Consider the following 57,671-nt stretch of genomic DNA (forward strand, 5'->3'; position numbering starts at 1 on the left):
CCTTCGGAGCCAAACCAACGGCAAGCAACCATCAGCTACACCCCACCGCTCTGGGCATCCAGGGCACCAACCCCAGACACCTACAAACTTAGGGAGCAGGCATGACGACGTATGGGATTGCCGGAGCAGGGTGTGTCGGCAGCGCGATAGCGCGCGGACTCGGGAGCGGCGGCAATCGAGTGCTCGTGATGGACGAAGTCGCGGACAGAGCCGATCGTCTAGCTGACGAACAGCCCGCCATCACCGCCGTCGATGAGATCTCCGGACTACTCGGCTGTGACGTGGTGATCGAAGCGGTGCCGGACGACCTCGACACCAAGATCAGCGTGCTGGGGCGCCTGGCGGCGAGCAGCACTGTAATCGTGCTGACTGCGACATCATCGTTCACAGTGGCGCAGCTTGCCCAGGCCTCCGGACTTCGCAGGCGTCTGGCCGGATTTCACTTTCTGCCTACCGCTGTCGGCAGTGGACTCGTCGAGATTTGCGGTGAAGCATCAACGGGAAGTGAGGCGGTCGTCGCGGCGGTCGAATTGAGCGACACGCTGGGAATGCCCTGGATGCACGTTGCGGATGTGCCCGGGCGTATTACGCGGCGACTGCTTGTTCCATTCGTCAACCAGGTACTCGCCGCCGCGGCGCGAGGTATCGCGTCACCGCCGGACATCGACCGTATCGTCGAGCTCGGGCTGGGGCATGCCGTCGGTCCCTTGGTTGCGTTGAAACACGCCGGCCTCGATGACCACATACAGGTCGCCGAGAACCTTTATCGGTGGCTCGGTGACCCCGCGTTCGTGCTCCCCGCCAGTCCAGCTGTGCACAGAGAAACTATTCGGGCAATTTCTGACCCCATGGAGGAGTCGAGCAAGTGACTTATCAGGACATCATTATGGACGTCGCTGACGGTATCGCCGTCGTGACGATAAATCGACCCGAACGCGCTAACAAGCTCCGATTCCAGACGGCCCGAGAACTGCTCGACGCTTTCCGGCGCGTGCGTGAGGATCGTGCCATCGACGTCGCGATACTTACCGGAGCCGGGGGGAAATTCTTCTGCATCGGCGGCGAGCACGAACCATTGGAGTCGCTCGACTACTCCAGTGTCATGCCTGTAATCGACTTGTACGAATTCATCGACACCATGCCCAAACCTGTGATCGCGGCAGTCGATGGATACGCCGTCGGAGGAGGGAACGTCCTGCAAGTGGTATGCGACCTGTCGATCGCCGCACCTCATGCTGTGTTCCGCCAGGTGGGACCGATGGTCGGTAGCTTCGATGCGGGATACGGCACCTGGTACCTCGAAGAGGCGATCGGGCGCCGCCGCGCGAAAGAAATGTGGTACCTGAACAAGAAATACTCGGCGGCCGAGGCGCTCGACATGGGTTTGATCAACGAGATCAGCTCTCGTGGGTCGGCGCTCGACCGAGCACTCGAAGTGGGGGGCGTTCTGCGCCAACGTGGCCCCTTCGCGATCTCCGCGGTCAAGACCGCATTCTCTGGTCGGCATTCAGGCGTTGTGGGCCAGGCCAGAATGGCGCATGACCTGCTTCTCACCGCCTACCGCAGTACTGCCGAATCCCACGAACTGTCCGAAGCCTTCGACACGCGTCGCGATCCGGACCGAACCAGGTTCAATCAATGACCGAGAACGACAGTGAATTGACGTACCTGCTGCAAACCGTTCGCGACCTTGCGGCAAAGAAGCCTTACGCCAGGACCGAAGCCGCATCGATGCTGGGCCCCCTCGGTGACACCGGCCTTCTCGATCTCGCAACCGACACATTCGGCCTCACGGGAGTCGACGCGCTCGATTGGGCGTCCCGCGTCATCGAGGAGGTGGGTCGAGAATCAGGCTCGGTCGCGTACTTCCTTGCGTCCCGCTACGTCGCCCACCGCGCTCAGTTACGTCGCGGAGTAGACACCCCCTCCCTCGAATCCGTTGCCGCCATCGCTCATTACGCCGGCACGGAACTGCGATCGACGACCGTGCCACTGGTGGCTACGCCGACCGCTGCCATCCTCCTCGAACGCACAGATACGGGCGTACTCGCCGTCTCGACAACGCACTTCGAAGTATTCAGCGACGTTCCGAAGCGCACCGGACTTCGTGGCGCGGCACTCGGTGGAATCTGCGTAGTCCCCCGGGTCGAAGACCGGATGCCGGACCAGGATGCGGCAGCAACAAGCGCCGACTGGGACATTCTGGTCGCCTCGGCCGCACTCGGTGTAGCTGACGCGGCCCTGTCCACGTCGGTTGACTACGCCCGGACTCGGCGCCAATTCGGCAGCACTATAAGCGCATTCGCTGGACTCCGGGCCATCGTGGCGGACATGGCGGACCGCGTCGACGGTGCCCGTGAGTCATTGAGGGCAGCTCTCGCATCCGATTCCGATGCGCGGAACCGTCGCGTCGTCGCTGCAACTGTCGCCGCCCGTGCGTGCCAAGCAGCTGTCGACGTCGCGCTCTCAGCGGTTCAAGTGCACGGCGGGTACGGATACATCGACGAATTCCAGGTCGCCGACCAGGTACGTGATGCTCTGAGCCTGAGAGCGCGTTGTTCGAGCACGCTGATCGCGCGGCGCTTGACCGCCTCCGAGCACTTGGACCCAGCAACACGGGCAAGGAGGCCTGATGATTACCGCTGAGAACGTCCGCAAGGCATTGGCGCTCCCCGGGAGCGCCCTTACGCACAACTTGATCGCCGAACGATTCGAATCCGGTGCGTGGGCCCAGCGATCCCTTGTCGCCTTCCTCGATGATGCGGTCGCAACCTTTCCCGACCGGACCGCGGCGGTCACTGTCGACGAGCGCGGAGCTGCTGTCAGAACACTGACCTACGCGGAACTGGATGCACTGAGCCGGCAAGTGTCGGCCGGCCTTCTCGCGAATGGCGTGGGGCCCGGATCCGTGGTCTCTGTGATGATGTCCAACTGTGCCGAGTTCCCGGCCATCGTTTACGGCATCCTCCGGATCGGAGCCACCTACTCAGGAATCCCGATCACCTACGGCGCGCACGAAATCGAATTCATGACCAGGCGAGCCGGCGCCGAGATGATGATCATCACTGGCTCGCATGCCGGCCGAGACCTCGCTGCGCTTGCCGCGGCCACGCTCGCCGATCGCGACGATTTCCTGATGGTGGTCGTCGACGGGGCCTCGGGCCACCCCGGATTGTCGTTCACCGACCTGATCGCGCACGGGCGTTATGACGGGCCCGCCCATGTCGATCCACTCGCCATCGCTCAGCTGGCATTCACCTCCGGGACAACCGAAGAACCCAAAGCCGTGATGAACCTCCACGCAACCCTCGACGTGGTGGTGCGCGGCTGGGCCGCACATGTTGGACCAGCGAACTACGGCGATCCGATGCGCAACCTGGTGATGTCGCCGGTCGGCCACGCGACCGGATTCATGTGGGGCGTGCTACTCACCGTGCATCTCGGCGGCACCGCGGTCTACGTGGACCGGTGGTCGCCGACCACCGGAGCTCTTGTGATCGCACAGCAGCAGATCACTTGCATGGTCGGTTCGCCGACATTTCTGATCGACCTGTTGAGGACAGCGAACCTCACCGCGGCGTCCGCTCCTTGCCTGAATCTCGTCGTGGTTGCGGGTGCGCCGATTCCGCGGCCTCTCATACCGGAGGCACGTCAGGCGTTGAACTGTGACGTGATCCCGGCATGGGGAATGACCGAGTTCGGGATCGCTGTTTCCGGCCGTCCAACTCTCGGACGACGAAACGACGAAACCGACGGAATGCCTGTCGCGGCATGCGAGGCTCGAGTGTGTGACGAAGCGGGATACCCGCTGCAGCAAGGCATTGAAGGCGAACTCCAGATCAGAGGTGCCGGACTATTCGCCGGCTATTATGCCCGGCCAGATTTCACCCACCATGCTTTCGACGCCGATGGCTGGTTCGTCACAGGCGATAGGGCGGTGATCGAAACAGATGGGTGCGTAACGATCACCGGCCGCACGAAGGACATCATCATTCGCGGCGGGGAGAACATACCAGTCGCAGCGGTGGAAAGCTTGATCTTCCGCCATCCCGAGGTCACCGACGTCGCGGTCGTCGGCTACAGCGATGACCGGCTCGGCGAGCGGGCATGCGCGTTCGTATCCCTCAACTCTGGAGCTGATCTCGACCTCAACCACTTATCGTCCTTCCTCCTCGATGCCGGTCTGTCCAAGCGCCACCTACCCGAAAGGCTGATGGTCATCACCGACATGCCCAAGACCATGAGCGGAAAGATCCGCAAAGTCGAACTGCGCGACCGGCTCCGAAAGGACAGTGAGCATGCCTGACACCAGCGGCAGCGCTGCGGGCTCTTCCATCCCCGATGAAGAGGGCACGGCCACACAACTGCCACTGTCGGGAGTGCGAGTCATCGATATCTCCTCGTCCTACGCCGCACCGACCACCTCGATGTACCTGGCGGACATGGGCGCCGACGTAGTGAAAATCGAACCGATCCGCGGCGACGATGCGCGAGGCTGGGGACCGCCGTTTCTCAACGGCGAGGCTGCGTGGTTCCTGTCGGTCAACCGCAACAAGCGGAGCATCTGCCTCGACATCACCACACCGGCCGGTCACGCCACACTCATGAGCTTGCTCGAGTCCGCGGACGTTTTCGTGGAAAGTATGAGTCCGGCGAAATTGGCCAAACACGGGCTGGCACTGGATACGCTCGCGCAGCGGTTCCCGGCGCTGGTGATCTGCGCGTTTTCCGGTTACGGGCTCGATGGACCGGACTCGGCTCTTCCGGGCTACGACCTCATCGCGCAGGCACGGTCCGGATTGATGAGCGTGACGGGCCCCGCCGGCGGCGCACCCCAGCGCGTCAGCACAGCGCTCTCCGACGTCGCCGCCGGAATGATCGCGGCCTTCGCTGTGTCATCCGCGTTGGTCAGACAACGAAACACAGGCATCGGGGAGATCATCGACATCTCCCTGCTCGAAGCGGACCTCGCCTTCCTGTCCCCCAGGATCGCGAGTTACCTCGCGGGCGAACCCGAACCGTCTCCCAGCGGCGGAACCGACTCGGTCGTCGCCATCTACCAGTCGTTCGAAACGGCCGATCGTCCGATCGTCGTCGCGATCGGAAACGATCGACACTGGCTGAGGGCCTGCCAGGTTCTCGGGCTCGAGCACCTGTCGGCGCAGTCCGACCTCGCCACGAATGCCGGACGCCGGAACCGCCGGGCGGAGATCGTCCGCGTGTTCCAAACCGCGCTTTCGACCGTCACTGCGGAGCACGCCCTCGCGCTTCTGCACTCGGTCGGTGTTCCTTGCTCTCGAATCCAACGGCTTTCCGAGGTCGTGACCGATCCGCAGGTGGTGGCGCGTCAGGCCATCGTCAAGCAGGACCACCCTGTCGCGGGGCCGTTCGAAAGCGTCTCGAGCCCATGGAAACTCGGCTCTCATCCGGATGCGCGTACGAATGCGACTCCGGCACCACTCAAGGGCCAGCACACCCGAGAGGTGCTCACCGAACTGAACCTCCAGGACGAACAGATCGACGATTTGATCCGGGAAGGAGTGGCATGGGCGCGGTGATCAGCAAAGACGATGAGGGGCGAGTCCGAATCCTGACACTGAATCGGCCGGACAGCCTGAACGCGTTGAACAGTGAGACACTGTTCGCGCTTCGCGATCACCTCGCCGAAACCAATGCGGACGAAGGTGTCGGATGTGTTGTGATCCGCGGCGCGGGTAACCGCGCGTTCTGTGCAGGTGCGGACCTCGACGAGATCCGCGGACTGAGCTACGAAGCGGCGCATCGTTTCCTCTCTCAGGGGCATGAGGTGATGACCGCTATCGCCGACGCTGAGGTTCCTGTCGTCGCCGCCGTCGATGGATGGGCACTTGGCGGAGGCTTCGAACTGATGCTCGCCTGCCACATCGTCGTTGCCTCCACGTCGAGCCGTTTCGGGCTGCCTGAGGCGAAGATCGGATGCATGCCCGGATTCGGGGGGACACAGCGACTTCTGCACGCGGTGAGCAAGCCCGTCGCGTTACAGATGATGTTGTCCGGAGAGCCGATTGACGCACAGACTGCATGGCAGGTGGGGCTGTTGTCCCAGCCGCCGGTGCCATCCGCTGATCTCGAGCTCAGAGCGCGTGCACTCGCCGAATCGATCGCGTCGGGTAGTCGCACAGGAACGAGACGCATTCTCGCGGCGGCGGCAGCAGCTGCCCGTCCGGCCGCACTTGACTACGAGGCAGTCCTGGCAGCGGCTGCAATCGCCTCCGCCGACGGTCAAGAAGGAATTGCTGCATTTGCGGAGCGCAGGCCGCCGAATTTCGCGAGAGGGAGCACGTCATGACATTGCAGTCGCCAGATGTACTTGCGGCTGTCCGCACAGTGATCGAGCAGCTGATCGACCCGAATGCCGAGGGGATCGACCACTCGGCGACCTTCCCTGATACGGCGATCCGAGCTCTGGCAGAGGCTGGTGCTGGTGGGCTTCTCATGCCCGTCGAGTATGGCGGACAAGCCCGGCCGACCCGCGAATACGCCGAGGCGGTGGAACTCATCTCGGCGGCCTGCGGCGCCACCGCGACAGTTTACATGACACAGATGCACTGCGCCCACCCTATCGAACTCGCGGGTTCGCCACAGCAGATAGAGAAGTGGATTCCGGCACTGTGCTCGGGTGCGGCGATCGGAGCGATCGCTCTGACGGAACCGGAGGCAGGTTCCGACGTGGCCGCCATGCGCACAGTCGCGGCGCGGCACGACGGTCACTATGTCGTCAACGGAAGCAAGATCTTCATCTCGAACGGCGATATGGCCGACGTGATCGTCCTATTCGCGACGGTCGACCCAGCGCTCGGTAAAGACGGCATCACGGCATTCCTCGTTGCCACTGAACATCTTGACGGGTTTTCTGCCGGTCGTCCAATGAAGAAGCTGGGCCAGAAGGGTGCGTCAACGGTCGAACTCACGTTCACCGATTGCCGAATCCCGGATACCTGGCGTCTGGGCGATGAGGGCGCCGGTTACCCACTGCTGCTGCAATCGGTGCTCAATTCCCGGATCAGCGCATCGGCTCAGGGTGTCGGTTTCGCCCAAGGCGCTTTCGATGCCACCGTGCGGCATCTGATGCGGGATGGACTGCTTTCGCCCCAGCGGAGGGACGCCCAGGACATCCAGTTCGACCTCGCGCGTATCCGGGCAGAGATCGCTGCCGGCCGCGCGCTTCTGCGCGAGGTCTGTGACCTCGTCGACTCCAGGGCGCCGGAAGCCGCCCCTCAGGTGTCAGTTGCGAAGCTGCACTGCACGGCACTCGGTGTCCGGGTAGCAGCCGAATGCGTTGCGCTCCTCGGTGATGAGGGTGACCGATGCGATCTCGGCGCTGAGCGTCGGCTGCGCGACGCCAAGATCACCGAAATCTACGACGGCACCAATCAGGTGCAAAGCATGCTCATCGCCCGCGACATTCGCTCCAACGCGGCGACCACAGGTTGATCGAGGAGAAAACGATGAAGATTGATGTGCGAGGCAAAGTTGCCCTCGTCACGGGAGGTTCCGCAGGTATCGGCGCCGGATGCGCCCATGCGCTCAGCGCCGCGGGCGCCCGCGTGATCATCACAGGTCGCAGCCGCGATCGCCTCGAGCAGGTAGCCTCCAGCGTCACCGAGCAGGGATATGGCACTCCCTCGGTCGCGGTCGCCGATGTGACAAGGGCAGCAGGGGTCTCGGCTCTTCTCGACGCGGCAGCCGAACTGGGCGACCGCGTAGATATTCTCGTCAACAACGTCGGCGGATCGCGGCCCACTCCGTTGGATGCCGGCGACGAGTTCTGGGACGAAGCCCTAGAACTGAACTTCACCGCCGCTCGGCGATTGACCGGGGCACTCCTGCCCGCGATGCAGGCTGCCGGGTGGGGCCGGGTAATCAACATCAGCGGATCGATGGAGCCCCGCTCGCTCAACGCGGCCTCTGCCGCGAAGGCCGCGCTGCATATCTGGTCCAAAGGTCTTTCATGCGAGGTAGCCGACGCGGGCATCACCGTCAATTGCATTGCCCCGGGCAGGATCACCAGTGAGCAGACGATGAACCGGCTGCATCCAGAGCCCGCTGGACGGGAAGAGTTCATTCGCAGGAATATCCCCGTGGGCCGCTTCGGTGAGCCCCATGAAGTCGGTAATGCGGTGGCCTTTCTGGCTTCACCGCTTGCCGACTACATCACCGGCGCAGTGCTACCTGTCGACGGCGGCATGCACTACTTCGCCCACTAGCATGACGGCGAACGATCCAGCAGGAGCGCCGCGGTCGTACCTATTCGTCCCTGCGTCCAACGAACGTCTCCTCTCCTCTGCGCGGACAGTGGCGGCCGACATGATCATCATCGATCTGGAGGACTCGGTACCCTCATACGAGGAAGAGAAGCGGATTGCGCGGCAGCGGGCGATCAGCGCCATCACCTCAGGTGACTGGTCGACTCGGCGCCTGAGCGTGCGGGTGAACGCGTGGGAATCGCCATGGCTGCTAGGGGATGTCGCCGAGCTCGTTCGGGGATGCGGAACGAACATCGACTCCATCATGTTGCCGAAAACCCATTCCGCAGTCGATGTGGTCTGTCTCGATCGAATCATCGGCCAGCTCGAGCGTGAAGGCAACTTCTCACCGGGCCGAATCCACATCGACGCTCTGATCGAGGACGCAGCCGGGATCGCACGGCTCGACGCCATCGCCTCCGCGGGGGAGCGGTTACGCTGTTTGTGTTTCGGAGCGGTCGATCACCAAGCGTCGATGGGATTTCGTGCCACGGCCGCGGAAGACCTGCAACAGTCGGCGCGGCTGGCGATCGTTGCGGCTGCTCGAGCTAACGACAAACTCGCTGTCGACGGGCCTTTCACGAAGGTCCGCGATATGGACGCGTTCTGCGTGGACATGATGCGATGCGCGGCCGAAGGATTCGACGGACGCCTACTTATCCACCCCGGTCAGATAGACATATGCCACGCCGGCTTCGCGCCCACGGCGCAAGAACTGACACTCGCCACACGCATTATCGAAGCGCTCGACGGCTCGGCGTCGACGGGCAGCGGTGTGGCGGTCCTCGACGGGGTGATGGTGGACGAGGCCACGCAGAAGTGGGCGCAGCGGATCATTGCCAGGACCGAGCACACCACACATGTAAGTGGTGGGCTCTCATGAAAGGAACACCGTGAGTCGGCTAGTGACCACAGAAGGCCTCACTGAAGATCAGCGCCAGATCCTCGAAGTCGTCCGGAAGTTCGTGGAAAAGGAGATCCTTCCGGTGGCCTCGGAACTCGAACACCGCGACGAATACCCCGCCGCGATCGTCGAGGGTCTGAAGGAACTCGGCGTATTCGGTCTGGTGATCCCAGAGGAATACGGGGGGATCGGTGAATCGCTGCTGACCTACGCGTTGGTGGTCGAGGAGATAGCCCGAGGCTGGATGAGCGTTTCCGGCGTGATCAATACCCATTTCATCGTCGCCTACATGCTGATGCGGCATGGAACCGAGGAGCAAAAGCGCAAATACCTGCCGCGGATGGCGACCGGGGAGGTGCGCGGTGCATTCAGCATGAGCGAACCTGCGCTCGGTTCGGATGTGGCCGCGATCACGACAAAGGCGGCCAGGCGAGACGACGGATCGTACTCGATCACCGGTCAGAAGATGTGGCTGACCAACGGAGCATCCTCGAATCTCGTTGCTGTCCTGACGAAGACCGACGAAGGTTCGGAGTCGGTCTACCGGAACATGACCACCTTCCTGGTCGAAAAAGAGCCGGGATTCGGTGAGACAGCCGAGGGTGTGACGATACCTGGCAAGATCGACAAAATGGGGTACAAGGGCATCGACACCACGGAGATGATCCTCGACGGGTACTCCACGTCCAGCGACCAGATCCTCGGCGGCGTCCCTGGTAACGGCTTCTACCAGATGATGGACGGTGTCGAGGTAGGCCGAGTCAACGTCGGAGCCCGTGCGGTGGGCATCGCCAATCGTGCGTTCGAGCTGGCCATCGCCTACGCTCAGCAGCGCGAGACCTTCGGCAAACCCATCGCTCAACACCAAGCGATCTTGTTTCGCTTGGCAGAGATGGCGACGAAGGTCGAGGCTGCACATTCGATGGTCGTTCGCGCTGCTCGGCTCAAGGATTCCGGAAAACGCAACGATGTCGAGGCCGGGATGGCCAAGATGCTGGCATCCGAGTACTGCAACGAGGTGGTCGAAGACGCCTTCCGGATCCATGGCGGATACGGCTACTCGAAGGAGTACGAGATCGAGCGGCTCTACCGTGAGGCAGCGTTCATGCTCATCGGGGAAGGTACCTCCGACATCCAGAAGCTGATCATCGGTCGAAGTTTGCTCAAGGAATACCAGCTCTTCTGACACTGAAGTCGGGGCCACGCGCACTGTGGCCCCCGACTCAGTCTCCGACTGGTAACAGTCAGGCAATTTATCGCCTGTTAAGCTTGTACCAAGGTCATAGCGTGTGAGGGGATGGATCAATGGGAGAGCCCGGGGCTGGACAGTTCGTTGCACAGCAGGTGCTTCGGCCGCGTGAGCAGGTGCAGAAGCAGATCACGGACGCCATATTGGAGGGACGGTTCGCGCAAGGGGAGAAGTTGCCGTCGGAGAATGCGCTGGCCGACATGTTCGGCGTCAGTCGACCCACGGTTCGGGAGGCGCTCGGATCGCTGGTAGCGGCCGGACTGGTGCGCAAAATACCCGGTGTAAGCGGGGGGTCTTTCGTCCGAGAGGTCGACAGCAGGGCGCTGGGCCGAATGCTGCAAGACTCCATGCTGCACGTTTTGCGCCTAGGATCCCTCAATATCGAAGAAGTGAGCGAAGCCCGCGAGATTGTCGAGGTTCCCTGCGCCCGACTCGCAGCACGCCACCGCACCGACGAGCAGGTTGCCGCCGCGCGTGCCGTCGTCTCGAAGCAGAAAGCGATCGACCTGCTCGACCCCCAGGTCTCGGCGCTGGATCAGGAGTTTCACCGCATCATCGCCGAGTCGTCCGAAAACCGCCTGCTGGTAGCTTTCGTACAGGCGCTGCACGCGTGCACAGCACCTGTCAGCTACCTCGAACTCACACCAGAAGTCGGTCACGAGACTATCCGTCAGCACACCAAGATCATCAAGGCGGTCGAGAAGCGTGACGAACAAGCGGCTGCGGAAGCGATGCATGAACACCTGACGTATGTTCGTCAGCGCAGCCGCGACTATCCCGAGGCCGAATACTGAAGCCGACAGCGCAACGACTCGTGAAGCCTTCCATATGGAAGCACTTCCGCGAGTCGTTGCGCTGAGGGCCCGATGGAACACTGCCGTCATACCCGCTCGAACACCGCTGCCAGCCCTTGGCCGCCGCCGATGCACATCGTCTCGATCCCGTAGCGCGCTTCGCGCCGGTGCATTTCCCTGAGCAGGTTCGCCAATATACGCCCTCCCGTGGCGCCGATCGGATGCCCCAGCGAGATCCCCGATCCGTTTACATTGACTCTGTCGAGATCGGCATCGGCGAATTTCCATTCGCGGAAGCATGCCAGTACCTGCGCCGCGAACGCTTCGTTCAATTCGATGAGGTCGATGTCGGACCACTGCAACCCCGCACGCTGTAGCGCCGAGTGTGTCGCGGGGACAGGGCCGATACCCATCCGTGATGGTTCCACGCCGGCCAGCGACCAGCTGACCAGCCTGCCGTAAGGACGCAGACCGAGTGCATCGGCTCGCTCTGGTGTTGTGACGATCGCCACCGCGGCAGCATCGTTCTGGCCGCTCGAATTGCCTGCCGTGACAGTAGCTTCAGGATCGGCAGACGACAGCAGAGGAGGCAGTGCGGCCAGTTTCTCCAAAGAGACGTCCGGCCGCGGATGCTCGTCGCGGACGACAACTCGCTCGGGAACTTTCTTCGTAGCGGGAAGGATGACCGGGACGATCTCGTCATCGAACAGCCCTTGGTCCATCGCTCGCACCGCCCGGCGGTGTGAGCGAAGCGCCCACTCATCCTGCTCGACACGGCTGATCCCATGATCGCGCCGCAGATTCTCAGCAGTCTCTATCATTCCACCCGGCACCGGAAACCGCTTACCGCCCGAGTTCTTACGTGGTTCGGCGAGCCTGTCTTTCATCACAGGTGTTCCGCCCATGTTCCATCGGGCGTCGGCCAGATACAACTCGGTCTGACTCATGCTCTCAGCGCCACCGGCTAAAACCAGATCGGACCCACCGCTCGAGACCTGCATGCAGGCATAGATCACCGCCTGCAGCCCTGAGCCGCATCGGCGGTCGATCTGAAGCCCTGGGACGGTGATCTCCAATCCTGCGTCCAGTGCGGCGATCCGGCCGAGAGCGGCGGCTTCGCCATTCGGGTAGCCCTGCCCGAAAATTACATCGTCCACATCCGCGGAAGCGATCCCCGTTCGCTCGACGAGACCGCTGACGACTGTGGCGGCGAGTTCGGCCACAGTGACATCCTTGAATATCCCGCCGTAGCGGCCAACCGGTGTCCTGAGTGGCTCGCAGATGACTGCGTCACGCATCTGATCTCCTATACGCTGGTCTCGCCGCCGTCGACGGCGATCGTCTGGCCGGTGAGGAAAGCCGGCGCGTCGAGCGCCAGGTATCGGACCACGTTGGCGATTTCCTCGGGTTCGCCCATTCGGTGGGCAGGAATGCGGCGCAGCACCTTCTTCATCGCGTCGGCGTCTCCGCGTAAATCAGCATTGATGTCAGTGGCGATATAGCCAGGGGCCACCGCGTTGATCTGAGCGCCAAAACGGGCCCATTCGGCGGCGGCCGCACGCGTGAAATTGACTACCGCACCTTTGGAGGCGCAGTAAGCTGTGAAGCCCGGCCGGCCCACAAGGCCGAACACGGAAGCCACATTCACCGCCCGTCCGGAGCGGACCGATGCGAAGTATCTCGCAGCGGCACGTGAACAGTGAAACATCCCTCGGACATTGACATCGAAGATGTGTTGCCAGTCCGAATCGGTCAGATCGACAAGGTTCCGCTGTAGCGTGACACCCGCATTATTGATCAGGACATCGAGTCCACCGAACTCGTTCAAACAGGTGGTGAAGAGATGCTCGACAGAAGACTCGTCCGAGACATCTGTAACGCAGGCAAGAGTTCGCACCCCGAGTGCGCTGATGTCGTCCGCGAGCGACTTCAACTCCGCGGAGTTGCGCGACGCGATCACGGTTTGCGTTCCCGATCGAGCGAGAGTGAGAGCTATGGCTCTGCCCAATCCGCGACTGGCACCAGTAACGATGGCAACTGAAGGTGACATGGCTCCATGTTGTCTGACAATTACCATACTGTCAATGTCTGTGACATGAAGAATGTGTGGAAGTGCAGGGCTCTGCCTATTGATGCTCACGCGGACAGTTGGCCCCACAGATGCGAAGCTAGAGATCATCGCCGTTATCAGTGCTGCGATCAGCGGCCGCGTCGACACGGTGGGTGAGCACCAGGGTGCGGCCCAGCCCGTAGGTGTGCGCCGGTTGACCAGAGCGGCCTGGGCGACCACGGTCCGCAACTCGGGGGCTCTGGGCCGATCGACCCATGCGATGCCTCTGTCGGTCAGCATTTTCAGCACCGGGAGCCGGCGACGCTGATCACCTCGATCCGAACGTCCTTCAGATGCCGCTCCGCGATCGCCCGGGAGAACGGGTACTCGAACAGCGTCGGCCCGAACACCTCGGTGTCGTCCAACGACAGCACACGTTCGGAACCGGTGTCAGGAGCGGAACGGGGAGTCGCGGTCGTGTACAGCCCCCGCGCGGCTGGTATGAACCGGTGGAGCCGATGCGTACCGCAACCCGGACATCGCGGTATCGACAACGAATTGCCGAGAACGCGGAAGGCGGAATAGATTCGCCCGGTCACGAGTCTCTGGCCGGACGCCCACGATTCGAGACGAAGACGATTCGATTTGGCGAAAACCTAAGACGCTGTGCTGGCCCGCGCCATCCCCGACTGGCTGCGGCCATAAGAACGTCACCATCGAGATCACCGGTTCGCAGGGGAAATCCGTCACTCTCCGCGACGGGCGTCCGCGACCCGCGTGGGCCGATCCGGGAAGTGCTCGCCCGCAACGACAGCGAGTCCGCACGACAGGGGCTGCGGGACGCGGATCAGTGAGCATCCGCGGGTTGAGGGCCTTCGAGCGCTCGGTCGCTTCCGGATCGAGGACATCGGGCGATCGAGGCCGGGCGCGGCGAGTACATGAGCGTTTCACATCACCGGGCCGTGGACTTGCCATGGCTGGTGAATACCGGCGTTGCGCTGGGGCGCGAAGTGCGAAATCTTCGCCTGAGAACATTTCGCATCCTGACGACGAACCGATTCCAGGCGATTTGTGGGAGTTTCTCATGTACTGCTCGCAGTCGAGGCCGCGCGTTGGCGCCGTCGTGGCTTCGGCGCGTTCGTCGTCTCCGGAGCACGGAGAGTGCCGTGACGCGGGCCGGGGATGAGGATCTCGCCGGGTTGGTCGATCGGATCGCGGATGGGCTGCGTGCGGTGGCCCTGCCCGGGTGGCATCGGCTGGAGGCGTGGTTCGCGATGACCGTGGTCGCCGAATCGGCGGTGCTGACGGTCGAGGACGGTATCCGGTCGTTCCGGTGCCCGGTACCTGATGCGGTGTGGGATGCGGTACGCCGGCATCGGCAGACGTCGGCAAGGGCCGACGAAGGGCCGTGGTGGCGGTTGCTGGTGCGCATCGATGCCGACGGTGTCGAGGCCGCTGCCGATCACGGTGCCGTTCCGTTCCCCGGTGAGCAATTGTTCGCACCGGCGGCTTATCTCGCCGACTTGGAACGCTACCCACGGGAGCGGCTACCGGTGTGGCTGGCGGCGTACCTCGGACACGGAGAACGCCGAACGCGGACGCCGCGCGCCGCCGCCGACGCGGTGCGTGCGGATCGGCGTGCGGGGTTGCGCCCGGTGGCCGTGGATGGCGAACTGCCGGAGCTGGCCGTGTTGTGGGCGCGGTGGGCGGTGCTGGCGGCAGCCTTCGTGGCGGTCGGGTCGACGGGGCGGGGACCGCGGATCGGTCCGTCGGTGGGCATCTTCGAAGGCGCGGGGCGCAGCGGTTCGACGCTGACGCTGCTGCCCGGCGACCGGGCCGTGCTGTCGGGTGGTGTGTGGGATGCGTCGGTCCTGGAGGCCGCGTACAACGGCGGTGCACCGATGCCGGAACTCTTTGCGGGAGCGCCGGAATGGGTGTCCGACCCGGTGCTCAATCCGCGGGTGGCAACCGGTTTGCTGTCGTTTTGTTACTGGTGGGAGTCCGGTCGGTGGTACCGGGGTGAGTCCGCGCCGATGGCAGAGTGTGCGCCGGCGCTGCCCGCGGTGTGGACGGTCGGCACCGTGGCGGGTGTCGTCGGCAGTCTGTTGGACGACCGGTCGGGTGGTATGCCGGACGCGGCCGAGTTGTTGGTGTCGGCCGCGCAGGCCGGTGCGGTGACGCGCGAGGCGATCGTGCAGGTCTTCGGTGACGGCACCGGCATCGATATCGACGGGGCGATGTTCCAGTTCGCACTCGCGGATCTGGACGCGAACCACGCCGAGGGGGTCGGCGAAGCGGATGCACTCGACCTCGTCCGGGACCACATCCTACGACAGGGTTACGACACCACGGGATACCCGCTGTCGACGTTGCGGGCCGATCGCATCAGCGTGGGCTGGATGGTACGTTCGCCGGTGCCGGGCGGCGAAATGGCTTTGGACCGTGCGATTTTCTATGTCGCCGATGACGGGGTGGTGGAGCGCTCGACCACGTCGGTGCCGTTGTCGGTGTTCGTCGCCGGTTTCGAGCGGCGGTTCCGGTTACGCGGTAACGGCCGAGCCTGACCGGAGGGGGGATCGCGACGTGAACGGTGAAGTTCGGTTGGATCCGGACCGCATGCGCGAGCGGGGAGCGCGGCTGGCCGAACTCGGGGATCGCGTGGGGCAGACCTATGCGGGACTGCGCGCTTCTTTGGCGCACGCCGAGGGCAGTTGGGGTGACGACGACTTGGGTGTCGCGTTCGCCAGGGAGTTCAAGCCGCATGCCGAACAGTTGCTGGCCAATCTGCGGGCAATGGAGGAGAGTCTGCACAGCACGGCCGCCGGGATGGTCGACGCCGCAAGCCACTTCGAATCGCAGGACCGGCTCGGCGCCGGCCGGGTCGCCGCTTCGGCCGACGAGCTGAACCCGATCGGCGAGCCCGCGGCGCCCTGGCCGGACGGCAGCGCGGGCACGTCCTCGCCCGCGGGCGCGCAGCCACCCGTGACATCCGGGCCCGCGGCGACCTTTCCGGCAGCGGCAGACCCGGCGAATACGGCCAACCCGTTATTTCCATCGAGTCCGGCGTTTCCCGCAAACCCGTTGTATTCAACGGACCGGGGTGGTCCCTTCGAATCCGTTCCCGGTGGGTCGCGGCCACCGGACGTGTCGGTAAGAGGCTCCACGCCGGAGGGCGGTCCCCAGCAGAGTCCTTCTGATCGGTCAGCAGGCCGTGAGGACGCCCAGGGGGGAGGCGGACCGGGCGGCGTCAACCCCGGCAAGCCCGCAGGAGATTCCGGTCGCCGTCCTCCGGCCTCCGCGGTGTTTCCGCCGGCCGGCACCCGGGATTCGCCCCGTGCCTCAGCCGGGCGGCAGGCGGGAGTCGGCCCGTCGGGTGGTGTGGGTCGGCGGGACACCCCCTGGTCCGGGCAGCCGTCTAGAAGGGCTGGACCGCCCGCCGGCGCCGAGCCGAGACCGCAGAACCCTCGGTACGGTGCTCCGCCGCGGACGCGGAACCCCGCCGCGGAATCGCCGCGCGGGCGCGATCGGCATCGCTCCGGCGCGCCGCCGGTTACCGATCCCCTCGTCGCCCAGCTGGCGCGGATGTTGGCCGAGCGCCACCACGTGCGGGTGACCGGATTCGAAATCCCCGGCCTGCAAGCGCCGGTGGTGCGCGGATTCGTGGCTGCTGTGGACCGTGTGCTCACCGACTACCCTGTGATCGGTCTCGATGTCGTCGCGGTCGCGGAGCTCGAAGCCGAGTCGGGCCCCGTGTGGTGGAGTCCGGAACCGCGCGATAGCCGAGGTGCGGGCGTCGGTCGGTCGATCATCCTCGACCAGCGCACCGCGCAGCAGTCGACCGGGACGGCGGAATTCGAGGCGGCGCAGCCGGAGGTCTACCTGGCGACACTGCGCGAACTCGGCAGGGCGCTCGACTTCGCCGGTGGCGGTCTCGCACGCAGGCAGGCGCAGCGGGTCCTGATCTCCGAGTACTTGCGTCTGGAGGCGGGACGGACCAGCACACTCGGTGAGGTGGTCAGCGGGTACCGGCGTTGGCGTGCCGAGCTGGCCGGTGACGCGGAAGAGTTCGATGCGAGCCGAGCCCTCGGCGCCGCATTGGCCGATGTCGTTCTGCGCGGCGACGAGGCGAGCCGCCAGGCGCGAGCACTGCACGCGGTGCTGGTCGATGCGGTGTCACGGCGGGGGTAGGGGTGCCGGTGGACGGTTCGTGGTCGCTGAACCCGGTCGTGGAGCTGCGGATGTTGTTCGAGAGTTTGCCCCCCGTGGTGCGGCGCCCGATCGAACTGGTGGTCTTCGGGGGAGACCTGCCGCGCGCCGATGTATCCGGAATGCGGTGGATGGCTGCGGAGCTGAGGGCCAAGGCCGCCGCTATGAAGAACCACGGGGACGACGCCGAAAAGATTCTGGCGCAGGAGGATTCGCTCGGAGCGCTGGGTGATCGGGTGCGCGAGATACTGCATCTGCACCGTGCGGGCGCGGCCAGGCTGCGGGAGGAAGCGCTGGCCTTGGCCGATCAAGCGCACGCGGCCGCCAACGATGCGGAGAAGACGCTGTGCGTGATGTTCGCGTTCGGCGTCGAGCTGGCCTGGCGCATCATCACGACGCTGTCGGCAGCCGCCGCTGCCGGTCCGGCCGGCGAAGTTGCGGCTGCTCCCGTGGTGGAGTCGATGCTGATCGAGGGCCGAGGCAAGGTCGCGTTGATGCGCGCGGGCCTGGAACAGGCCTACAAGGTGGGCGCGGCGAAGACGGGGGCCCGGCTGTCGGCGTTGGGGCCGTACCGGTTCGCGTTCGCGGTCGGTACGGCCGCCGCGGTGCCCGCAGGTGTGGATCTCGCGGCGCAGCTTATGCAGGTCGTGTCCGGTGACCGGAATATCACCGTCAAAGGCCCGAATGGAGAGAACCCGAGGGGTATCGATCTGCAGTCGATCGAAGCCGCGGGAGTGTCGGGCGCCGGTGGCGCGGTGGGCGGCTTGGCTGCGGGCAAGTTCGCGCCCAAAATCGTTCCCGGTCTGGAAACCGGCCGCTCAGCGCTCGGGCTCGTGCAGGGAGTCGCGGGCGCGGTGTCCGGTCTGGGGGCGGCGGCCTTGATCACCGGCTGGCCGGAACACTTCGAAGACGTCCTGGCGTCGCTGCTCAGCGGCGGATTCGCCGGAGTTGTGGATGTCCACGGTGCCGGCCACCCGGATCTCGGTTCCCCTGCCGGAAAAATGGTCGACGGCAGCGGGGGCTACGTCCCTCCGGATCCTTCCACGGTGAGTCTCAGCAAGGATGCCGTGATGCGGCTGGCGGGGGCTCCGCAGGACACGAAACCGCTGACGCCTGCTCTGGTCGACAGCAACGATGGCGCCACCCCGCAGCCCACGAACTCGGCCTCCCCCGGTCACCCCACGGACGCCGGAGCATCGCAGCTGGGAGAGAACCTGATTTCGTCGGGCCCGCCGGGAGCCACGGGTGAGAGCCAGTATGAGCCGGACGAGTCGGCAGATCTGGCGCGGCGCCTTGTCGATTCGGGGTCGGGCGAACAGGCTCCCCCGCTGAATGGACACTCGAACGGTCAGGCGCGGGTGGACGGAAAACCGGGAGACACGGATTCGCCTACGCGAGGAGGACTCGGGGCGTCGGCAGACCGAGCCGGTGATCGAGCGCCCGGTGTGGACCTCCCCGCCGGTGCCGAGGCCTCCGGTGGCGGCGCGCCTGCTGGTGGGGCGCAGGTCGGTGGGGATGCGCAGGGCCGTAGTGGGGATACGCGGACCGTTGATCCCGAGTACGCCGCTGATCCCGCGCGGGGTGGCGCTGGTGCGCACGGCGGTGCCCATGACGATGGCGCCCGCAGAGGCGGTGGTGCCCATGATGGCGGCGAGGCGCGGGTGGGCGGCACTGGCAACACGGGAGCCGGCGACGGCGGCCAGGCCGGTGTTGCCGGTGCGCAAGGCCACAATGCACAGGCCGGTGGCATTTCCGGTGCCGGTGGTAGTGCGCAGCTCGGGAAAAGTGTGGCTGCGGGCGCTGTCCCGTCGAGCGGGGACGGCGACCACTCCGGTTCGCCACAGCAGCGATCGGCGGATCGCGAAGAGGACGCCGCGCACGTGGTCCACGGTCGCAGCGCCCAGGCTCCGACCGTCGACGGTGCGGTTGGGCACGAGCCGGCGGCCGCGCGGCCGGGCCCGAATTCGGCGAAGGTCGATCCGCCGATAGGAGTGGGCGATGCGTCCGGCCGCCACGGTGCGGGTGGTGAGCGCCCGGCACGGGTCACGGCACCGAAACCGGCGGATGGGCCGCCGGCACACGAGCCGCCATCGGCGGCGCGCTCCGAGGATGCCGCGCCCGCCGACGCTCGCCCGTCCGCGCAGGACGGACCGGAGCGCCCGGCGGAGGGGCTGTCAGAGGCTCTGGCGGGACTGCCTTCGGCGGATCCGGCGACGAAGCAGGACCTGACCGCCGAGCAGCAGACGCGGTTCAAGGACGCGGCGAAGAAGGCGCTGGGGTTGTATCGGCTCCGGCGAGAAGAGCTGGCCGGTGAGTCGTGGCAGCAGCGCAGGCACGCGATGGAGCATGGCGATCGGGTGGAGTCGCTGCTGCGATACATCGACGCGATGCGCGAGGGGACGGGGAAGACGCCGCGGTGGAACCAGCTGCAGGCGTTCCTGCTCGGCGAGCACGGGTTCATGCGTCAGATGGGCACGGGGCAGGGCAAATCCATGGTCGGTGCGCTGGATACGTTGTGGCAGTTGTCGCGTGGCGAGCCGGTGGAGTCGGCGAGCGGTGATTCGGTGCGGGTGCATCATGTGATCACCACCACCGAGGTGCTGGCCAACGAGGGGGTCCGGGAATTCGCACCGATGCTGCGGAGTCTCGGATACGAGGTCGCGCGCTGGGATCCGCACGACCCGCCGGGCGAGCCGGACCGGCCGACCGTGTACTACATGACCTACGACGAGCGCGCGACCGCCGAACTGTTCGACCGGCCGCCGCCGGGGAAGACCGCGACCATCGACGAGGCGGACGCGGTGCTGGTGCACAACCAGACGGTGCACTACCAGTCCGAGGGGCAGCGGGAACTCGCCTCGGAGGTGGAGGCCGCCGGGGTGTACCGGGTGCGTGATTTCTTGAAAGCCGTCCTGCGCAGCAGGATCACGGCGGGGAAGGACCTGTCGGTGCATCTCGAACAGGCACTCCACGATGGGCTGTCGACAGCGGAGAAGGCCGTGGCGGTGCGGTCGCTGTCGACGGAAGAACTCGCAGCGGCACGGAGTTTGACGGCGCGGTTGCTGCGCGAGCAACCCGAGCGGTGCCTCGACACCGTGAGCCGGTTGTGGGAACGCCACACCGGGCGGAGATTCACCGCCGAGGAAACCGAGATGGCGCGTGCCTTCCTGGACGTCAGGGCGGGCCGGTTGAAACTGAATCGGGATTTCCAGATATTCGGCCAGGGTTCCGAGAAGAAGGTGCAGATCCTCGACGAGTACGGGAAGCCGCGAAGCGATCCGAAGATCGGCACCGAGAGCCGGTGGTTCGGGGGCCGCCACAAAATGGTGGAGGCCATGTTCGGCGCCCCGGTGTATTCCGATGGAACGGGATCGAAACAGGTCACGGTGGAGGACGTCCTCGCCGGTTACGAACATCTGCATCTGATGTCGGGCACGCTGGAGCGGACCGCCGCGGAGATCAAGGAGAATTTCCCGGTCGAGGGTGGTTTGGCGAAGGTGGAGGACTTCGGCCGGTCGAAACTGACGGGGGAGGAGGATCGGATCTTCCTGCGCGAACCGGATAAATTGCGGGACGCCGTGGGCCGGGTGCAGCAGTTGCAGGCCGAAGGGCGGCCGGTGCTGGTGATCTGCCCGTTCAACGATCTGGCCCGCAAATTCTCGCTGATGCTGGCCAAGGCGGGCGTGGAGCACAACGCGATCGATGCCCGATGGTTCGCCGAGCACCGCGACAACAATGCCGCCGAGGAGCACCTGCTGTCGGTCAAGGACGCCGCAGGTGTTCGGGGCGCGGTCACCGTCGGCACGGGGATGCTCGGCCGGGGTTTCGACGTGTCGATCAGCGACGAGGTCGATCGGCTGGGCGGGGTGCACGCGCACATGCTGGGGCGTTCGCCGACCAATCCGGACGAGGATCATCAGTGGTCGGCCCGCGCGGGCCGCAACGGTCGCAACGGTCGCTTCTGTTTCAACGTAGCCGCGTCCGACCGCCTCTACAGCGAAGCGCGGCAGCACGGTGTGCAGGTCGCGGTCACCCACTATCGGACCGCGGTGGCCGAGCACGCCGAGGCCACAGCGCGATACGCCGAAGTCGCTCGTCACGCGGGTGACACGAATCCGGCACGACCGGGGGAGGCCCTGCGGGCGGCACGGACGAAGATCGCGGCGACCGCCGCCGACGTGCTCGCGGCCGAGCGGGAGATGCGCAGCCTGACATCTCCCCTGCAGAACGACGCGGCCGACCGCGCGTACCTGCAGCGTGCGATGCGCCGCGCGCACCAGGCCCACGCGCTCCCTACCGCAGACGTTTCCGCTGCGATGTCGGCGGTCTCACCCCGGACCGCCATCGCTCCACGCCTCCTCCACACCGAGACGGAGACGGTCCACAACGCGACGGGTCTCGGGCAGGCCAGGATGGATATGGACCGTGCGGCGATGCAGGCCGTGCACGCCACGCCTGACACCATCCAACCGCACCTGCGGGGGGACCGGTTCGCGCGGCTGGCGGGGTGGCTGGGAATCCCCGCGCCGACCCAGGCGGCCGCGGCCGTGTTCGACACCGACGGTGACGACGACCCGTTGAGCCGACTGCTGGAACGAGCGGGCGTCTCCTCCGCTGCCGTGGAAGCACTGAACCAGCACCTCGACCACGCCCCGCCCGCGGCAGTGCTGCGGTCGAACGCCTTCACCGACGAGCAGGCGCTGAATCATCTGACGCCGCAACGCAATCGGCTGGCCGCCGAACTCGGCTGGGACCCGGCCCAGGTCGCCGGTGCGGAGGGTGTGCGCCAGGTCGGCGCCGCCGTCGAGACGGCCCGCAAGGAACTGGCGGGCCTGCTCGAGATCGACGCCGCCGAGGTGAACGCCGCCACCGCACGTGACGGAATCGCCGACGCAGTCGCCCGCCTGCTCGCCCCCGGCGAAACCAACGCCGACCCGGCCAACGAAAGCCTCGTTCACGCCGCCTCCACCTACTTGGCCGTCAGCGCCCTGCTCGACCTCGTTGTCGCTGTCCACCAGCGCAGTCCGAAGAGCTGCGTCAACAATGGTGTGACGATGATGCGGGTGCTGTACCCCGAGAACGAACAGGCCTACCGCATGCCCGACGACATGCCACTGCGGGGTCACAACGAGCAAGACATCGAACGGGCCTTCGGCGGCGCCTTTCGGGCTTTCGGTTCGCTGGACAAGGCCGCGGCATCGTTGAAAGACCGGCCCGGGGGTAGCCAGGCGCTGGTCTACAAGTGGATGAACAAAGGAGAAGTCGAGCGTCACCTGGTGCTGCTGGTCAACGATAGTGACCGAGCGGATGCCCCGAACCTGGTCGTCCTGGACATCGCGGCCGCCCCCGGAGAGGCTCCGATCACCCCCGCCGATCTGGCCGGATCCCGCGCACTGCTGAACAAAGCCGTCCCATTCCAGCAGTGGCAGCGCGAACAGCAGCCGTTCATCGACCAGCTCGGCGAGGAGGACCGGGACGTTCTCGCGATCGAATTCGACAGTGCGGGCGAACCTCTCGCCCGCCTGTCCACGACACAGCGTCCGGTCGTCTCCGCCCGCAGCCCCGGTCTGTCCCCGCCATCACTGTGGTCGAGTCGCGCTCCACCGTTTCGACGGGACCAGTTCGCGCTGGCAGGCCATCGCGCACCACGTGACGATCAGCCTCCGGACAGCGTCCGCGCGGCCACTCTCACCCCCGATGCCCAGCGGGGACCCGAGACCGGGTCGCGGCCGAGTCGACACCGCGTTCCCGTCGGCAGCCGACCGCTGTCGGACCCGGAGGACCGCGCTGGTACCGACGAGCGTGAACAGCGCTCCGGACCGCGTCGCCCCGGCGGTCTGATCGGCCGCAGGCCATCGTCCGGTCCCGAGGATGATGCCGAACGGGATCCGGCTGCGGGTACGCCGGAATCGGCCAGGCCGATCGATGTCGGCGAACTCGGCAGGGCGCTGGCCGAGCACGGCGTCGTAGTGGGACGTGCGGCTGCGGCGCGAGTGATGGGTTCGGACTCGACGGGTGGCCGAGATGTCATCGAACTATCGGTTCCGGAGTGGCTGTACCGGCGGTGCGAGGCCGAAGATTGGGCGCAGGACGACGAACAGCGCTCGGTGTTGGCGCGCGGCCGGTTCCGGGTCTCGGTGGGTTGGCCCGGTGTCGAAACCGGCATCGTGTCACACGAGGACTTGGCCGACCGGTCGTGGCAACCCGCCGGGGGCGGACCGCGGGTCGCTCTATTGGCCGACGTCTATGCCTGGACGCAGGAGACGCAGGACTCGGCCTCGGCCGACTGGATCAAGGATCATCTGCTGAGTCCGGCGTGTGTGCCGTTGCCCGCCGAGGTGATCGCGCGCGAGATCGAGGAGGTGACCGAGATCTTGCGGGCGCGGGTGTCGCCCGAACAGCTCGCCGATCCGGAGATCCGGCGCGGGATACGGCTGGCCGCCGAGGGGCTTTTCGCCAATCGGACGCTGTACGGCCATCCCGACATCGGTCGCGCCAACCATCTCCACGACGACGCCTTCGAACTGCGCGAGTTCGGCGTGGCCGCGCTGTACCACAACGGCATGAGCGTAGCCGAGGACCTGCGCCACATCGTGGACAACGGCGTCCTCCACGGCGCCGAGCTGCGCGAAATCATCTTGGCGATAGCCGCCGACGCATGGAGCGATCTCGTCTACGGCGGGGGGCGGCGCGGCGACAACCCCGAGGGCTACGACGAGTTGCGCTCGGCTCAATTGCTCCATGACCGAGCCTTGTCCCACGGCTGTGACGCCAGTACCGCCCGATTGCTCGGATTCGCCGTGAACGGCACCGGATTCGATGAGCGGACCGGAATCCAGATGATCGCCCTACCGGCGGCGGTCGAGGAGATGCGGCAGCGCTGGGGAGAGATGACCGGCGGCGAATTCCACACGGCGACGCGAGTTGCCCGGTGGGTTGCCGCCGCGGACCTGCAGACGTTGTCGGAACCCGACGCGGTCGTGCAGAGCATCGAATTGGCGCTCGAGGACCTCATGTCGCGCCGCTTCGATCCGGCACGTGTTTTCGGGCGAGTCCTGTCCGAATGGGGCGTTCGGGTGAATGCCGTCAACGAGGCGCTACGGCTCGCGGACCGGTTCGGGCGCCTGATGCCCGAACATTCTCACCTCACCATTCGTCAAGCCCTGATCAACCGTCTCCGCGGCAGTGCAGGCTTCGTACATCCCGACAGCGGATACCGTCCTCCTGACGGGTGGCTGCTGGGGAACCGGGACCTGCGTCGTGAGCACGCCGCGAAGCTGCGGGAGATCGCCGACCGCTTGGCCGGCGACTCGATCTACACGCCGATGGACGCCTACCGCGACGCCCGCACGCATGCGGCCGATATGCGGGTGAAATACAGCGGTTTTCGTTGGCAGGTGGTCGTCGAGCCCGGCGCTCACACGGGGGATCCCGCGCTCCTGGCCACCGCCGTCGCGGCTCGACTGCCCGAACCGGACTTGTCGGGGATGTCGGAGGACGTGATCGAGGCGATACCGCGGATCACGGAGATCGCCCGCGCCCGGACAGGGAATGCTCCTGTGATCGTCGTGACTTCCGCGCGGGACACCGACGGCCGGCCGCGGTTGGTCGCTCAACTCGACTACACCCGGCCGGACGCCACCGATACCGATCCTGGCATGACGTCGGAGCAACTGCGTAGCGAGCTGTCCGATGTGGACTGCCGCATCGACATCGAGACCGCCGATCCCTTGCCTCAGGGCCAAGTCTGGCATCGTCTCCGGCTCGACTTCGCCAGACAGCGGATTCTGGTGTGCTGCGCCCAGTGGGGGTTGGGCGGAACCGGCATGGCCACGTTGACCGTGTCGCTGTGCCAGGCATTGGCGGAGGCCGGGCATGCGGTGACGGTTCGGACAGCAGAGGTGGGGCGCGCTCCCCGGATCCCCGGTGTGCAGGTGATCGGCCCCCGCGAAAGCGGGTCGTTGGCGGTCACGCGTGAGCGGATGCTGTCCAACTGGGACGAACTGCCGGAATTGATGGATCTGGTGATCGTGCATGATGCGGGCGACGGTCTAGCCGCTGCGCTGGCTGCCGAGGAGCGGTACCCCGCAGCGAAACTCGTTCGCGTCAACCATCTGACGCCGATGCTGTTTCACACCCTCGGCAACAACCCGGAACGGGGCCGAGCCAAGGTCGCGGCCGATGTCTATTTGGCGCGGCGGGCGCATCTGGTTGCGGGGCTGGGACCGGTGCTCGCTGCCGACGCGCTGTCGTCGGCGGTCATGGCGGGGCACGGCTCGGTGCACGAACTGCAGCCTGGTTTGGTGCCGGCCGAACAGCCGCCGGTCCCCGCGCCGGGTGCGCCGGCCCGGATTCTGTTGTTCGGCCGTGCGGACGACCCGTTGAAGGGCGTTGCGGAGATCGCTCGCGTGGTGCGGCGGCTGCGGGCCGGCGGGCGTGACGTGCGGCTGGTCCTGCGCGGCTATCCGAGACGCGGCGTCGAGTCGGCCCGCGCCGAGTTGGTCGGGCTGGTCGGCGACCCGGACGCGGTCGAGGTGGCTCCGCGGACTTCGGATCGAGCCACGCTGCAGGCGGATATCCGGTCCGCGACGGTCGTGGTGATGCCCTCGCGTGCCGAGGGATTCGGCTTGGTCGCCGCCGAGGCGATCGAACAGGGTGTACCGGTCGTAGTGCCGTCGTCCAGCGGCGTGGGCAGGTTTCTCACCGAGTTGGACGAGTACCGCGAGCAGGCGGAACGGTTCAACATCGTCGAGCAGCATCTCGATGCCGCGCCGGAGATCGAGACCTGGGCCGCTGCACTCGGCTCGGTACTCGACGATGTGCCTGCCGCCTGGGCTGCCGCAGGCCGGCTGCAACGACTGCTGAAGCCGTTCACCCGCAAGCGCAGCGCGAAGATGCTCGTGCATGCCGCCCTGAACACCGATCCACACCCTCGCCGGGACATCCGCCCCTCTCGCGCCCAGGTGACGCTCGAAAACGGGCATGTGGTGGTGCGCGGCGAAGGAACCGACTACGAACTGATTCTCGACGTGGCCGACGCGATGGAAACCGATCCCGCGGTACGGCGGGCCGTCATGGGCTACACGGTTGTGAAGTTTGCGCCGTCGCGGGACCCGCTGCCCATCCGGCTCGCCGCGGCGCGCGTGGACGAGTGGCTTTTCGATCCGTCCGCGACCACCGCTGCGCGCAACCACGGTTCACGCGCCGACCTGCTGCGGGCGTTCGTGGCGACGGTGGCGGTGCAGGGATTCGGCGCAACCACGATCGATGACGTCTGCCGACGCGCGCGGATCCCTCGGGACGACTTCCACGATCACTTCCCGACCACCTCCAGCGCCTTGGCCGACGCGCATCGGCAGGCCCGGCGCAATCTGCATCAACTGGTCGTCGACGAGGTGGGCGGCGCGCCGTCGTCGAACCGCGCCGCCCGTGTCACCACCGCGGTGAACGCGTATGTGAACGCCGTTGCCGCACGTCCGGCCACGGCCCGCCTACTGCTGGTCGAGGGATTCGCCGCCGCCCCGGCAGCGCGCGCCGAACTCGTGGTGGGCGTGATCGAAGAGATCGCCGCCACGCTCGCGACCGTGTTCGAGGAGTCGGTCACGCCGACGCGGGAGCGCCGCGCCTCGGCGGCAGCGATCTACGGCATCCTCGCCGACTGGGCCGTGACCGGCGATGCCACCGCCGTGCCCGCCGTCCGCCGAAATCTCGTCGATCTGCTTCGCAACGGCACGCCGACCCCGGCCGTGGACTCGGCAGCCGGCGTCCCGGCCCAGTCCGCGAAGCCGTCTCGGGAACAGCCCACCCGCTCGGCGCCACAGGCGGAACCCGACGAGCGGGAACGGATCCTGACGCAACTGATCGCTGTCACGGCCGAACGGGGTTACAAGGAGATGTCTCCGGAGACCGTCCAGCGGCGCGCTGACGTGTCACCCAGCGCATACCGGGCGTTGTTCCCCGACAAGCGAACCGGTTTCGAGGCCGCGTGCGCGGCAGCCGTCGAACGCGTGCGGACCGCCACCCGTGCCGCCATGCCGGACGTCGCGGCCGACGACCCGCTGTCACGGCTACGGGCCGCCATCAACGCCTACCTCACCGCCCTCACAGCGCATCCGGACGAGGCCCGCGTGCTGCACCTGAACCTGCTCGCACCCGGCCCCGGAGCACACGGGCCACACGACCGGCACCGGGCGATGCTGGCCACGCACTTCGGCGAGATGGTCGAGGAGATCGACGCCAGCACCGCCCGGCTCCTCGCCTCCGCCGTCTCGGGGATCGTCACCGATCGGATCCTCTCCGGCCGCACGGGAAGCCGACGGTCCGCCGGCGGCGAGTCCGAGCGGATCGCGACCCTGCCCGCATTCGCGGCGACGGTGACCGCTGCGGTCGGATCTCTCCTCCCCGACAGCGGCGGGACACCAGCCGCTGACAATGAGGCTCTCGGACACCGGTCCACCGGAGCGAACCGGCTCGACGGCTATATCGGCAGCCGCCCACGGGAAGAGGATCCGTCCAGCGACGGCGCGTCCGCAGGTCCCGAGTTCCAGGACCTGGTGCTCGCAGGCAGGGAGTCCGGAACAGCGGAACGTTCGCTGGTAGCCGATGCGCCGGGAGTACGGGTCGAGTCGGTGACCTTCGGCAACGGCACCCGAGTGTTCGCGGAGACCTATGCCGATCCCGTCGTCGCTGTCGAGCAGGTACTGCAACGGAAGGTCGCCGCCATCATGGACGCGCCGGTGGCGCGTACCTGCCTGATTCTGGAGGACGACACCGTCTATCGGGAGATCGTTCCCGGGCGGGCGGGCGACAGCCTGCGCGCACCGGACCGCGAGATCCTCGACTCGGGCTCGGCCGAGCGACTCGGCCTCTTCGATGCGGTGACCAGGACGAACCGTGCCGCGCGAGACTGGAGTGTGGGTCCGGACAACGAGGTGAGAGGTGGTCGCGCCCCTTCCGCGATCAACGCGACGCCGACCGGTGCATTCGCCGCGAAGTTCGTGCGGGAAATCGACGGGCGCGAGGTGTGGCAGCACCACGGCATGCCGAGGTCGGAGCTCTCGGGCATTCGGGAACAGGTGGCGTACCTGCAATCGTGGATCTCGGATCTCCCGATACCCAACCAGTACAAGCCCGCGCTGCTTCACATCCACGGCCGGTACATGGATGCGCTGGCGGAGATCGAGTGGCACGCCGTGCGCACGCCGGGCGAGGTATTGCGGAGTGCCGGGCTGGACGTCCAAGCGCAGGCCAAGGCGCGGCTGGTCGAGGCGTTCGCCCTCGACTACCCGCACATCACGATCGCCGGGTTCGAACATCCGGATGTTCCTGCCCACGTCATCGAGGAGATTCTCGGCGCGCTGGCCGAGATGTTCACCAGATTTCCGGGCCGTACCAACATCAGAGGCCTGTGGATCTATCACTTGGGCAACGAGAACGCCGGAGCCGCGTCCTTCGCCCAGCGCGACTCCGAGTCGACGTTTCGAACCGTGGCAATACAGTTCAGCTTGCGCAATGCGAGCAGGCCGGAATGGACTGTCGAACGCGGTATCGAGCTGCGACAGCGCGGTTTCAATCCGGTCGGTCACCGGCCGTTCCACCACGAGGCGATCCATGAATTCGTCCACGCGATCGATGCCACGGAGCTGCTGTCGGGCAGCCTGCGGCAAGTGCTGGAGGACAGCTGGTCCCGGCTGCACGAACTCGGCCTGATCCGCGAACCGGAGCAGACCTGGCTCGCGCGGCTGCCGGTGTACGCCTTCGTCGACGAGACCAAAGCGACACTGCGAGAATACGAGGCCCTTGCCGTCGGATTCGCCGAGACGGACATTCACGGCGCGGCGGTCGGCACGCCGCAGTGGGTGATCCACGAGTACGTCACCACCGGTCGGCCACCGCAGATCACCCCCGGCCTCGTAGTCGATCACCCCGCGCGGGTAAATCGACCCGGGAACCGGCCGGGCACGGGCAACCTCGGATTCATCGGCAGCAGGCCGTCGAAGCCCACCCCCGAGCCGCCGGATCGGGCGTTCGGGAGCGATGCGCGTGTCCTCGACGACGAGGTGCGGGCCGGGCGAGGGCCGCTTCGTGGCGAGCATTTCCCGGTGCCGGGGTTACGGATGAAGAGCAACGATCCCGGCAGGAACGCGGCCTTGCGCATGTTCTCGCTGTGGCAGGCGTATGTGGCCAATCGCGGATTGGGAAAGCTCGTCAGCCGGTGGGATTCGGTCGTGACGCCGGCCGGGGGCCGCAGGGCACTGGCGGAGCTGTACTTCTGGATATCGAACCAGCGCTACCTGCGGCAGGTCTGGGCCGTCGAGCGTGACCCGAGACTGGTGGGGGAGCACGGGGAAAGCCATCCCGACTACTTCCGCACCAGACTGGGCGACGACGCGCCCAATCTGGACATGGTCGGGCACCTGCCCGGTCTGCGGGCCGGGGTTCGCCGCGATCCACGAACCGGCAAGTGGCACGGGGGCGTCGGGACGCCGGCGTTCTGGACCACGCTCGCGATCGGACGTCTCGTCCGAAGCCGGATGGACGTGGAGGCGCCGGGTAACACGGTGTTGCAGAACGTCGTGGAACTGCCCGGTGGCGAGCGCGTCGACGGGAATGTCTTGTGCGCGCTCGAGCGTGGCCGGTTCGTGCTCGAGACGGCGCGGGCCGCCGACCAGCGGAGGATCTTCGACGCCGCCCTGGCCGAACTGGCCGCGGCTGTCGACCAGCGGTCGCCGGAACCGTCTGCCGATGTGCTGCGGCGTTTAGCGAACGCGGTCTACCTGCTGTTCCAGGCGCCGCTGATGACGCGGGGCAGCGACGCGACGATTCGGACGTTCGCGGCGACAGTGTTCGCCTTCGCCTTCGACCGGCCGATCCGCCTGCCGCACGACATCGATCTGCAGGCCATGTCGAGGCGGCAGGCGGACTTCGTCGAGTGGTTCGCCGCAGCCCTCGATCGAGGTCTGCGCAGGACCGGCGAATCGGACGCGGCGGGTCGCCCGGACGCACGAAGGGCGGCGGGGGACCGCCTGTCCGGCTTCATCGGAAGTCGGCCCGGGGAACAGTCCGACCCGTCGGTGGACGCCTCGCGGGGCGCGTGGCTCAAGGCGTTGCGGCTCGAACAGGGCAGGAAACAGAAGGAGGTTGCGCAAGCGGCAGGTCTGACCAATGCCGCACTGTCCAATATCGAGAACGGGCGACGGACATCCCTCGGCACCTTCCAGCAGGTCTGCCGCGTGCTGGGAGTCGAGGGTGCGGAACTGACCGAGGCCACTCGGCGGTTCTACCCGGACGTCGAACTCGAAACCGATGCTGCCGCCCATGATTCGCCGGGTGGCTGGGTTGCTGCGCATCGCAACAACCGGGGCATGACCAAGGCCGACCTCGCGCGCGCGGTCGGAGTGACGCCGACGCGGATCGGGGAGATCGAGAACGGGGACCGCCCGCCACCGAACATGTTCTTCCGGATTGCTCGCGCATTGGGCGTGGAACAGCAGGCGCTGGCGCAGGCCACGCGGAGCCTCTATCCGGATCTCGTGCTCGATCTCGACCCGACAGCGCACGGTCCCGCCGCACCCGGTAACTGGATCATGGCGCTGCGGCACGTCAACGGTTCGACCCAGGCCGAGGTGGCACGGACCGCGGGCACATCGGCGGGCTACCTCGCCGGAATCGAGGGCGGCGAATACACTCCGAGCTCGATCATCTTCCGGCGGCTCTGCCGGGCACTGGAAGTCGCGCCGGGACTGCTGCGCACGGCCACGCACCATTTCTATCCGGATCTCGTGCTCGATCTCGGCCCGACGGCCCACGATCCCGCGTCACCCGGCAGCTGGATCGTGGCGCTGCGTCACGACCGGGATATGACCAGGATCGATCTCGCGGACGCGATCGGGCCCGGCTGGGGTCATCTCGGCAATATCGAAAGCGGAAACTACGTGCCGAGATTCGCGGTCTTCCGGCGAATCTGCGAGGTCTTGGAGGTCGATGACGAATTGCTGCGGGTGGCGACCCGGCACTTCTATCCACACATCGATCTCCACCTGGAACCGGCGGCACACGACCTCGGCGGCTGGATCACAGCGCTGCGTAACGACCGGGACATGAGCCGCGCCGAACTCGCCCGGGTGTCCGGCCTGTCCACGACGTACCTGGCACAGGTCGAGACCGAGAACCGACGCCCGCTGTTCGGCACGTTCCGGCGGATCTGCCGAGCGCTGGGCGTCTCGGGCGGCTTGCTGATCCAGGCGGTGCGGGACTTCTACTCGGATATCACCGCCGATGTCGATCCCGCCGCACACGAATCGCTGGGGCGTTGGTTCGCGGCGCTACGTCACGACGAAGGAATTTCGGCGACCGAACTCGCGCGCCGAGCGCGGATGCCGCGCAGCACTCTTTCCAGTATCGAGAACAATCGCTATCTGCCGCGGCTGAGAAAATTGCGGCAACTGTGTCGAGCACAGGGCGTCGGCGGCGAGTTGTTGTTGGAGATCGTCGAGCGATTCTATGCGGATCGATACGAGCGATCCGGCTATCGAGACGAAGAAGAACTGTTCAGACAGTATGTCGTGACTCGGGTGGGTTCGCCGGAAGAGAGAGCGGCCCAAGACAAGATTCTCGAGAGATTCGCGTGGGTGCCGAAGGCGGTGGCGCGTCGCGAAGCTCCGGACATCCGTGACGAGGTGGAACAGGCCGCCTGGGTCGGAATGCTGAGCGCGATCAGCAACCACGTTCCGTCCGCGTCGTTCGCGGCTCATGCGTGGGCCAGTTGCCGCGGCGCGGTGTTCCGGTATCGTCTCGCGCTGCGATTCCCCGATCTCGACAACCGCACGCGGAAACTCGTGAGCACGGTGGAAGCGCAGATCCACAGGATGGTCGCCGCGGGTGCGGCGCTCGAGGACACCGAGATCGCGCGGGGAGCGGGAGTGAAGCCGGCCGAGGTCGCGTTAGCGCGGGAGATCCTGGCTCGGCCCACGCTGCGGCTGGACGCGCCGATCAGCGGTGGCCACAGGTCGCCGCGCCGGGAGGTGGCCGATCGGGTTCCGGCGGGGTTCCCCGACACCGACTTCGCGATGACGGTCCGCTCCGCGCTGGCCGACCTGGCCGACCCGGCCATCGCGGAGCGGCTGGTCATGCTTCACCTGGTCGAGGGCATGTCCTTGGCTCGCACCGCAGAGGGGCTGGGGTTGCCTGTCGCTGCCGCGGCAGACGTTCTCGCCGACGCGATCGCCCGGTTGCGCGGTGCGTTCGATCATCGTGAACCCGCGGACGTCACCACGAGCGAGCAGAACCGGCCGACGCCGTGGAGCAAGACGAAGACCGAACCGGATCAGCCGCCGACTCCACCGATGTCACACGGCGATTCCGCCCCGGAGGAGGGCACGACCGAGCCGGGCGGATTCATCGGGAGCAGACCACCCGAACCGGGCGAGTCTTCTCGTAGGCCTGCATCGGGGGAGTCACCGCGGACGACGCCATGGTCGCGGCTCTCGGACGGTGACGCCCATGATGGTGTCGGCGACCTGACCGAGGCGGTCGCCACCGATCCCCTTGACCGGGCCGCTCCAGTCGCAGCGTGGCCGACACCGAACGGCACCGAGCCGTTCCGGCGGTGGTTGAAGGCTGCTCGGCTGGCTCGCGGACTGACCCAATCCCAATTAGCCGCTCGCATGGGCGTGGCGAATTCGGCGACATACATCGGTTCATTGGAGCGCGGCGTGGCGATCACCAGGGAGATGGCGGTGCGTCTGCTGGAAGGCTTGGACGCTCCCGGCGAGGTGGCCGAGTCACTTCTCCGGGAGTATTTCCCGGACGAAGACGGCGAATTTCCCGATCCCCGGTCCGACCGGTTCCGCCATCCCAAGGACTGGATCATCGCCGCCCGCACGAGTAGGGGACTCTCACGCGCGGAGCTGGCCGGACGAGCAGGTGTCGGCCTGACCGGTTTGAGTCAGAAGGAGCGCGCGCACAACCCCCGAGGCGAATTCGGCATCAGCGCGAGTTACGCGCTGCGCGTGCTCGCCGGACTGGACGCCCCGGCTGCCATCGCCGCGGCGTTCATGAGTCGCTTCTATCCCGGCTGGGAAGGCGAAGCGGGCCGTGGAGCCACGAAGCACCGGGCCTGACGGATTCATCGGCCAGCTCCGACGTGGTCGCGCCCCACCACAGTGCCGGCGCCTCAGTTGCCCGCACCGCCACGGAACTCGGGTACGCCCCCCTCCGGCGTTCTCGCGGACTTTCACGCAAAGAGTGGGATGCTCACCGCGCGCATGGCTGGCGACCGCTCGCTGAGTCAGCAGGCGCGCATCCGCTCGGACGTGCGCCCGCCTCCCGCCGCGGGAGGCCACAACCAGCCTCACCGCCTGCGGTGGCTCGCAGCCCCAACGCCCAGGAGAATCCCACATGACCTACTTGGGCCGATGATCGTCCTCGGTTCAGGTGGGGCTACCGCATCTCCTACGCCTGTCAACCCGCGACTCCAGCCGCTGCGCAGGGGGAATAGTGCTGGCACGCATACGGTGCATGCGCGCCGCTACGACGCCTGCGCGCTCTGTGAAACAGCCGAAGCCATCGGCTCGGCACGGACCACCTGCTCACGGAGCCCGATCGGCTCGTCGTGGTGGCGGGCGGCCGCGTAGACCTGCAAGTAGCGAGTGATGGCGATCCGACCCTCGTCGGTCAGCGCGTCACTCTCGTCGCCGCGCTGGTGGGCCAGCTCGAAGACGTGGTCACCCAGCTCCACGGCCACTTCGACGACGCGTCGGCTGGTGCCGGGCGCGAGCAGGCCGGTGGCAAGCAGGTGGCGGTGGAGCAGGTCGGTGAGCCTGCCGAGGTGTTTTCTGATGTCGTCGCGGAGAGCCTCGTTGTGCCGGGAGGCGTAGTAGAGCGCGACGAAGTCCGGGTGGGACAGGTAGTGGCGGCCGTGAAAGGCGATGAACGCCTCGACGGCGGCCGCGATGTCCGGGTGTGGCCGGGCGGTGGCGAGGGACTCCTCCAGTTCGCTATCCAGGCGCGTGAGTTCGCGGGCGAGCAACTGCTCGAAGATGGCGTCGCGGTTGGTGAAGAACTGGTACACCGTCGCGGCCGGGACACCAGCACGTTCCGCCACGGAACGGACCGTCGCCGCGTCGGTTCCCTCGGTCGTGATGATCTCCACGGCGGCGTCCAAGATCCGCTGGACGCGCTCGCGGCTGCGCTGCTGGACCGGTTCGCGGCGGAGGGGGCTGGCGTCGGGCACGGCATCCATGGTAGACACGAAAAAAATAACATGACGTCATATTCATGTTCCAGCGGATCTCTTGCGGAGGCGACTACACCATGAGCGCGACCGGGGCAGCCGTCGATGCGTTGACCAAGGCGGGGCGGGCCATACGCGGCTCCGGGGGCGGCGCCACGGCGAAGGCCGCTTGCAACTTGTGCGAGGCAATTTGCGGGATCGAGATCACCATCGAGGGCGGGAGGGCCGTCGGTGTGCGCGGCGACCGCGACGACCCCCTATCCCGCGGCCACGTGTGCCCCAAGTCCGTAGCGATGACCGACGTGCACAGCGACCCGGACCGGCTACGGCGGCCGCTGCGCAAGATCGACGGAGAATGGGTGGAGGTGGACTGGTCCGAGGCGATCAGTGCGGCGGCCCGCGGACTCGCTCAGGCCCGTCGGCGGCACGGCGCGAATGCGGTGGCGGTCTACCTGGGCAACCCCTCGGTCCACAGCCTCGGCACGATGACCCACGGGTCCGCCTTCGCCTCATTGCTGCGAACCCACAACCACTTCTCGGCATCCTCGGTCGACCAGTTGCCGCACCAGGTCGTTTCGGCACTGCTGTACGGGCACCAGTTCCTGCTGCCGGAGCCGGATCTGGACCGGACACAGCACCTGCTCATGTTCGGTGCCAACCCGCGTGCGTCGAACGGAAGCCTGATGACCGCGCCGGATATGGCGCGGCGGCTGCGGGAGATCCGCGAGCGCGGCGGGCGGGTCACCGTCATCGACCCGCGCCGCACGGAGACGGCCGCGGACGCCGATGAGCACGTGTTCATCCGGCCCGGCACGGACGCCGCGGTGCTGTTGGCCATGGTGCACGTCGTCTTGCGAGACCGGGCACCGCGCCTGCCCGAATACATCACGGGTGCGGACGCGCTCCGAGACGCGGTCGCCGAGTTCACGCCGGAAGCCGCTGGCCGTTTCAGCGGCGTGCCCGCCGCCACGATCACCCGCCTCGCCCACTCCTTCGCCGACGCGGGCCCCGCCGCCTGCTACGGCAGGTTCGGCGTGTCGACCCAGCGTCACGGCACTGTGTGCCAGTGGGCCATCCAGGTGCTCAATATCATCACCGGCAACCTGGGCCGCGAGGGCGGGACGCTGTTCACCGACCCGGCCATCGACATGACACGGCTGCTGAGCCCGGGCCATTTCGGCCGACGCCGCAGCCGTGTGCGCGGGCTTCCTTCCTTCGCCGGGGAGTTTCCGGTCGCCGCCCTTGCCGAGGAGATCACGACGCCGGGCCAGGGGCAGGTGCGGGCGCTGTTGACGATCGCGGGAAACCCGGTGCTGTCCACTCCTGCCGGAGCCGCACTCGGCACCGCGCTCGGCGGCCTCGACTTCATGGTGGCCGTGGACTTCTACCTCAACGAGACCACTCGCCACGCGGACGTCATCCTGCCGCCGACCAGCGCGCTGGAACGAGACCACTACGACTTGGTCTTCCGGTCCTTCGCCGTCCGCAATACCGCGAAATACTCGCCCGCGGTGCTGCCCAAGCCGCGCGGCGCGCGGCACGACTGGGAGATCTTCCGCGACCTCGGCTCGGCCTACCAACGCCACCTCGGAGGCGGCCGGATGCAGGTATTGCGCCGTCGCCTCAGTAGGCCCGCCCTGGCCACCGAGATTCGGCTGCGGACACCGCCGCGCCGGCTGGTGGACCTGCTCCTGCGCACAGGTCGCTACAAACTGAGCGTGCGGCGACTGCTCGCTCACCCGGCCGGGCTGGACCTGGGCCCGCTGCGGCCAGGCGGCGAGCATCGCCTGCGCACTCCTGACCGCCGACTACACCTCGTGCCACCGGAGATCGCGGACGCCCTCGACACCCTGCGCTCCGACCTGTGTACGGCTCCGGCGGATCCAGGGTCGCTGCTGTTGATCGGCCGACGGCACCTGCGCTCCAACAATTCCTGGATGCACAACTACGCCCGCCTCGTCGCCGGTCCGCAGCGACACCATCTGCTCATGCATCCTGCCGACGCGGCCCGCCTCGGACTGGCCGACGGGCCCGCCGTGCTGCGCTCGCGCACCGGCGCCGTGCGGGTGGACGTCAGGCAGACCACCGACATCATGGCGGGCACGGTCAGCCTGCCGCACGGGTACGGGCACGCGGCGGCGGAAAGTCGGCTGTCCGTGGCCTCCCGCGTCGCGGGCGCGAGCGCCAACGATGTCACCGACCCGCTGTTCCTGGACACCGTCAGCGGAAACGCCGCCCTCAACGGAATCCCGGTCACCGTGGAACCGCTCCCCGACTCCCGCTAGCAAGGAACGCCATGCCCCACGTCATCACCCAGCCGTGCTGCAACGACGCCTCCTGTGTGCCGGTGTGCCCGGTCGGCTGCATCCATCCCACCCCCGACGAACCGGGCTTCGCCTCCGCCGAAGCCCTCTACATCGACCCCGCCAGCTGCATCGACTGCGGCGCCTGCGTCGCCGAGTGCCCGGTCGGGGCGATCACCCGCGACACCGCGCCCGTCGCAGGCCGATTCTTGGACCTGGCGGAGGCTTATTACCAGCGAAACCCGCTGCCGCCCGGCATCCCCGACGCCTCGCCGCCCGCTGCGCGGGCCGAGATCGAGGAGCTTCGAGTCGCGGTGGTGGGCTCCGGGCCAGCGGGCGCGTATGCCGCACTCGAGCTGCTCGAGCATCCGGGCGTGACAGTCACGATGTTCGACCGGCTGCCCACACCGTGGGGTCTGGTGCGAGGCGGGGTGGCCCCCGACCACCCGTCCACCAAATCCGTCACCGAGGTATTCGAGCGCGCCGCCGCCAATGGCCGCTTCCGCTTCCACCTCAACGTCGAGGTCGGTACCCACATCACCCACGACGAGCTGGCCGCAGCACACCACGCCGTCGTCTACGCCTATGGGGCCTCCGGTGACCGCCGCCTGGGGATTCCCGGCGAGGACCTGCCGGGCAGCGCGTCGGCAACCGAGTTCGTGAACTGGTACAACGGCCACCCGGACTTCATCGACCGAACGTTCGATCTCTCCTGTCGCCGTGCGGTCGTCGTCGGCAACGGCAACGTCGCCCTCGACATCGCCCGCCTCCTGGTCGCCGATCCCGCGGAGCTCGCCGCCACCGATATGGCCGACCACGCGCTGGCCGCCCTGGCCGCCGGCGCGATCGAGGAAGTCGTGGTGCTCGGCCGGCGCGGCCCCGCGCAGGCCGCGTACACCACTCCCGAGCTGCTCGCCCTGACCGATCTCGACAGCGCCGATGTCCTCGCCTTGTCCGACGAGGCCAGGTTGGATCCCGACCAGCTCGCCGCACTTCGATCGGACCCGATCGGGCTGGCCAAAGCGCAGGCTGCCGCGGAACTCACCACACGCCACCGCGGCGCGTCGCGCCGTATTGTCCTGCGCTACTTGTGTTCTCCGCTGGAGATCATGGGCGATCAACGGGTCACCGGAGTGCGTGTGGCTCGCAATCGGCTCGAACACGGCCCCGGCGGCGACGTCCGCGCTGTCCCGACCGGAATCGAAGAGACCATCGAGGCGGGCCTGGTACTCCGGGCGGTGGGCTACCGCGGCGCTGCGCTGCCCGGCCTGCCCTTCGACCATGACCGCGGTGTGCTGCCCAACGACTTTGGCCGAGTCCTCGCCGGGACCGGCGAACCCATCCCCGGCGTTTACACGGCGGGATGGATCAAGCGGGGCCCGTCCGGAGGCATCGGCGCCAACAAGAAATGCGCACTGGACACTGTCGCCGCACTCCTCGCCGACCATTCCGCAGGATTGCTTCCCGCCCCGGCAACCACCCCGCAGGACCTCGACACACTGGTCCGGCAGCGCCAGCCCACCGCCGTCGGTGTGCACGAGTGGCGGGCGATCGATCGGACCGAGCGCGACCTCGGCGCGGTTCAGGGACGGCCGAGGCGCAAACTGGCCTCGTTCCCCGCGCTGCTCGCCGTTGCGCATGGGGAGGACTCGATGCCGACGATTCCACTGCCGATCGACGCAGATGGGTTCCGCCTCTAATCAATTCCTGCCAATGCTGCGTTCCTCAAAGGTGGTAGATAAAACGGCGGCGTAGGGTCCTGGTTTCGGGGCTGGTCGGCCCCACGATCACCTGTCCGGCAGCCTCTCCCAACCGAATATTTCAGGGGCAAGTAGCTAATTCGACCGAAGTCAGGCCGAGAAAAAGGGAGCAGCTCGAAATGTTGACCTTACGGTCAGCGGCCTTGTCATGTAATGGGTGGCTCGCCCGGTGCCGGAAACTTCGAGAAAGCCCGCCAACCTTGCCCATCCTGAACAGGGTCAACCCCTAGGGTTGATCGCCCGCTCGGAGCAACTAAGGGGTAACTCCGACCTGTGGGAGCGTAGAAATCTCCTTTGACCCCTTCCCTCCCATGCAGATAGTCTGCCATCCAACGGGCTGCGGTACCTCTCGGGTGACCGCTCTCGCAGGCCAATACAATTTTCGGACTCTGTGAATGGGCCAGCTCGGCTGCACGCCGAAAGTGCTGATCCGCTGCCATCAGCCTGCCGAAGGTCGTGCCGTCGATATGAACCTCTGTTACCGAGCCTTTGCCCTTCTCTATCGTAACGGCGAATGTGTCTGGGGTCCCATGCGCAATAATATAGATCGGTCGTTTTCCGGCTTCGATGTCTCGCGCCCACGGCGTTGGTTGAGCACCAAACGCGCCCTCCCTATAGTGTGCGTCGTAGACGGCGGGTTGGTCCGCGAGATAGCGCCCGATATCTGGGGGGACCGATTTGTGGTACTCCCGGTCGCCTTCCCGAATCGGCGCACTCGCCCACGACGTCGAGAGTTCGGCGTCGCCCGGCTGGGTCGGAAACGACACGCCGATGGGGTTTCCGGCGGCGTCGTTCAGTTGAATGCTGTGCACGTGGCGGGGTCGGAACGATACACGTTCGCCGTTGGTATCGTAACCGTGGAGCCGTGGTCCCCAGAGGCGGTTGGACGCTCTGCTGATCTGCGCCGCGCCGTCGTGGTCTGTGCGTGCCGCGCCGGTTGCGGTGTCTTGCAGGACATGAACAGTAGGCCGATAATCCCGTTCGCTAATAGCGTGGTTTGCTTTCCGAAGCGCCTCACCTACGCGTTGGGCCACCCGGCGGAAGGCTTCAGCAACCGGACTGCTCATCGCACGTCAGGGGTATTCGAGCCGAGCTGCGTGCCATGGCCTCATTCTGGCGGCTTCCCCGCGGACGAGATGAGCGTCTTCTTCCCGCCGTCGGGGGGCGGCGGCTTTACCACAACGCCGCCGTGACGAGTCGGAATTGAGCGGGACTTCCTGGGTTGATCCAGATATCGGTTCCAGCAGGGACGATGCTGGGCAGATCCCTGCCGATGACACGGACCCAGCCGACAACATCGAGCCGACGCTTGTGCGCAGCGGCAGTTACGACCAATACGCAAGGTACGTCATCAGGCGCCGCAGCGACCGAAAGGTGGCCCTGCTCGTCACAGCCCAACTCGACGACCGCATCGCGCAAGGCCGGGACAAGTTGATCGCCGACGTCGTCACCAGCGGCAATCAGCCGCAGCACCGCGTCGGTGGGGTCGGTCGGACTGGCCGGATCAGCAGGCAGGTAAGTCGGATTGGGTTCGAATGGCCCCATTTTGCCGTCACCGTCGATCATCCAGCCACCCATGATCGCTTCCGGAACCGGATCCTGCGGCTCACCCGCTGATCGGTTGGGATCAAGCAACACGAACCAGTCCCCTTACCGGACGACCGCTGGCGCCGTCGACTCTTCCATGCGATGCTCCTGACTGCGGCTACAACGGTAGCCCGAGACCGTACTCGATGGGGTTTTGAGGGCCGTCGGTCAGCTCGTGGTGGCCACGGGTGATGTCCCGGCGGGCGTCATAGGCATCCGGTGCCATGGCGGTCTCGTCGGTAGCGTAGACACCGAACCGCTCGATGCGGGCGGTCAGATACGGCGAGAGCACCGCCAGATCCTCCGCGGATCCGGGAGGGCATTCCGAGCGTGGAAGCCGACGAGTTGGCCTCGGCGAAGAAGCGGATCGCCGCGTTGGAAGCCGAATTGAAACTTACTCGCGACGCCTGCGAATTGTTCGCTCGGCCTGCTCGCGGTGCCCGGGCTTGCCGGACGCGAGTGCGATGCCCGTGAGTGCCGCGAACATATCGGTCGCGCCGATGTCGGGGCGAATGGTGCCCGCCCGCGCGGCGGCGTCGAGCAGTGCGGCCAGTGCGGCCAGTGCGTCGAGCATCATCTCCTTGCTGCGGACATAAGGGTCGACGCCGGACTCCACGAGGGCGCGCAGCGCGTCGGCCATCCCGAATTCGGCGGTCGCGTAATCGATGAAGCGGCCCATCCAGGCGCGCAGCGCCTGCTGCGGTGGCATCGTCTCGAGCAACTGCGATGCCGCGTCGCAGAGTTTGGCCAGTTCGTTGCGATAGGCGGCCTCGATCAGCACCTTCGTGGTTGTTCGTCGATGGCGGCATGGCGCAGGTGTGAAGCGTTCGCCGGTGAGCGCCGGTCCGAATCGGCGACGGGCCCACGGGTTCTGGTCGCCGTGCACGGTCACCGGAATCTAGTCCGCCGGCTCGATCTGCTGCTCACCGAACACGGACAGCAATTCGAGCTGTTCGACAGGGCGCGATCCGGGCGCGGGGGTGAACCACAGTAGGCGTTGAGTGCCGTCCTCGCTGAGCAGACTGAGGCAATCGAGTTCTATCTCGCCGACCAGAGGATGGATCAGCCGTTTCCGGTCGGCGCGGCGAACGGCGACGTCCCGCCTGGCCCATAGCTCGGCGAATTCCGCGCTCGTCCGCAATAGTTTCTCGGTGAGCGCGATGACTTCGGGATCCCTTGCGCGCCGGCCCGCGACCGCCCGCATATCGGCGACGAAAACCTGCGACTGGTGGGCATGCTCGTCCGGGTGATAGAGATCGCGGACGAATGGATCGGTGAACCATTGATAGATGAAGCTCGCCTCGAGACCCGTCTCGGCTGGAGGAGATCCAAGCAGGGCTCGTGCGAGCCGGTTTTGAATCAATGTCGCGCTGAGATCGGTGATCACCTGCGCCGGGGTGTGCGGCAGCCGATCGAGCAGATCGAGCATGCCCGGGTGGACATGCGCGGCGACGCCGTGTACCCGCGGCAGCGGGCGACCGGCGAGGTGATACAGGTGGTTTCGCTCGTCCGAGGTCAGGCGCAGCGCCCGGGACAGCGCCGCCAGCATCTGCTCGGACGGTTGGACTCCGCGTCCCTGTTCCAATTCCACGTAGTAATCGGTGGAGACCCCGGCGAGCCCGGCGACTTCGTCGCGGCGCAGACCGGGTACGCGTCGGCGCGGTCCGGTCGGGAGACCGACATCGGAGGGCCGTACCCGATCACGCCGGGACTTCAGAAACGCGCCGAGCTCCGAAAGATCCATGAGATCAGTATCCGGTCGGGGCGAGACGCGAACCAGGTGGTAATGGCCCCATCGAGCGCGGCCGCAGCGATGCCGACGACGGGGGAACCGCCGCGTCGATTCGATGGATGCCCCTGTCGTGGCCGGATATCAGACGAGCTTGTCGGCGACCAGGATTACCTTGCCCTTCGCCTTTCCCGCGTCAAGATAGTCCAGCGCGGCAGTGGCCTCGGTGAGCGGGACCATGCGGTCGAGCAGGATGTGTGTTCCGCTGTCGATCTTCTCCGCTACTCGTGCCAGCCGGGCCGCGTCGGAGCTGTGGAAGACGAACTCGGCGCGGACGCCGCGCGTTGCGGCGCGCTCGACATCGGGTGGCATCGGGGTTGCTACCAGGAGGCCGCCCGGGTTCAGCACTTCCAGTGAGCGGATCTCGGTATCGCCGCCGATGGTATCGATCACGACGTCGACCTCGGTCGCGACAGTGGTGAAATCGGTTGTGGTGTAATCGATCACCTCATGAGCCCCGAGTTTGTCGGTGATCCCGAGCCCGGGGCCCGACGCCGTCGCGATCACCCGGGCGCCGAGATCGCGGGCGAACTGCACCGCGAAGCTGCCGATCCCGCCCGCGCCGCCGTGTACCAACACGGTCTGCCCGGGCACGACGTTCGCCACTTCGGTCAGGGCCTGCCACGCCGTTGCCGCCGCGGTCACCAGACCGGCGGCCAGCGGCAGCGACACCGTGGCGGGCGCTCGGACCAGCTGCGCTGCGGGCACCACCGCGTACTCGGCGGCGGCGCCACCGCGGCTCGGGTCCAGACGCGCGATGACACGGTTTCCGGCGGCCCATCCATTGACCTCGTCACCGGCGGCCACAATGGTTCCCGACAGATCGGTGCCCAGGGTGTACGCGAACTCGACCGGGAAGTAGTCGTGCATATGGCCTGCGACGATCTTCAGGTCGAGGGGGTTCGCCGCGTATCCCGCGACGCGCACCAGGACCTCCCGCGGGCCTATGGCCGGTGTCGGGATGTCACGGGCCACGACGCGCTCGCCGTAGTCGGATATCTGAATCGCTTTCATCGTTTCTTCTCTTCCTGTCCTGCCACTGGCCAGGCTCCGACCTGGTGGAACCAGCCGAGCCAATCCTCGAGGTGCCAGGTCCGGGCCAGGCGGCCGTCGGCCACTTCGTGGAACTCGTGGATCGGGATTCGGACTTCCCGCCCGGTCGCGGGCACCCCGAACCACCCGCCGGTGTGCGTGCCGCGCATTTCGGCGCGCACGGCGAGCGGGCCGTCGCCGTTGTCGCCGCGGCCGTCGAGGACGGTCTCGATGACGATGGTGAAGTCCGAGAACGCCTGATTGATCGCAACGACAAGAGGTTTGATGCCTTCTCGCCCGGGTTGCTGGTCGGGTCCGAGCGGAATGTCCTCCCACTCAGGTGCCACTACATCGTCGAGCAGGTCGACGTCACCGCTGAAGGCGCGGTAGAAGTTCTCGATCAGGTCGATGCGGGATCCGGTCATGTATCGGTCCTCCGATTGTGTTGTCACGGTGGGCGAACGGCTTCCACTGTGAGTCCCGCAGCGCGGGCCAACCAGATGCCGATTCCCCGGGTGTCGTCGCCACCACCTTCGGTCGACGGCGTCGGCCCCTCGGGAACGGCTCGCTCGCGAGGGTAGGAGGGGGCGGTGTCACGCGGGGCGAGGTGCCCTGGTCACCGATCCTCGTCCCGCGCAAGATGAAGGCAATAAACATTGCGGTGACCGGGACCAGCGAACGGTTGGGCCGACTTGTCATCGACGCCGTGCTGCGCGCAGGTGAAACAGAGATCGTGGCAGTGACTCTGGACATTGCACGGTCGACCGAACTGAAGGAGCGGGGAGTGGAGGACTGACAAGCGACCTACAACGAGATGCAATTGCTGGATGCCGTGTTCAAGGGCGTGGACCGTGCGCTGCTGGTCTCCGGCACCGAGTTCGGCGCACGAGTCGCGCAGCACATCACTGTGATTCGCGCAGCCGAACGGGCTGGGCTCGAGTGTTGGGCTACACGAGTATTCCGTACGCCAATCGCAGCCCGCTGATCCTGGCACGAGAGCACCGGGGTACCGAAGCTGTGCTGGCCGAATCGTCCGTGCCGCATGTGGTGCTGCGCAATGGCTGGTACTGACGCGGTTTGGCTGGGCTCCTAACCCTTCTGATCCGTAGCCCGGGATCGGCGCGAGTGCAGTCCGGGCCCGGTGGGGGTCGACCCGCGGGCTCGTCTGGATGTATAGCGGCATCTCAGCGCATCTACAGCTATAGATAGCGTGTCCGCGCTCGACGCAGAACAGCCGGTATGCCACTCTTGCGAACATATGTTCGATAACTGTGTAGGAGATGACGGTGAGCGACCCGGCGGCACGACGAGGGCCGCGGCGTCGCTGGCCGGGCTGCCGCCGCTGCCTGCCACCGCGTCGGGAGCGATGATCCCGGCGGCTCGGTGTCGGAGCGCGGGCTGCCGCGCGGCGGTGTGGTCGCCCGCACCGGCCGCGCCACCCCGCTGCTCGGGTTGCTCGCCACGGTGACCACCGCAGGGGAGTGGGTCGCGGTCATCGGGTGCCCGCAGCTGGGGTTGCTGGCCTTCACCGAGGTGAACGGCGACCTCGCCCGGCTCGCGCACATCCCGGATCTCGGCGAGGATCCACTCGCCGTGGCCGCGGTCCTGCTCGACGGTGTCGACGTCGTCGTCCTCGATGTCCCCGGCGCCGCGTCGCCGAGCCGGATGCGCGCGGTGCTCGCCCGCCTGCGAAGCCACGACGGGGTGCTCGTGGTCACCGTCGCGGGGTGGGCGCGTCCGGATCTGGAGTCCGGTCCGAACTCGCCGAATAGGACGGCCTGGGTCGCGGGCGTGGCCGGTTGCGGTCGATGACCTTCGACATCCACGTCACCGGTCGCGCGACGCGGCGCCCGCGCACCACCCGCGTGCAACTCGCCGGTGCCGGTACCCGCCAGTGCTGCTTGGACCCGGCAGCCTTCGCCCGCTGTCACGGTGCCGACATCGATCGCGCAGACCGGTTGAGCTGCGACGAGCGAGGAGCGTTACGCGGCCATCCGGCACTTGCGCCCGCCCCGGAATATGCGGGTGGTTCTCTGAACTACCGTCACAGTTCAAACCGGGCAAGCGCGCCGAAACCCAGCCCAGACGCCATGCCGGAGGCGCGCGGCGCAGGCGGGGCAACGAGATCAATCACCAGTTCGCCGGCTAACCGCGCTCGGCCGCGGCCGGCCACCGAACCGAACACCGACGCAGTCAGCGACCCGGCGCCAGCCCCGGTCGAGGCGCTTGCCCGGTGGCGGCGGCTGCTGGAACCACGGACCCGCTGAACGACTCTCCGACCTTGGCGCGTTGTCGGCCGGTCATGTCAGGCGTGCGAACGTATCTGCCCGGCCGGAGGAGGAAGAACGTGACCGAGACCGGCGATCAGCCCACCGTGCGACTTGTCGCGCACTGTCGCCGCTGTCACGGCTGGCTGGCGTCACCGCAATCGATGGCCCAGGGCATCGGGCCGACCTGCGCGGTCCGTGAGCAGGCCGAACAGCGCGCCGCAGCGGCACGGCAACTACACGAACTGCCCCATCTCCGCCGCGGAACAGCTGACGATCCCGTACTAACCACCGAATACTCCCCCGACACCTGGCGCCAAGGGACCTACCGCTGGCAGGCAACCCCCGGCACCCACACCCTCCGCGTCCGCGCCACCGACACCACCCAGCCCGCTCAGCGCCGCCCACCGATGCCGGACGGCGCGACCGGCCGGCATTCCCGCACGTCAGCGTGCGGTGAGATGTTTCGTGCGCCGTGGGCGGGTAGCCACCCAGTGACACCGACCGGCACCGACCGAGCCGGATTCCATCGTACGAGGAGTGGTGACCGATGACATCGACCAACGTCCAGCCTATGAGCGCCTCGGGTCCCGACGCCGAACCGTTCGAGACGGTCGACGCCTATACCGGCGAAACCCTGGCCGAACTGCCCTATGTGGCGACCGAGCAACTCGATGCCCTGGTCGAACGCGCGGACGACGCCTATCGGTCGTGGCGCGCGAAACCGGTCGAGCAGCGTGCGCGGGTGGTGTCCGCCGCGGCGGATCTGATGCGCGAACGCAAGGACGACCTCGCCCGGCTGATCACCCGCGAAATGGGCAAACGCATTTCCGAGAGCGAGTTCGAAGTCGACCTCGCGGCGAGCATTCTGCAGTACTACGGCGAGAACGGACCGCGCATTCTGGAGCCCACCACACTGCCGGTGGAGGAGGGCGAAGCCCAGCTCGTCAACCCACCGTTGGGGGTGCTGCTCGGCATCGAGCCGTGGAACTTCCCGATCTATCAGGTGGTGCGGTTCGCGGCGCCGAATCTGGTGCTGGGCAACACAATTCTGCTCAAGCACGCCAAGCTCTGCGCACTCACCGCGCTCGAACTGGAGAAGATCTTCACCGACGCCGGCGCGCCCGAAGGGGTCTACACCAACGTCTTCCTGCGGGTCTCGGACGTCGAGCACGTCCTCGCCCACCCCGCTGTCCAGGGCGTATCCCTCACCGGCAGCGACGCCGCCGGTGCGTCGGTGGCCGAGATCGCCGGGCGGCACGTGAAGAAATGCGTACTCGAACTCGGCGGCAGCGACCCCTTCATCGTGCTCGACGCCGACGATCTGGACGACACGATCGATGCGGCGACCGCAGGGCGGCTGGCGAATACCGGTCAAAGTTGTGTCGCCTCAAAACGTTTCATCATACCGGACGAACTGTACGATCGCTTCGTGGCCGGTCTGGCCGAGCGGTTCGGCGCACTGCGCCCGGGCGACCCGTCGGATCCGGAGACCACACTCGGACCGCTCTCCTCCCCGAAGGCCGCCGAGGAGCTGCTGGAACAGGTTCAGGATGCCCGCGAGAAGGGCGCCACGGTGGTCACCGGCGGCGGCCGCCCCGACGTACCGGCGCCGGGACGCCGGGACGCGTTCGTCGACGCGACGGTACTGACCGATGTCACCCCCGATATGCGCGCCTATTCCGAGGAACTGTTCGGGCCGGTCGCGGTGGTGTATCGCGTCGGCGACGAACGCGAGGCGATCGAGTTGGCGAACACCTCGAAGTTCGGGCTCGGCGCCACCGTGTACAGCAGTGACCCGGACCGCGCGCGAGCGGTGGCCGAGCAGATCGCCAGCGGCATGGTGTGGATCAACCATCCGACGTCCTTGGCGCCCGATCTGCCCTTCGGCGGGATCAAGAAGTCCGGTTTCGGTCGCGAACTGTCCGAACTCGGCATCTTCGAGTTCGCCAATCGCAAACTGATTCGCTCCCTGCCCCACAAGACCGAATCCGCCGGTCTCGTGGGCTGACCGTTCGAAGGAGAAGATGCACATGCGTGCAGCGGTGCTGCGGGAATTCGGTGGTCCAGCAGCACTCACGGTTCAGGACATCGATACACCACGTCCCGGGCCGTGTGAGGTGCCAGTCCGGGACGCCCGTCGGCGGTGACCTCGGCGTCGGTGATGCCGTGCACAGCGAAGGCTCCCGGTGCGATCGGCATGCCGGGGCCAGGGTTGACCAGGGTGTCCAGCAGCGCCTTTCCGGTGGCGGCGTCGATCACCGCAACAAGTGCGGCCATCACCTGTCGGCGTGGTGCCTGGGCTGCTCGACGTGCACCGACTGCACCCAGACGTGCTACTGCGGCGCCGCAGAAGACGAGGACCCGAATTACGCCGGTACCAGCCCGATCACCCGAGCCTCGGGCAAGAAGAAGATCGTCGCGGCACGGTTCGTTCACAACGATCGGCTCATCGACACCCTCCTCCGCCAGGCGTTCAGCGCCCTGACCGTCTCACCGGGCGCATGCGCCTACTACGACAAACAACGCGCCCGCGGCCTCGAACACCCAGGTCACGCTGCGCCAGCTCGCCAACCGCCTCGTCGGCATCCTCCACGGCTGCCTCAAGACCCGAACGGTCTACGACGCGACTGCCGCATGGTCCCTGCTGGATGCCGCCGTGGCGCCACGCGGGCGGCGCTCAGCGGAAACGATGCAGAGGATTTCGCCGATCATCGTGCTCGGCTGGTTCTCAGCATCAAGGTCACCAAAAATTTTCATCCGTCACAGTAATAGCCCTCGTTCACAAAGGTTACAGAGAGCAGTGATCAAACCCACGCAATTTGCTCGGATGAGTAAACTCCGGTGGCATGTTGGCGACCCGCCGCAAACATCGCGGAGACCTGGTATCGGCTACGGATCGTTTCATTGGTCGTGATCCGGAGTTGGAGAAGATCGCTACCCTGCTGCTGAGTTCTGCTCGAGTGATCGTCTTGATCGGTCCCGGCGGTATCGGAAAGACGCGCCTTGCGACCGAAGCTGTGCGCCGGTTCAACACCGTTGCACACCGGCCGATCTTTTGGGTGAGATTGGCGCGGCTGACCAAGGGCGCCGACGCGACCGCGGTCGAGGAGGAGATCATGCGCTCGGTGGTGGACGCCGACTCCTCGGAGCAATCGGCCTGGGATTCGCTGGTCGATACGTTGACCAGTACGGACGCGGTAGGACGGAATCTGCAGACCGTGCTGGTGATGGATAATTGCGAGCATGTCCTGACCGCTGCCGGACAGTTGATCGCAGAGCTGACTGAAGCGGTGCCGGGTCTGACCATTCTTGCGACCAGCCGCCGGCCGATCGGGTGGGTCGACGAACGTGTCATTTTGGTTCCTTCGTTGTCACAGCAGCAGGCGCTCACCTTGTTTCGGAGTCGCGCTGAACTCACCGACAATCCCGTAACCACCCCTGAGCAAATCAAGCTGGCCAACCTGGTGTGCCGTCGCGTGGAAAACAATCCGCTGTATATCCGGTTGGCGGCCGCACGGTTGCTGCGGCAACCGTTGGGTGCCATCGTTCGGGACTTGAGCGGGGAGGCCACCGACAAAAGGATGCGCTGGTCGCGCGGGCCGCGGGTGGGAGTCGAGCCACGTCACCAAAGCGTTCGTGACGTCATCGCTTGGTCATATGACCTGTGCCTGGACAAGGAACGGCTCCTTTTGGATCGAATGTCGGTCTTCGCCGCGGGCTACGACACCAATCCCGAGGATGACACCGGCTCCGCGCCGGATGTGGGCGCTGGTCTGGAAGCGATCGCGGCGGTGTGCGCCGACGATGCGGCTCGGCCCCAAAATAGTGAGCCGCTATCCGGCGGTGATGCGGTCGTACGCCTGGAATGCGAGGAGATCGAGGGCTTGCTTGATGGGCTCGTCGACCAGTCGCTGGTGACGGCCCACATCATGCCGACGACGGTGCGGTACTCGCTGCTGGAAAGTATCCGGGTGTTTGCCGCGCAACGGCTGAAAGAACGCTCCACCAGCGAGGTGGACGAGCCGGCGCGGCTCGAACGCCGTCACCGCAGATACTATCGAGACAAAGTCTTAAAAGCGCAGATCAAATGGTTCAGCCCCGGCGAAGAGAACTGGGGGGTTCGCACAGCCTGGGACAACATCGTAACTGCGATCGAGACAAGCTTGACCTCCGGGGAACCCGAACTCGGTTTGGAAATCTCTGCGGGCCTGGTTGCCCTGCCCATCATCAAAGGCTCACCCCGAGAAGTACGCCGGTGGACCGAACGCACCCTGCAGGCGACCCGTGGACGCGCTGCACAGCCGACCGAGCTTCAAACAGCAGCCATGACGATGCTCGGGTGGCTCGCCGTGTTGCAGGGCAGAAGCGACGAGGCCGACCGGATACTCGAGGAATGTGTGGTCGGATGCATCGGCGACACGGAGGCCGGAGGGAACTGGCGGCAGAATCCGGAAAACGATCTCGGTCTGCCCGCCAGCGTCGAATTCCTTTGGGGGACGATACTGATGCTCGCCCGCCGTGACCCGAGGGCTATCGCGGTGCTGGGTCGGGCCCGGCAAAAGTTCGCCACCTTCAATGATTGGGGCGGTGAGGGCAGGAGTGAGTTCTACCAGGCCGTAGCTGCCAGCTCCCTCGGAACTGCACAGCAAGCGTTGGAGATCACGCGGCGTCACCTGGAGCATGCCACCAGGTCCGGAGCTGGGTGGGCAAAGGCATGGGCCGAGTTGGCCTGGGCGATCACATTGACCAAACATGGTGATCCCGCCGAGGCATCGGCCGTGGGGCGCTCAGCACTCGAGTATCATGTTGCCGCGCGTGACCAGTGGGGCGTGTCGTTCGCACTGTACATTCGGCATTGGACGTTGGCGCGGATCGTCTCCGATATGATCGACGCCGGAAATGCGGACCGAGCCGAGATCAGCGCGTTGGCCACCGAAACCGCTCAGCTCATCGGAGGAGCGGCGACCACGCGGGCAGGGCCGGGAATCAACTTTGGCGATCTGGCGCTGCTCGCCCATGAAACGAACAAGGCTATCGAGGTTGTCCGCCGTGTGCTGGGGTGCGAGGCGTTCGCCGCGGCCTACCGGCAAGGTTCCTCATTGCGTCCCGAGCTAGGCGAGGTGCAGCGCTTCGCGCTGGGAACGTTGTCCATCGACGAGATGCCAATCGACCATCCCGCCAGGAAGACCAACCTGTCCCATTGGGGTGAACTCTCGAGTGCCGAACGGGAAGTCGCCACGCTGGCTGCTGCAGGATGGACGAACAGTGCCATCGCCGCCCGTCGAGGCAACTCCCTCAGAACCATCGACGCACAGATGGGGGCAATCTTTCACAAACTCTTGATCACCTCACGACAAGACATCATCAAACTTGTTCCGAATAGCGAGATGGGCAGGATCCGAACGGAAGCAGCCAAGCGCCCAACTCGAACCAGAGAACGACGACGGGGGAGTGTCTGATCTTCGGTCGGGTGTCCTGGGATATCTCAACCCTGGGCTCCCACAGATCCTTACATCACATCCCCGACAGACCCAGTGGTACAAGGTGATCAAGGACGGCACCGATGGATCGGTCGTCATCACCACACCGGATGAGAACCACACCATCGAACCCGGCACACCCCTGACCGTCGCAGTGCCTTCTCAGTACCAGGCCGGGGAGGGCGCACTGCGTAACCTCCACGCCACCGAGGTGACCCGCCCATAGCCTGGTCTCCTCGCAATCGCCCTCAGGAGTCGGTTCCCGAATCCTGAGGGGCTGTAAACATGTGTTGAGACAGAGTCGAGCAGGCCGGGGCACAGTCGAGATGACTCCTGTTCGGTTCCCCGGACCTCTCGCCGAACCACGGCTACATGCGGCCGAACGACGAGGCACAGGACCTAACAGGTGCGACCCGCTCTTATCGCTCAGTGCGGCGAGGTGTCCACGTCTTTGGTGGCCGGGTTGCCCGTTACCAGGTTGTGCGGGCCGGAGTCCAAAGCGTGGACCCGTTCGGCCACACATCAATCCGGGCTTCTCGATGCTGGGCCAGCGCGAGCAGTGTCCCCACCTGCTCGAAGGTGAACGGCCCTGCGGTCGCTCGCGAGTCGCTGACCCGGGATTGCGGCAGGCGTCATCAGTCCGGCGATCCTTGGGGGTCGTGAACGCTCTGCGACCGTGGGACGGTCAGCAGGGCGTCGCGCCGCATATCTTGCCACCTGGGCGCGGTACGGATCGGCGCGAGCGGGTCGGATCGCCGGTTGCGGTCAGAGCCCGCTGCTGCCGAGGGACAGCACGCTGCTTCCGGCGCTGAGCAGCATCGACAGGATCGACAGGATATTCACTTCGAACTCTCTTTCTCCTGGCCGTCGCCAGGGCTTTCAGGGGCCGGTCCGGGAAGGTTTCGAGTGCTTCGGCGCCTCGCTGGCGGACCGCTGGGCTGCAGCGTAAACACTCACCGCGGTTCGGCGGCGGGTTGCACTGCCCACATCTGGCAATAACGGATACCGAGCACGTTCCTCGGCGTGGCCTCCCGCGCAACCGGCGAATGAGCTTGGATACGCGAATCTCATCCGACATCAACGACTTTGCCCGAGATGCCCCGTGGTTGCATCCGATCGTGTCCGGTTACGCCAGCTACGGTGTCGCGCTGTTCGCGGTGCTGCTGGGGGCGGGATGGTGGATCGCCCGCCGCGACAGCGACCCCGCTCGGATGGTGGCAGCGGTGTGTGCACCGCTGGGAATGCTGGTCGCTCTGGTGATCAATCAGCCGATCGCCGCCGCGATCGACGAGACTCGTCCGTGTAATGCGTTGCACGCCATCGTGGTTCTGCACCGCAACACCGATGCAGGGTTCCGGAGTGACCATGCTGTCATGGCCGGCGCCGTCGGGGCCGTTCTGTGGCTGGTGCACCGTCGGCTGGCGGTGCTCGGCGCGGTGGCAGCGCTCGTGATGGCGTTCGCTCGGGTCTACATCGCCGCGCACTACCCCCAAGACGTTCTCGCCGGGCTGGTACGGGGGCAGCGGTGAGCCTTGTCGGATTCTATTTGGTCCGACCACTCCTGGCGCGGCTTCTGACCCTCCTGGCTCGCACTCCACTGCACATCCTGCTCACCGGCGCCGCGCTGCTCGATCTCCCCGCCCATCGAGTCGACGACGTGTGGGTTTGGGACGTCCGCAGTGTCCGATGACACCGGCGCGCCGCGCTAATAGGTTATCTAGACCTTTATGCGGCCCCCCAGTCAGGAGACTGTCGAGGAGCTGTACTGCTCAATCGATCTCATTCCGACGCGGCGAATCGGCATCGATCTGGGCAAGTGCGCTCGCGGGCGGCGGTGTTCGGAGCTCAGGCGCTGGACCAGCAGTGTCGGCCGACCTGCTGGGGGTCGGGTGTGGGGACATGCGACTTGCCGTCATGATCCGCTGGATTGCCGGGGCACGATCCCGGCTGCTGATCACTTGCCGGGCAAGGCCTTCGCGGCACCGCCCGCCTTAGGCTGTTCATATGATCGATTTCGGCTCCCGGGCACGTACCCTGCCGGTACCTCCGTTCATTGTCTGGCAGTCGCTGACCGAGCCCCGGAGGTCGGGTGCGCGACCTTGGCTCAACCTGCTACCCGATGAAACCGAACCGGTGGTAGTCGAAGCCGAGGAACCGAACACCGTCGTGTGGTCGTCGCTGTGGCCGAGCAGGCCCGACGACCTAGTGCGTTTCGAGCTGGCAGCGGTCGAGGGTGGGGACACACTGCTGCGGTTCACGCTTTTGACTTCAGATCGGGCCCCCGACCAGAGCAAGACCGGCCATCTGCGCCGCCGCCTCAACCAGCTGCTGTTCGCTGATCTTCGCTACTCATACGGCCAGTAGGAGTCAGCATCGGAGACGTGGGCGGTGGCACCGCGAACAGCTTCGCGGCTTCGGCGGTCCCGATCGGAGTCTGAGCATCAGAAGGAGACAGGGTGACCACATTTGTCTTCATCCACGGCGCTGGCGATGTCGGCTGGTACTGGCACCTGGTGGAGGCCGAACTGCATGCGCGAGGCTTTGACACCATCGCACCAGACCTTCCATGCGACGAGGACTCGGCCGGCCTGCCTGAGTACGCGGACACCGTCGCCGACGCGATCGGGGACCAGACCAATCTGATTGTGGTCGGGCAATCGTTCGGCGGCTTCACAGCCCCGCTCGTCTGCAACCGGGTGGCGGTAGAACTGCTCGTCCTGGTCGCTCCCATGATCCCCGCGCCGGAAGAGGCGCCCGCCGACTACTGGGCCCATACGAGATACAACCAGGAGGTTCGGGACCGGTACGGCGATGCCATCGCTCTTTTCTATCAGGATGTCCCACCGGAGCTGGCCGCCGAGGCGCTGAAGCGGGCGCGCGCCCAGTCCGAGGCACGGATGGGGGAGCCGTCGCCGCTCAGGGCCTGGCCCGGCGTTCCCACGCGAGTCCTGATCTGTCGCGACGACCACCTGTTTCCCACCAGTTTCCTTCGCCGCGTCGCCCAGGAGCGCCTGGGCATCACCCCAGACGAGATCGACGGCGGGCACACCCCCGCGCTGAGCCGCCCACACGAGCTGGTGGACCGCCTCGAGGCGTATGCCGCCGGGCAAGGACTGTTCGGTGGCCACTAGCATTCGCGGCGTCCTCCCCATGCGCTCAGGATTCGTGTCGGCTCCGGGAGGCCCCCGGCCCGAGCGGCTACGACGCCGAACTGTGGCGGCACAACCAGATATTGCGCGAGGCCTGTTGCGTCGGATTCCACGACGACGTCCTCGACATCGGATGTGGGACCGGGCAGACAACCCGGGAGGCCGCGCGCGCAGCCCCGGCGGGACGCGCGCTGGGGGTCGACATCTCCGTGCCCGCCATCGAGCGTGCCCGCGAACTCGCCCGGGCGGAGGGGCTCCGCAACGTCACCTTCGAGCACGCCAACGCGCAAGTCCACCGCTTTCCGCAAGAGCGCTTCGACCTGGCAATCAGCAGATTCGGCACGATGTTCTTCAACGACCCTGTCGCCGCATTCGCCAACATCAGGCGGGCGCTTCTCCCCGCCGGACGCCTGGTGATGATGGTCTGGCAGGCCCATGAGCACAATGAGTGGGACGCCGCTATCCACGCAGCCCTCGCAGGACCAGAGCGGCCAGTGGTCAGCGCTTCCGCCGGCCCGGATGCGTTCTCGCTCGCCGATCCGGCGACTGTGAAGGAGATCCTGGGCGCTGCGGGGTTCGCCGACGTCGCCTTCACGGGCGTCGACGAGCCGGTCTACTACGGTCCGGACTTGGCTTCCGCCCTCGGCTGGGTCCACGGTTTCGCGTACACCAGCGCGGTACTGAAGCGGCTGGACCCTGCCGCCGCGGCTCGCGCGGTCGGGCGTCTGCGCGAGGCGCTCTCCGCGCACCTGAACGATGACGGTGTCTGGTTCAATTCCCGCGCCTGGATCGTCACCGCACGTCGCCAGTGAGAGGGGACGCAACCGTGGTGAGCCGGATGATCAACCCCGAAACCCGTCACCCATCGCATAACACGAACACGGAGTCGGACCCGCGCTGGGACGGGTAGACACATCGCGGTCGAGAGCGGCTGCAACGCCATTGCCTGTCTCAGCCGACCGTCCGGACACGTAAGAGCGCCCAAACTGCGTCGGGTGGTGCCATCGGTCGACGTGCCCGCGCGTGTGGATCCGACCGCCCACGGCCGAATCGAAGAACGACCATGAGGTGCGCATGAACTGGGCGCGGTCGCGGGAACCGGCCGGGCGCTGGACCACACGGTGATCCCGTTCCGCCGTGCGGAGACCGGGCATTCCTGGTTTCACGAAAACTGAACGATTCTCGAAGACGAGCTTGGTTGTTCCGGCTACCGGCGCTGTGCAGACTGCACTGTGGATCGCCGGTGCGGTCCGCTGTCCGTCGAGCGGTGAAGGAGCGTGACCATGCGATTCGCGGTGTCCACGCGCTCGGCGGTGCGGCAGGCGTTCGCCGACTGTTGTCGCTGACGCGAAACCACTCCGCGCGCCGCCCCGGACGGTTTGTTCCCGGGGTTCTCGGCCACCACTTCGCCACCCACGGCATTCGCCGCGGGGACGGCCACTCGTCAGGAGTTTCTCAGATGTCATCACGCAGGTTCTCGAGGGCGGCGGCGCTCGTCGCCGTCACCATCACCGCCGCGGTGCTGGCCGGATGCGCGGCGCCGGCCAACCGGGTCGCGGGCGGCGACGACGGCGGCACGCCGGTCGCGGGCGGGACATTGCGGTTCGCGGTGCTGGACGCACCGGCCAACCTCGATCCGCATTCGGGCAGTTCCTACCCCGAATCGCTGATCACCAGCAATATCACCGACAAGCTGACCTACCAGAACCCCGAGACCGGCGCCATCGAACCGTGGCTGGCCACCTCATGGGACATCGATCCCGAGCTCACCCGATTCACCTTCCATCTGCGCGACGACGTCACCTTCAGCGACGGGTCGAAATTCACCGCGGATTCGGTGAAGGAGAACTTCGACCTGCTCGGTTTCGGCAACAAGGAACTCGGCATCGTGCCGGTGACCGCGTACTGGGTCGGCTACTCCGGCACCCGCGTGCTCGACCCGCGCACCGTCGAGGTAGCCTTCACCCGCCCGAACGCGGGCTTCCTGCAGGCGCTCTCGCTCTACTTCTCCGGCATCCTCGGGCACACCACCCTGCAGCTGCCCAAAGAGCAGCGCAGCCTGCCGCAGAATCTGGTCACCACTGGGCCTTTCACCGTCACCGAGCACGTCTACCAGCAGAAGACGGTGCTGAAGAAGCGTTCCGGGTACAACTGGGCGCCTGCCAGCCGTAAACACAACGGCGAGGCGTATCTGGACGCGGTGGAGATCTCGGTGATCCCGGAGGCCGGTGTGCGCACCGGAGCGTTGCGAGCGGGCCGGGTGGACGCGATCCTGGACGTGAACAACACCGACGAGGCGCCGCTGACCCGCGAGGGCTACCGGATCGTGCCGCAGCTCATTCCCGGTCGCGACATCGCCTTCGACTTCAAGACCGATCTGTTCCCGACCAACGACCGCGCGGTGCGCGAAGCGGTCAAGCTGGCCTGGAATCGCGACGCGCTGAGCAAGACCGTCCTCACTCCGAGCTACAAGGTGTCCAGTTCGGTGCTGTCCGAACGGGTGCCGGGCTACGTCGACTTCTCCGCCACGCTGAAGCAGGACCAGCGCAGGGCCGAGCAGATCCTGGAGGACGCGGGCTGGCGCAAGGGCGCCGACGGTATCCGCGTCGACCGCGACGGCCGCAGGCTGGAACTGGCGCTGATCGGCATCAACAACCTGGTGAACAACAAGCCCGCCTACGAGCTGATCCAGCAGGACCTGCGCAAGATCGGCGTCGACCTGAAGCTGAACGTGCTGCCGATCCCGGACTACCAGGCCGCCATCACCCAGCCGCAGCGCTGGAACATCCAGGTGGCCAACCAGAGCCGCGCGGACGTCGCGGTGCTCGAACAGGTGTACTCGCCGCAGTTCGGCAACATGGCCAAGCTGGCCCAGGGCGACCCGGTCTACCAGCAGGCGATCGACACGCTCGGCGCGGTCAGCAAGACCATCGACCCGCAGCGGCGGGCGGCCGCGGCCCAGGCGGCGCAACGGTTCCTGTTGGAGGACCAGGTGCTCACCGTGCCGGTGTACAACCCGGCCCAGGTCACCGCGGCGAATCCGAAGGTGCACAACGTGGGCTACGAGGCGCAGTCGCGCAACGTCTTCTACGACACCTGGATCGAGCCGAGGTAACCGATGTTCCGCTATGTGCTGGCCAAACTCGGCCAAGCGGTGTTCGTGGTGTGGGGCGCGTACACCGTGACGTTCGTGCTGCTGTACGTGCTGCCTTACGACGCGGTGGATCTGTTGTTCGACCCCACCCAGGGTGACCTCGTCACCGAGCAGGACAAGCAGAACGCGAGGGAGTACTACGGACTCGACCACGATCTGCTCGGCCAATACCTGAACCGGCTGCTCGCGGCCGCCCGCGGTGACTTCGGGGCGTCCACCCGCACCGGCGAGCAGGTGTGGCCGCTGATCATGTCGGTACTGCCGCAAACCGCCCTGCTCGCCGCCTGCGCGCTGGTCCTGGCGGTGCTGCTGGCGCTCGCGGTCACGCTGATCTCCGCCTACACGCGCGTGCGGTGGCTGAGCGACCTGTTCGCCGCGCTGCCCGCGGCGGGTGTGTCGGTGCCGGTGTTCCTGGTGGGATTGGCG

Annotated in this window: 41 protein-coding genes and 1 pseudogene (1 of these 42 running past the window's edge); 31 read left to right on the forward strand and 11 right to left on the reverse strand. The window is 66.4% G+C overall.

From position 1 onward, the window contains the following. Nucleotides 1-101 precede the first annotated feature (101 nt). The 11 genes from ACWEH3_RS28160 to ACWEH3_RS28210 all read left to right on the forward strand — a co-directional run bounded on the left by ACWEH3_RS28160 (nt 102) and on the right by ACWEH3_RS28210 (nt 11,232). Complete coding sequence (locus ACWEH3_RS28160; RefSeq protein ID WP_450021996.1) at nt 102-869, forward strand: 3-hydroxyacyl-CoA dehydrogenase family protein; 768 nt, start codon at nt 102-104, stop codon at nt 867-869. Then, the gene (locus ACWEH3_RS28165; RefSeq protein WP_450021998.1) at nt 866-1,642 is read left to right on the forward strand and encodes an enoyl-CoA hydratase-related protein; all 777 of its coding nucleotides are present in this window, start codon (nt 866-868) and stop codon (nt 1,640-1,642) included. The genes ACWEH3_RS28160 and ACWEH3_RS28165 overlap by 4 nt, the downstream gene beginning before the upstream one ends. Beyond that, nucleotides 1,639-2,646: an acyl-CoA dehydrogenase family protein gene (locus ACWEH3_RS28170; protein ID WP_450022000.1), complete on the forward strand. Its 1,008-nt coding sequence runs from the start codon at nt 1,639-1,641 to the stop codon at nt 2,644-2,646. Before ACWEH3_RS28165 ends, ACWEH3_RS28170 begins: the two co-directional genes overlap by 4 nt. Next, nucleotides 2,633-4,306, forward strand: coding sequence for an AMP-binding protein (locus ACWEH3_RS28175; protein ID WP_450022002.1), 1,674 nt, complete (start codon nt 2,633-2,635; stop codon nt 4,304-4,306). The genes ACWEH3_RS28170 and ACWEH3_RS28175 overlap by 14 nt, the downstream gene beginning before the upstream one ends. After that, a complete protein-coding gene (locus ACWEH3_RS28180; protein ID WP_450022004.1) occupies nt 4,299-5,558 on the forward strand; it encodes a CaiB/BaiF CoA transferase family protein in 1,260 nt (419 codons plus the stop codon). The genes ACWEH3_RS28175 and ACWEH3_RS28180 overlap by 8 nt, the downstream gene beginning before the upstream one ends. After that, nucleotides 5,546-6,328, forward strand: coding sequence for an enoyl-CoA hydratase/isomerase family protein (locus tag ACWEH3_RS28185; RefSeq protein ID WP_450022006.1), 783 nt, complete (start codon nt 5,546-5,548; stop codon nt 6,326-6,328). Before ACWEH3_RS28180 ends, ACWEH3_RS28185 begins: the two co-directional genes overlap by 13 nt. Next, on the forward strand, nt 6,325-7,473 hold the full coding sequence (locus tag ACWEH3_RS28190) for an acyl-CoA dehydrogenase family protein (RefSeq protein WP_450022008.1): 1,149 nt from the start codon (nt 6,325-6,327) through the stop codon (nt 7,471-7,473). Before ACWEH3_RS28185 ends, ACWEH3_RS28190 begins: the two co-directional genes overlap by 4 nt. A gap of 14 nt (nt 7,474-7,487) precedes the next feature. Continuing rightward, nucleotides 7,488-8,246 (forward strand): SDR family NAD(P)-dependent oxidoreductase, encoded by a 759-nt coding sequence (locus ACWEH3_RS28195; protein WP_450022010.1) that lies wholly within the window; start codon nt 7,488-7,490, stop codon nt 8,244-8,246. Between the two features lies 1 nt (nt 8,247). After that, on the forward strand, nt 8,248-9,168 hold the full coding sequence (locus tag ACWEH3_RS28200) for an HpcH/HpaI aldolase/citrate lyase family protein (protein WP_450022012.1): 921 nt from the start codon (nt 8,248-8,250) through the stop codon (nt 9,166-9,168). 10 nt (nt 9,169-9,178) lie between these two features. Next, entirely contained in the window at nt 9,179-10,375 is a 1,197-nt protein-coding gene (locus ACWEH3_RS28205) for an acyl-CoA dehydrogenase family protein (protein ID WP_450022068.1), read from the forward strand. Between the two features lie 119 nt (nt 10,376-10,494). After that, a complete protein-coding gene (locus ACWEH3_RS28210) occupies nt 10,495-11,232 on the forward strand; it encodes a FadR/GntR family transcriptional regulator (RefSeq protein ID WP_450022014.1) in 738 nt (245 codons plus the stop codon). A gap of 86 nt (nt 11,233-11,318) precedes the next feature. On the opposite strand, the gene ACWEH3_RS28215 is transcribed toward ACWEH3_RS28210, so the two are convergent. The 3 genes from ACWEH3_RS28215 to ACWEH3_RS28225 all read right to left on the reverse strand — a co-directional run bounded on the left by ACWEH3_RS28215 (nt 11,319) and on the right by ACWEH3_RS28225 (nt 13,707). Next, nucleotides 11,319-12,530 (reverse strand): acetyl-CoA C-acetyltransferase, encoded by a 1,212-nt coding sequence (locus ACWEH3_RS28215; protein ID WP_450022016.1) that lies wholly within the window; start codon nt 12,528-12,530, stop codon nt 11,319-11,321. Between the two features lie 8 nt (nt 12,531-12,538). Beyond that, on the reverse strand, nt 12,539-13,309 hold the full coding sequence (locus ACWEH3_RS28220; protein ID WP_450022070.1) for an SDR family NAD(P)-dependent oxidoreductase: 771 nt from the start codon (nt 13,307-13,309) through the stop codon (nt 12,539-12,541). Nucleotides 13,310-13,584: 275 nt separating this feature from the next. Then, complete coding sequence (locus ACWEH3_RS28225) at nt 13,585-13,707, reverse strand: hypothetical protein (protein WP_450022018.1); 123 nt, start codon at nt 13,705-13,707, stop codon at nt 13,585-13,587. 741 nt (nt 13,708-14,448) lie between these two features. Between ACWEH3_RS28225 and ACWEH3_RS28230 the strand changes: the two genes are divergently transcribed. From ACWEH3_RS28230 to ACWEH3_RS28240, 3 genes are read left to right on the forward strand one after another with little or no spacing between them, the layout of a single operon-like run. Next, nucleotides 14,449-15,846, forward strand: a complete 1,398-nt coding sequence (locus ACWEH3_RS28230; RefSeq protein ID WP_450022020.1) for a hypothetical protein — start codon at nt 14,449-14,451, stop codon at nt 15,844-15,846. Between the two features lie 19 nt (nt 15,847-15,865). Next, entirely contained in the window at nt 15,866-17,470 is a 1,605-nt protein-coding gene (locus ACWEH3_RS28235) for a hypothetical protein (RefSeq protein ID WP_450022022.1), read from the forward strand. A 50-nt stretch (nt 17,471-17,520) separates the two neighbouring features. After that, the gene (locus tag ACWEH3_RS28240) at nt 17,521-33,609 is read left to right on the forward strand and encodes a helix-turn-helix domain-containing protein (protein ID WP_452358413.1); all 16,089 of its coding nucleotides are present in this window, start codon (nt 17,521-17,523) and stop codon (nt 33,607-33,609) included. Nucleotides 33,610-34,016: 407 nt separating this feature from the next. Here ACWEH3_RS28240 and ACWEH3_RS28245 read toward each other — a convergent pair whose 3' ends face one another. Then, nucleotides 34,017-34,721 carry a TetR/AcrR family transcriptional regulator gene (locus ACWEH3_RS28245; protein ID WP_450022026.1) on the reverse strand — a complete coding sequence of 235 codons (705 nt, stop codon included), beginning with the start codon at nt 34,719-34,721 and terminating at the stop codon, nt 34,017-34,019. Nucleotides 34,722-34,801: 80 nt separating this feature from the next. Here ACWEH3_RS28245 and ACWEH3_RS28250 point away from each other — a divergent pair, with 80 nt between their 5' ends. Next, the gene (locus ACWEH3_RS28250; RefSeq protein ID WP_450022028.1) at nt 34,802-37,006 is read left to right on the forward strand and encodes a molybdopterin-dependent oxidoreductase; all 2,205 of its coding nucleotides are present in this window, start codon (nt 34,802-34,804) and stop codon (nt 37,004-37,006) included. Nucleotides 37,007-37,017: 11 nt separating this feature from the next. Then, on the forward strand, nt 37,018-38,724 hold the full coding sequence (locus ACWEH3_RS28255; RefSeq protein WP_450022030.1) for an FAD-dependent oxidoreductase: 1,707 nt from the start codon (nt 37,018-37,020) through the stop codon (nt 38,722-38,724). A gap of 1,233 nt (nt 38,725-39,957) precedes the next feature. On the opposite strand, the gene ACWEH3_RS28260 is transcribed toward ACWEH3_RS28255, so the two are convergent. The 6 genes from ACWEH3_RS28260 to ACWEH3_RS28285 form a co-directional block, all read right to left on the reverse strand. Beyond that, nucleotides 39,958-40,422 (reverse strand): type VII secretion system-associated protein, encoded by a 465-nt coding sequence (locus ACWEH3_RS28260; protein ID WP_450022032.1) that lies wholly within the window; start codon nt 40,420-40,422, stop codon nt 39,958-39,960. A gap of 67 nt (nt 40,423-40,489) precedes the next feature. Continuing rightward, entirely contained in the window at nt 40,490-40,663 is a 174-nt protein-coding gene (locus ACWEH3_RS28265) for a hypothetical protein (RefSeq protein WP_450022034.1), read from the reverse strand. Between the two features lie 102 nt (nt 40,664-40,765). Further along, the gene (locus ACWEH3_RS28270; protein ID WP_450022036.1) at nt 40,766-41,152 is read right to left on the reverse strand and encodes an SbtR family transcriptional regulator; all 387 of its coding nucleotides are present in this window, start codon (nt 41,150-41,152) and stop codon (nt 40,766-40,768) included. 117 nt (nt 41,153-41,269) lie between these two features. Beyond that, nucleotides 41,270-42,115 (reverse strand): helix-turn-helix transcriptional regulator, encoded by an 846-nt coding sequence (locus tag ACWEH3_RS28275; RefSeq protein WP_450022038.1) that lies wholly within the window; start codon nt 42,113-42,115, stop codon nt 41,270-41,272. 129 nt (nt 42,116-42,244) lie between these two features. After that, the gene (locus tag ACWEH3_RS28280) at nt 42,245-43,174 is read right to left on the reverse strand and encodes an NADP-dependent oxidoreductase (protein WP_450022040.1); all 930 of its coding nucleotides are present in this window, start codon (nt 43,172-43,174) and stop codon (nt 42,245-42,247) included. Further along, on the reverse strand, nt 43,171-43,617 hold the full coding sequence (locus tag ACWEH3_RS28285) for an ester cyclase (protein WP_450022042.1): 447 nt from the start codon (nt 43,615-43,617) through the stop codon (nt 43,171-43,173). Before ACWEH3_RS28285 ends, ACWEH3_RS28280 begins: the two co-directional genes overlap by 4 nt. Nucleotides 43,618-43,853: 236 nt before the next feature. Between ACWEH3_RS28285 and ACWEH3_RS28290 the strand changes: the two genes are divergently transcribed. The 5 genes from ACWEH3_RS28290 to ACWEH3_RS28310 all read left to right on the forward strand — a co-directional run bounded on the left by ACWEH3_RS28290 (nt 43,854) and on the right by ACWEH3_RS28310 (nt 47,470). Next, nucleotides 43,854-43,988 carry a hypothetical protein gene (locus tag ACWEH3_RS28290; protein ID WP_452358414.1) on the forward strand — a complete coding sequence of 45 codons (135 nt, stop codon included), beginning with the start codon at nt 43,854-43,856 and terminating at the stop codon, nt 43,986-43,988. Between the two features lie 146 nt (nt 43,989-44,134). Beyond that, entirely contained in the window at nt 44,135-44,263 is a 129-nt protein-coding gene (locus tag ACWEH3_RS28295) for a hypothetical protein (RefSeq protein ID WP_450022044.1), read from the forward strand. A gap of 312 nt (nt 44,264-44,575) precedes the next feature. Then, complete coding sequence (locus tag ACWEH3_RS28300) at nt 44,576-45,004, forward strand: hypothetical protein (protein WP_450022046.1); 429 nt, start codon at nt 44,576-44,578, stop codon at nt 45,002-45,004. 490 nt (nt 45,005-45,494) lie between these two features. Then, complete coding sequence (locus ACWEH3_RS28305; protein WP_452358415.1) at nt 45,495-46,013, forward strand: DUF6011 domain-containing protein; 519 nt, start codon at nt 45,495-45,497, stop codon at nt 46,011-46,013. Continuing rightward, on the forward strand, nt 46,010-47,470 hold the full coding sequence (locus ACWEH3_RS28310) for an NAD-dependent succinate-semialdehyde dehydrogenase (protein ID WP_450022050.1): 1,461 nt from the start codon (nt 46,010-46,012) through the stop codon (nt 47,468-47,470). Before ACWEH3_RS28305 ends, ACWEH3_RS28310 begins: the two co-directional genes overlap by 4 nt. Nucleotides 47,471-47,535: 65 nt before the next feature. Here the strand turns inward: ACWEH3_RS28310 and ACWEH3_RS28315 are convergent, their stop codons facing one another. Continuing rightward, entirely contained in the window at nt 47,536-47,739 is a 204-nt protein-coding gene (locus ACWEH3_RS28315) for a hypothetical protein (protein WP_450022074.1), read from the reverse strand. 87 nt (nt 47,740-47,826) lie between these two features. Between ACWEH3_RS28315 and ACWEH3_RS28320 the strand changes: the two are divergent. From ACWEH3_RS28320 to ACWEH3_RS28365, 10 genes and pseudogenes are all read left to right on the forward strand, one after another. Then, nucleotides 47,827-48,103, forward strand: a pseudogene (locus ACWEH3_RS28320) (IS110 family transposase); the annotation flags it as partial. Between the two features lie 205 nt (nt 48,104-48,308). Continuing rightward, nucleotides 48,309-50,921 (forward strand): helix-turn-helix transcriptional regulator, encoded by a 2,613-nt coding sequence (locus ACWEH3_RS28325; RefSeq protein ID WP_450022052.1) that lies wholly within the window; start codon nt 48,309-48,311, stop codon nt 50,919-50,921. An 85-nt stretch (nt 50,922-51,006) separates the two neighbouring features. Further along, entirely contained in the window at nt 51,007-51,168 is a 162-nt protein-coding gene (locus ACWEH3_RS28330) for a hypothetical protein (RefSeq protein WP_450022054.1), read from the forward strand. A gap of 892 nt (nt 51,169-52,060) precedes the next feature. Beyond that, complete coding sequence (locus ACWEH3_RS28335) at nt 52,061-52,471, forward strand: phosphatase PAP2 family protein (protein ID WP_450022056.1); 411 nt, start codon at nt 52,061-52,063, stop codon at nt 52,469-52,471. Between the two features lie 17 nt (nt 52,472-52,488). Beyond that, on the forward strand, nt 52,489-52,632 hold the full coding sequence (locus ACWEH3_RS28340) for a hypothetical protein (protein WP_450022058.1): 144 nt from the start codon (nt 52,489-52,491) through the stop codon (nt 52,630-52,632). Between the two features lie 314 nt (nt 52,633-52,946). Then, nucleotides 52,947-53,306 carry an SRPBCC family protein gene (locus ACWEH3_RS28345; RefSeq protein WP_450022060.1) on the forward strand — a complete coding sequence of 120 codons (360 nt, stop codon included), beginning with the start codon at nt 52,947-52,949 and terminating at the stop codon, nt 53,304-53,306. Nucleotides 53,307-53,398: 92 nt separating this feature from the next. Next, entirely contained in the window at nt 53,399-54,073 is a 675-nt protein-coding gene (locus tag ACWEH3_RS28350) for an alpha/beta hydrolase (protein ID WP_450022062.1), read from the forward strand. A gap of 80 nt (nt 54,074-54,153) precedes the next feature. After that, nucleotides 54,154-54,903: a class I SAM-dependent methyltransferase gene (locus tag ACWEH3_RS28355; RefSeq protein ID WP_450022072.1), complete on the forward strand. Its 750-nt coding sequence runs from the start codon at nt 54,154-54,156 to the stop codon at nt 54,901-54,903. Between the two features lie 647 nt (nt 54,904-55,550). Further along, nucleotides 55,551-57,206, forward strand: a complete 1,656-nt coding sequence (locus ACWEH3_RS28360) for an ABC transporter substrate-binding protein (RefSeq protein ID WP_450022064.1) — start codon at nt 55,551-55,553, stop codon at nt 57,204-57,206. A 3-nt stretch (nt 57,207-57,209) separates the two neighbouring features. Continuing rightward, on the forward strand, nt 57,210-57,671 hold part of the coding region annotated (locus ACWEH3_RS28365) for an ABC transporter permease (protein ID WP_450022066.1) (this coding region is incomplete at its 3' end). The annotated region continues 539 nt past the right edge of the window; 462 of 1,001 annotated nt are visible.

This window comes from Nocardia sp. NPDC004718 (assembly GCF_053601535.1).

What these genes read in the sequence shown, in the direction of transcription:
- ACWEH3_RS28240 (WP_452358413.1), top strand. Translation starts at nt 17,521, where the DNA reads ATGTTGTTCGAGAGTTTGCCCCCCGTGGTGCGGCGCCCGATCGAACTG.
- ACWEH3_RS28180 (WP_450022004.1), top strand. Translation starts at nt 4,299, where the DNA reads ATGCCTGACACCAGCGGCAGCGCTGCGGGCTCTTCCATCCCCGATGAA.
- ACWEH3_RS28345 (WP_450022060.1), top strand. Translation starts at nt 52,947, where the DNA reads ATGATCGATTTCGGCTCCCGGGCACGTACCCTGCCGGTACCTCCGTTC.
- ACWEH3_RS28325 (WP_450022052.1), top strand. Translation starts at nt 48,309, where the DNA reads ATGTTGGCGACCCGCCGCAAACATCGCGGAGACCTGGTATCGGCTACG.
- ACWEH3_RS28185 (WP_450022006.1), top strand. Translation starts at nt 5,546, where the DNA reads ATGGGCGCGGTGATCAGCAAAGACGATGAGGGGCGAGTCCGAATCCTG.
- ACWEH3_RS28175 (WP_450022002.1), top strand. Translation starts at nt 2,633, where the DNA reads ATGATTACCGCTGAGAACGTCCGCAAGGCATTGGCGCTCCCCGGGAGC.
- ACWEH3_RS28285 (WP_450022042.1), bottom strand. Translation starts at nt 43,617, where the DNA reads ATGACCGGATCCCGCATCGACCTGATCGAGAACTTCTACCGCGCCTTC.
- ACWEH3_RS28280 (WP_450022040.1), bottom strand. Translation starts at nt 43,174, where the DNA reads ATGAAAGCGATTCAGATATCCGACTACGGCGAGCGCGTCGTGGCCCGT.
- ACWEH3_RS28305 (WP_452358415.1), top strand. Translation starts at nt 45,495, where the DNA reads ATGTCAGGCGTGCGAACGTATCTGCCCGGCCGGAGGAGGAAGAACGTG.
- ACWEH3_RS28160 (WP_450021996.1), top strand. Translation starts at nt 102, where the DNA reads ATGACGACGTATGGGATTGCCGGAGCAGGGTGTGTCGGCAGCGCGATA.
- ACWEH3_RS28195 (WP_450022010.1), top strand. Translation starts at nt 7,488, where the DNA reads ATGAAGATTGATGTGCGAGGCAAAGTTGCCCTCGTCACGGGAGGTTCC.
- ACWEH3_RS28275 (WP_450022038.1), bottom strand. Translation starts at nt 42,115, where the DNA reads ATGGATCTTTCGGAGCTCGGCGCGTTTCTGAAGTCCCGGCGTGATCGG.
- ACWEH3_RS28315 (WP_450022074.1), bottom strand. Translation starts at nt 47,739, where the DNA reads ATGGCCGCACTTGTTGCGGTGATCGACGCCGCCACCGGAAAGGCGCTG.
- ACWEH3_RS28190 (WP_450022008.1), top strand. Translation starts at nt 6,325, where the DNA reads ATGACATTGCAGTCGCCAGATGTACTTGCGGCTGTCCGCACAGTGATC.
- ACWEH3_RS28215 (WP_450022016.1), bottom strand. Translation starts at nt 12,530, where the DNA reads ATGCGTGACGCAGTCATCTGCGAGCCACTCAGGACACCGGTTGGCCGC.
- ACWEH3_RS28250 (WP_450022028.1), top strand. Translation starts at nt 34,802, where the DNA reads ATGAGCGCGACCGGGGCAGCCGTCGATGCGTTGACCAAGGCGGGGCGG.
- ACWEH3_RS28360 (WP_450022064.1), top strand. Translation starts at nt 55,551, where the DNA reads ATGTCATCACGCAGGTTCTCGAGGGCGGCGGCGCTCGTCGCCGTCACC.
- ACWEH3_RS28170 (WP_450022000.1), top strand. Translation starts at nt 1,639, where the DNA reads ATGACCGAGAACGACAGTGAATTGACGTACCTGCTGCAAACCGTTCGC.
- ACWEH3_RS28210 (WP_450022014.1), top strand. Translation starts at nt 10,495, where the DNA reads ATGGGAGAGCCCGGGGCTGGACAGTTCGTTGCACAGCAGGTGCTTCGG.
- ACWEH3_RS28200 (WP_450022012.1), top strand. Translation starts at nt 8,248, where the DNA reads ATGACGGCGAACGATCCAGCAGGAGCGCCGCGGTCGTACCTATTCGTC.
- ACWEH3_RS28310 (WP_450022050.1), top strand. Translation starts at nt 46,010, where the DNA reads ATGACATCGACCAACGTCCAGCCTATGAGCGCCTCGGGTCCCGACGCC.
- ACWEH3_RS28220 (WP_450022070.1), bottom strand. Translation starts at nt 13,309, where the DNA reads ATGGTAATTGTCAGACAACATGGAGCCATGTCACCTTCAGTTGCCATC.
- ACWEH3_RS28255 (WP_450022030.1), top strand. Translation starts at nt 37,018, where the DNA reads ATGCCCCACGTCATCACCCAGCCGTGCTGCAACGACGCCTCCTGTGTG.